This is a genomic window from Streptomyces guryensis (genome assembly GCF_021261325.1).
GTDB lineage: Bacteria > Actinomycetota > Actinomycetes > Streptomycetales > Streptomycetaceae > Streptomyces > Streptomyces guryensis.
In genome coordinates this window covers 1-55,997 of sequence record NZ_JAJSBI010000033.1, presented here as the reverse complement: position 1 = coordinate 55,997, position 55,997 = coordinate 1, and the positions used below count along the sequence as shown (strand labels likewise).

The following is a 55,997-nucleotide window of genomic DNA, read 5'->3' as shown; positions in this document are numbered from 1 at the left end:
CTGAGCATGTTCTATGAGGCCCTTTCCAAGAAGCTGAAGAACGTGATCGCCTCCACCAGGGGCATCACGGCGGAGAGCGCCGAGCGAGTCGCCGCGTGAGCGACCGCAACACCAGAACCACTGCTCAGGAGGCGAAGACCATGGCGGGGAACGGAGCTCTCAGCGGTGCGGTGATCGCGGTGGCCGGCGCGGGCGGACCCGCGGGGCGCGCGGCACTGGTCCGGCTCGCGGAGGCGGGTGCGACCGTCGTCGCCGCGGACAACGATCCCGAGCGGCTCGCGGAGGCCGTGGACGCGGCCCGGTACGCGTCCGGCGGTGCCACCGTCACCGGCGAGCCCGTCGACCTGCTGGACCTGGAGTCCACCCGGGAGTGGGCCACGCACATCGAGAAGGAGTTCGGCCGCGTCGACGGCGTGGTCCACCTCGTCGGCGGCTGGCGCGGCAGCGAGACCTTCATCAAGACCAGCCTCGACGACTGGGACTTCCTGGAGCTGCTGCTCATCCGCACCGTGCAGCACACCTCCCTCGCCTTCTCCGAGGCGCTGCAGCGCAGCGATCGCGGCCGCTACGTCCTGATCAGCGCGGCCGGCGCGACCAGCCCCACCGCGGGAAACGCCGCGTACGCCGCCGCCAAGGCCGCAGCCGAGGCGTGGACCCTGGCCATGGCCGACTTCTTCCGCAAGGCGGGAGGCGCCGAAGGCCCCACGTCGGCGGCTGCGATCCTGGTGGTGAAGGCGTTGGTGCACGAGGCGATGCGCGCCGAGCGACCCAATGCGAAGTTCGCGGGCTTCACGGACGTGAAGGACCTGGCCGAGGCCATCACCGACGTCTGGAGCAAGCCCGCCGCCGAAGTGAACGGAAAGCGTCTGTGGCTGACCGAGAAGCCGTGAACCCCCCGCGGACCGACGCGCGTCGCCATCACGACCCGGAGGTCCGCGGCTTCGCCAGCGACAACTACGCCGGGGCCCACCCGGAGGTGCTCGCCGCCCTGGCCCTGGCCAACGGCGGGCACCAGGTCGCGTACGGCGAGGACGACTACACCGAGAACCTCCAGCAGATCATCCGCAGCCACTTCGGGGCCACGGCGGAGGCCTTCCCGGTCTTCAACGGCACCGGCGCGAACGTCGTCGCGCTCCAGGCGGTCACCGACCGCTGGGGCGCGGTGATCTGCGCCGAGAGCGCGCACATCAACGTCGACGAGGGCGGCGCACCGGAGCGCATGGGCGGCCTGAAGCTGCTGACGGTCCCGACTCCGGACGGCAAGCTCACCCCCGGCTTGATCGACAAGCAGGCGTACGGCTGGGACGACGAGCACCGCGCGATGCCGCAGGTCGTCTCGATCACCCAGAGCACGGAGCTCGGCACGCTCTACACGCCGGACGAGATCCGCGCGATCTGCGGGCACGCCCACGCGCACGGCATGAAGGTGCACCTGGACGGCTCCCGGATAGCCAACGCGGCCGCGTCGCTCGACGTCCCGATGCGGACGTTCACCAACGCGGTCGGCGTCGACATCCTCTCCCTGGGCGGGACGAAGAACGGCGCGCTGTTCGGCGAGGCGGTCGTCGTCATCAACCAGGACGCCGTCAGCCATATGAAGCACCTGCGCAAGCTGTCCATGCAGCTCGCCTCCAAGATGCGCTTCGTGTCGGTGCAGTTGGAGGCCCTGCTGGCCAAGGACCTGTGGCTGCGCAACGCCCGCCACGCCAACGAGATGGCCCAGCGCCTGGCCGAGGGCGTGCGCGCCGTGCACGGTGTCGAGATCCTCCACCCGGTGCAGGCCAACGGGGTGTTCGCCAGGCTTCCGCACGACGTGAGCGAGCGGCTGCAGAAGCGGTTCCGGTTCTACTTCTGGGACGAGGCCGCGGGCGTGGTGCGCTGGATGTGCGCCTTCGACACGACCGAGGAGGACGTGGACGCCTTCCTGGCGGCGCTCAAGGAGGAGATGGCGCGCTGACCCAACCCTCATTGTGCATAGGTATGCGGTCATTCGAAAAGTCATTGACTCTTGGGTGATCGCATTCCTATGCTCTGCGGGCATGGAGCTGATCCAGAACACCCCTGACCTGTCCGCATACTTGGCTGCTGACGAGGTCATCGACCATGATCATCGAGTGGTGCGGGAGGTGGCCGCCCGCCTCGCTCGGGACGTGTCGGACTCGTATGCCTATGCGCGGGCCGCCTTCGAATTCGTGCGCGACACCATTCCGCACTCCCGGGACTCAGGTGACCCGCGCGTCACCTGGCGCGCCTCCGACGTGCTGGGGCAGGGCACTGGCATCTGCTACGCCAAGGCCCACGCCCTCGCCGCCCTGCTGCGGGCCGAGGACATCCCCACCGCGCTCTGCTACCAGAGGCTGGCGCACGACGACGGCGACGGGCATGCCGTGCACGGGCTGATCGCCGTCCGCTTCAACGGCGCCTGGCATCGCCAGGATCCCCGCGGCAACAAAGAGGGCGTCGACGCCCAGTTCTCCCTCGATGGTGAGCGACTGGCCTGGATCCCCGATCCGGAGTCCAATGAGGTGGACTATCCAGTCCTGTACGCTGAACCGCACCCGGCGGTGCTCACGGCCCTCAGGGCCGCGCCCGACCGGTCGTATCTCTGGAAGACGCTCCCCACCGCACTCCGAGGCAGGCCATGACGTTCTCCCTGACCGTGTCCGACGAGGTGCGCGCTCTCGCCCCCGGTTTCACCCATGTCGCCATCGAGGCGCACGGCCTGGTCAACGGGCCCAGCACCACGGAGAGTTCGGCGCTCCTGGACGAGGCGGCAGCCCGCCTCGCCGCCCGCCTGGACGGGCGCGCCCCGCACGAGGACCCGCACATGGCCGCCTGGCGTGAGATCTACACGGCGTTCGGCTCCAAGCCCTCGCGCACCCGCAACTCGGCCGAGGCGCTGGCGAAGAGGGCCCTGTCGGACGCCGGACTGCCCCGCATCAATTTGCTCGTCGACCTGTACAACGCCATCAGTGTCGCCCACCTGATCCCGGTCGGAGGCGAGGACCTCGATCACATCCAGGGCTGCATGCGGCTCGTACGGGCCGTCGGCGACGAGGACTTCGTGACCGTGGCCGGCGGCGAGGAGGCCGTCGAACACCCGGACGCCGGCGAGGTGGTGTGGCGCGACGAGACGGGTGTGACGTGCCGCCGTTGGAACTGGCGCCAGGGCCCGCGCACCCGCCTCACCGAGGACACCGTCGCGGGCATCTTCCTGCTGGAGAGCCTGGCACCGATGCCGGTCGCCGAGGTCGAGAAGGCAGGAGCGGAACTCGTCGACCTGCTGGAGAAGTTCAGCCCCGGGGCACGGATCACCGTCCACGCCCCGGAGTGACGATTCAGCGGGCCTCGGCCGCCTTCACCTCTTCGGGGGTCGGCGCCGTGCCACCGAGATGGGCGGGCATCCACCAGGTGTCGTCCGGGCCCTTGGGCCGTACGGGATAGGCGCGCTGCGCCGCCTCCAGGAGCTCCTGTACGCGCTCGCGCAGCCGCCGGGTGATGGCGCCCGCGTACTGGTCCTGCGGGGCCTCCACCGGCTCGCCCACCCGGATGGTGATCGGCGTGTGGCTGCGCTTGAAGTTGCGCGGGTGGCCCTTGGTCCACAGCCGCTGGGTGCCCCACAGCGCCATCGGGATGAGCGGCACGCCGGCTTCCTGGGCCATGCGAGCGGCACCCGACTTGAAGCTCTTCAGGGTGAAGGACTGCGAGATGGTCGCCTCGGGGAAGACGCCCACGATCTCGCCGGAGCGCAGAGACTGCAGCGCGTGCTGGTAGGCCGTCTCGCCGTTCTTGCGGTCCACCGGGATGTGCTTCATGCCGCGCATCAGCGGACCGGAGATCCTGTGCCGGAACACCGACTCCTTCGCCATGAAGCGCACCAGTCGCTTCTGCGGCAGAGCGGCCAGACCGTCGAAGATGAAGTCCAGATAGCTGATGTGATTGCTCACCAGCACGGCGCCGCCCGAGCGCGGAATGTTCTCCGATCCCTTGAGGTCGATCTTGAGGTCCCAGGCCCTGAACAACGTTTGGGCGAGACCGACGACGGGACGGTAGACAAGCTCAGCCATGGACGGGGTGGACCCTTCTCTCTGCCTGGATGGGTTCTCCCGGCGGGAAGTTACGCAGCCGTAGGTTTACGGCATTGCGCAGATCGTGCCCCAAGAACGAACGGGTGGCCAGTCCTGACGCCGCAGAACGGCGAGATCCTCGTCACGTCCGACCATTGATCCACCTCGGACTTTTAAGCAGCCTTTACTCCGCACGGACCGTCACCCGCCGTGCGAGCAGGTACATCTCGCACCCCAGGCAGTACCCGAACGCGGCATTGAGGAACGCCGCGGCGAGCGCGGCGGCGGTCGCCGCGAGCCCCAGCCAGCTCGGGCCCAGCGCGAAACCGATCAGCCCCACCCCGGCGAAGACCAGCCCCACCGCCTGAGCGAACCGCGGCGGCTCCGGCGACTCGAACTCGGTCGGCGGCCCGAGCCTGGGGCGTACGGCCCTGCGGAACAGCCAGCCGTACGGCGAACGGCCCACCCCGCCCGCCGCGCCCAGCGCGAACGCCAGCGTCTGCCAGGCCAGCAGCCAGGCGCTCCCGGTGATCAGCACGACCGCCAGGACGACGGTCGTCACGGCAGCCCCGAAGCGGGGCCCCCTCACATCGATGTCCATGAAGCAAGCATTCCGCATGGAAGAAGATCCGGGGAGTCGGGAATCTTTGCAGTCTCGTGAATGCTTGTGCAGGTGATGACCGGACTTGTGGTGTGCGCGGTGGTGCTCGTGGCGGCGAGCGCCTACGGAGTGATTCATCGGCAGCGGAACGGGAGGGTGCGCGTGCGTGGGCGCGACGGCGGGAAGCGGCTCGGGGCGGCCGAGTTGGGCGAGGAACTCGGTGAGCGTGCCACCCTCGTGCAGTTCTCCAGTGCCTTCTGCGCGCCCTGCCGGGCCACCCGGCGCCTGCTGGGCGAGGTGGCCGGCATGGTCCCCGGTGTGACCCATGTCGAGATCGACGCCGAGGACCATCTGGACCTCGTACGAGCACTCGACATCCTCAAGACTCCGACCGTGCTGGTCCTTGACGCCGACGGCAGGGTCGTGCGACGCGCCACCGGCCAGCCGCGCAAGGCCGACGTCATCGCCGCACTGGGGGAGGCGGTTTGAGGGCTGTGACGCGGACGGTGAGGCATCTCCCAGATGCCGGAACGTACTTGACTGTGCGCACCACCTATCGTCAGCCTGACCGTATGCCTACGGAACTCCTTCTCCACGGGCGGGTGCACGTCGACCTCGCCCGCACTGCGAGCGCGTGCTGTCCGAGCTGTTGAGCAGCCACGACACCGCCCGCCCCTCCTCGTAGAAGGACAACTCCATGACGGCCACGCCCGACCTCGGCACCCGTACTCCCCAGCTTGCCTCTCCCGACCTGCTGCGTTCCGTCTTCCGGCGGCACGCGGCGGGAGTCGCCGTGATCACCGCGCGAGGCGACGCCGGCCCGGTCGGTTTCACCGCCACCTCCCTCACCTCCGTCTCCGCCGAACCGCCGCTGCTGTCCTTCGGCATCGGCACCGGAGCCTCCAGTTGGCCGGCGATATCGTCGACCGAGCACGTCGGCGTCCACATACTCGGCGAGCATCAGCAGGAGCTGGCGGCCACCTTCGCCAGGAGCGGCGCCGACCGCTTCGGCGCGCCCACCGCCTGGCGTACGGGCCCCGAAGGAGTCCCCGTCCTCGACGACGTCCCCGCCTGGATGGTGTGCCGGATCGTGGGCCGCGTCCCCGCCGGGGACCATCGCATCGTGCTGGCCGAGGTGGTGCTGGGCGACCCCACGGGCCCAGGCCGGCCGCTCGTCTACCACCAGGGGCGATTCAACGGCCTGCGTGACTGACCTCCGGCCGGCTCCGCCTGCGAAGCGGTCGAGTTCCGATTACGCTGCGTTGCAAAGGTCACAGTTCAAAGCGCTTGCTTAGCGGGAATGAACTGGGTGTACTGGCGAGTAATATTTCGCTCGGAGCGCGGGTCGCCCCGATCGGGATCGGCCGCTTGAGACGCCTATGCTGCCTGAGAGTAGGCAGCACCGAAATGACGATTGCAGTAGGAGAGCCGGCGTGAGCTTGAGGATCGTTGTCACTGTGAAGTACGTGCCCGACGCCACTGGCGACCGGCACTTCGCCGATGACCTGACCGTCGACCGGGACGACGTGGACGGTCTGCTCTCCGAGCTCGACGAGTACGCGGTCGAGCAGGCGCTGCAGATCTCCGAGAACTCCGACGACGACGTGGAGATCACCGTCCTGACCGTGGGCCCGGAGGACGCCAAGGACGCGCTGCGCAAGGCGCTGTCCATGGGCGCCGACAAGGCCATCCACGTCGAGGACGACGACCTGCACGGCACGGACGCGATCGGCACCTCGCTGGTGCTGGCCAAGGCCATCGAGAAGGCCGGCTACGACCTCGTGGTCTCCGGTATGGCCTCCACCGACGGCACCGCCGGCGTCGTGCCCGCGCTGCTCGCCGGGCGACTGGGTGTGCCGCAGGTGACCCTGCTGTCCGAGGTGAGCGTCGAGGACGGCACGGTCAAGGGCCGCCGTGACGGCGACGCCGCGTCCGAGCAGCTGGAGGCGTCCCTGCCGGCCGTCGTGTCGGTCACCGACCAGTCGGGCGAGGCGCGTTACCCGTCCTTCAAGGGCATCATGGCGGCCAAGAAGAAGCCGGTCGAGTCGTGGGACCTGTCCGACCTGGAGATCGACGCCGAAGAGGTCGGTCTCGAGGGTGCGTGGACGAAGGTCGAGTCCGCGGCCGAGCGTCCGGCCCGTACCGCGGGCACGATCGTCAAGGACGAGGGCGAGGGCGGCAAGCAGCTCGCCGAGTTCCTCGCGAGCCAGAAGTTCATCTAAGGGCCCGTAGCCCCTTCGAGGCTCAACTCCCTTATCGCCCCTCAGACTTCGTATCCCGCAGGAGAGCAATCCCATGGCTGAAGTTCTCGTCTACGTCGACCACGTGGACGGTGCCGTCCGCAAGCCCACCCTGGAGCTGCTGACGCTGGCCCGCCGCATCGGCGAGCCGGTCGCCGTCGCGCTGGGAAACGGCGCCGGTGACACCGCCGCCGCGCTGGCCGAGCACGGCGCCGTCAAGGTGTTGACCCACGAGGCGTCCGAGTACGCCGACTACCTGGTCGTACCGAAGGTCGACGCGCTTCAGGCCGCCGTCGCCGCCGTCTCCCCGGCCGCCGTGCTGGTCCCGTCCTCCGCGGAGGGCAAGGAGATCGCCGCGCGTCTGGCGCTGCGCATCGGCTCCGGCATCATCACCGACGCCGTCGACCTGGAGGCCGACGACGAGGGTCCGGTGGCCACCCAGTCGGTGTTCGCCGCTTCGTTCACCACCAAGTCCCGTATCAGCAAGGGCACCCCGGTCATCACCGTCAAGCCCAACTCCGCCGCGGTGGAGGCCGCTCCGGCCGCCGGTGCGGTCGAGGCCCTCGCCGTGTCGTTCTCGGAGCAGGCGACCGGTACGAAGGTCACCGGCCGTACCCCGCGCGAGTCCACCGGCCGTCCGGAGCTGACCGAAGCCGCGATCGTGGTCTCCGGCGGCCGCGGTGTCAACGGCGCCGAGAACTTCCCGATCATCGAGGCGCTGGCCGACTCCCTGGGTGCGGCCGTCGGCGCCTCGCGCGCCGCGGTGGACGCGGGCTGGTACCCGCACACCAACCAGGTCGGCCAGACCGGCAAGTCCGTCTCGCCGCAGCTCTACATCGCCAACGGCATCTCCGGCGCCATCCAGCACCGGGCCGGCATGCAGACCTCGAAGACGATCGTGGCGGTCAACAAGGACGCCGAGGCCCCGATCTTCGACCTGGTCGACTACGGCGTTGTCGGCGACCTCTTCGACGTCGTCCCGCAGCTCACCGAGGAGATCAACGCCCGCAAGGGCTGATCACCCGAAAGGCCGGTCGAGGCCCCCGCGACTGCACGAACAGTCGCGGGGGCCTCGGCTCATTCCAGACTGAGCGAGGCCCGCACGGGCAGATGGTCGCTCGGGAACCGGCCGCCGGCGCAGAAGGTGTCGACCGATGCCCGGTGCGTCGTCACCCGCGGCGTGGTGAGGATCCAGTCGATGCGGTCGCCGTTCGGCCTGAGCCCCTTGTAGCCGTGGAAGGTCCCGTACGGGGCACTGCGGTGCGCCGCCGCGTCCCAGGCGTCGACGAGCCCTGAACCCACCAGCGTGTCGTAGACCGGGTTCCAGTGCGCGGCGGCGTTGAAGTCGCCGGTCACCACGACCGGGAGCGAGCGGTCGAGCTGCCCGATCCGCTGGACCAACAGCGTGGCGCTGCGCTCGCGCGCGTACTGGCTCGCATGGTCGAAATGGGTGTTGAGGACGTAGAACTCCCGTCCGTCGTCAGCGAGATCGCGGAAGCGGACCCAGGTGACGATGCGGGGGAAGGCGGCGCCCCAGGTGTTCGAGCGGATGACTTCCGGGGTGTCGGAGAGCCAGAAGGTGTAGTGCTCCACGGGGGCCAGGCGCCGGGTGTCGTAGAAGACCGCCGTGGACTCGTCGCGGCTGCCGCCCTCGCGGCCGGTGCCGATCCAGTCGTAGGACGGCCCGAGATCGGAGTCGATGTCGCGGAGCTGCTGGTAGAGGCCCTCCTGCGTGCCGATGATGTGGGGGTGCGCACGATGCAGCAGTTCGCGCATCACCGGTCTGCGGTCGCTCCAGCTGTTGGGCTCCTTCGTGCTCGCGAAACGCAGGTTGAAGGTCATGACCTCCAGACGGGGCGCCCGGCGCGCACGCGTCGGACCCGACGGTGCGGGCGGGACGGACGCCGACGAGGCGGAGATCGCTGCGCTGGAGAGCGGCACGGTGACCGCCGCGGCCAGGGTCGCTTTGAGGCCCAGACGGCGGGTGACTCGGCGCTGGTTCGGCACGGAGGCTCCTTCGGTGGCGACAGCCGGACGAGTCGTGCGTGGGGCGAGTCGTGGATAGGGAAGTGTCATACCCGGGTGTGAGACGAGCGTGAACATGCCGAGATCACGGCGTTGCTCTCCGTGGACATGGTGTTGACCGGTGGAAGGCGCCCAGATAACTTCATTCTACGGATTGTTGATTCCGCACAGTGGAAAACAGGAGGGTATGGGATGGGTCAGGGCCAGCAGGAGAAGGTGGCGACGAGCCTCGCAGGCGCGATCAGCGAGGAGATCAGCGCCTCCCTCGCCCCGGTCGACGCCGAACTGGAGCGCCGCTACCCGGGGGACCCCGGCACCCGTCAGCCCGTGCACACCGTCTACGTCCCCGGTGACGTCTTCGCCGCCGACACCATCCGCTCCTGGGGCGACCGGGCCCTCGCGGCCCTCGACGAACACGCCCCGGACGCCGCTTCCTTCGCCGCCGTCCTCGGTCTGTCCGACGAACTCGCCGGGCCCGTCCACGCGCGCGTGCGCGCCAAGCTGGAGCGCGAGCCCATCGAGGACCTGCGCGTCGACTTCGAGGACGGCTACGGCCCCCGCCCGGACGCCGAGGAGGACGAGGCGGCGGCCCGCGCGGCCCGGCTGATCGCGGAGGCGTACGAGAAGGGGACGGCGGCCCCGTACATGGGCATCCGGATGAAATGCATGGAGGCACCGGTACGCGACCGGGGAATCCGCACCCTCGACATCTTCCTCAGCGGCCTGATGGAGGCCGGCGGGCTGCCCGACGGACTGGTGCTGACGCTGCCCAAGGTGACGTACGCCGAGCAGGTCACCGCCATGGTGCGGCTGCTGGAGGCCTTCGAGAAGGCGCGCGGGCTCGAGCCCGGCCGGATCGGCTTCGAGATCCAGATCGAGACCAGCCAGTCCATCCTCGCCACCGACGGCACTGCCACCGTCGCCCGCATGATCCAGGCCGCCGAGGGCCGCGCCACCGGCCTGCATTACGGCACCTTCGACTACAGCGCCTGCCTCGGCGTCTCCGCCGCCCACCAGGCCAGCGACCACCCGGCCGCCGACCACGCCAAGGCGATCATGCAGGTCGCGGCAGCCGGGACGGGCGTACGGGTGTCGGACGGCTCGACCAACGTGCTGCCCGTGGGACCGACGGCCAAGGTCCACGACGCCTGGCGCCTGCACTACGGCCTCACCCGCCGCGCCCTCGCCCGCGCCTACTACCAGGGCTGGGACATGCACCCGGGCCACATCCCCACCCGGTACGCGGCCGTCTTCGCCTTCTACCGTGAAGGTTTCGAGCAGGCCGCCGCCCGGCTCGCCCGGTACGCCAACCGGGCCGGCGGCGACGTCATGGACGAGCCCGCCACCGCCAAGGCCCTCAGCGGCTATCTGCTGCGCGGCCTGGACTGCGGCGCGCTGGACATCGCCGAGGTCGCCCGGGTGACCGGTCTGACCCGGGCCGATCTGGAGGGCTTCGCGGCGCCCCGGCGCGGCGACCTGACCGCGTCCGCCAAATAGCGGCCCCGTCACGGCAGTCACCACCGGCTGGCGTTGTCACCCCCGCCCCGTAGTCTGTACCGCACGCATTGATGTGTCACAGGAACGGGGCGGGCCGTGTCTTCGGGGGAGACCTCAGGCGAGAACAACCAGGGCGACGGGACCGGCCGGGTGCTGGCGGGGCGCTACCGCGTCGTGGCCCAACTCGGGCGCGGCGGCATGGGTGTCGTCTGGAGAGCCGTCGACGAGGTGCTGGGCCGTGAGGTCGCCGTCAAGGAACTGCGCACCTACAGCGACGCCGACGGGCCCGAACTCGCCGACCTGCGGCTGCGGATGCAGCGCGAGGCCCGCGCTGCGGCCCGGGTGCGTCACCCCGGAGTCGTCGCCGTCCACGACGTGACCGAGGTCGACGGCCGTCCGCTGATCGTCATGGAGCTGGTCGACGGGCCGTCTCTGGAGCAGGTGTTGCGCGAGCGCGGCTCCCTCGACCCGGTCGAGGCCGCCGGCATCGGCGCCAAGGTGATGGACGCCCTGGCGGCCGCGCACCGGGCCGGCGTCCTGCACCGTGACGTGAAGCCGGGCAACATCCTGCTCGAGGGGTCCGGCCGCGTCGTCCTGACCGATTTCGGCATCGCGGCCATGGAGGACCCGGGCGACGGCGCTGCCACCCATCTGACCCGCAGCGGTGCGCTCGTCGGCTCCCTGGACTACCTGGCGCCCGAGCGGGCCCAGGGCGCCGACGCGAGCCCGGCCTCCGACGTCTGGGCCCTGGGAGCCACGCTGTACGCGGCCGTCGAGGGCTCCTCACCCTTCCGCCGCACATCGACGTACTCCACGCTCACCGCGATCGTCACCGAACCGCTCCCGGAGCCGGAGCGAGCGGGCCCGCTGACGCCCGTACTCCAGCAGCTGCTGGACAAGCGGCCCGAGACCCGCCCCGAGGCCGGGCAGGGGCGCGCTCTGCTGCAGGCGGTGGCGGACTCGGGCGGCACGGACACGCCGACGACGACCCTGCGCGGTGACACGGCGCCGAGGGCGGAGACGGAGCCCGGCGTTCCAGCACTGCCTCCGGGGTTCCTCATGCCGGGGGCAGTGCAGGGGACGGCGCCGTCGGCACAGGAGTCCGCTCCCACCGAGCAGCGCGGGCCGGGCTTCGGCCCTGCGCCATACTCCGCACACGGCACGCCGGACTTCCGCCCGCCCGCGCCGCAAGACCCGGCACCCAACTTCGTGACGGCCCCCACCGGGCCCATGTCTCCCTCGGCCTCCCCGCGCCACAAGGGGCGCGCCCTGCTCGCCGCCGTGGCCGTCACCGTCGTCCTGGCGGCGGCTGGGGGCACCGTCGCCCTGCTGAACGCGTGGAACACGGAAGCGAACACGCGTCCCTCCTCGTCCCAGACGGACGTCCAGGCGTCCGCGTCCGTCTCCGACCGCACCGACTCCGGTCACTCGGACGGCCCCAAGCCGACGGAGCAGGGCGACAAGAAGACCCCGACGCCGACGGAGGCCGCCGGCCGGAAGGGCGGAGCCACGCCCACGAGCCGGGCCTCGTCCTCGTCCACGGCGAAGCCTCCGGGCGGCGGCACCACCGGGGGCGGTACCACGGGCGGCACTTCCTCGGGCGGTACCACCGGGGGTGGCGGCGGTACGACGGGCGGAGGGGGAGGGGCCACCGCGGCACCGGCCTGCACCTCCACAGGCGGCGGCAAGTACAACTGCACGGTCTGGCGCAGCGCCAAGTCCTACACCGCCTCCGGCACCGAGGTCGGCGTGCTCGGCGCGGGCACCAACTACTTCTACTGCCAGCAGAACCTGGGCCGCCGCGAGACGGACGGCCAGTGGACCAACGTCTGGTGGGCGAAGACGGACGACGACAGCGGCAACACGGGCGTCTACATCAGCGACGTCTACATCAAGGGCGGCGCCAACGACCAGCCGATCCCCGGACTCCCGGTCTGCTGACGTCGGCCATGCTCGTCGCGGCCTCGCGGCCTCGCGGCCACCACGCTCACCCGTCCGCCACGAACCGTTCCAGCCCCGACACCGTCACGAGCTTCTCCTCGGCGAACACCCGGGTACCTTGCTCGCACAGCCCCGCGTCGGCACGCGCCCGCGCGCAGAACTCCTCGGGTGTGGCACCGAACAGCTCCCTCAACCGGGCAGATCCGACTAGGAGCTCGGTGAGCACCGCCCGCTGACCGACCTGCCCGCGTGGCGCACCCGAACCGTTGCGCAGGACCCCGCGGCGATTGACGTAGGTGTACGCACCGGGCAGCCGGGTACCGTCCCCCAACTCGATCCGCACCTGCGGCACTTGCAGCCAGGCGCGCCGGAAGTTGCCGTACCGCAGCGGGACGCCCTCGCTCGTGTCGATCACCGCGAGCTGGGCGGCGTCCAGCCAGGTCACGAACAACTCCCGTACGGTGCCGGGCGCGTCGACCGGTGACGCCGACACATAGCCCAGGCGGCTGACGTGCGCGGACACACCCACGCCGATCCCCGTGACCCGGGCGCGCACCATCGGGATGGGCGAGGTGATCCCGGACTCGACCATCTTGTGGCGCAGTTGGCCCGGGCAGGCGTTGGAGCCGACCGCAAGGACGGGGACGCGGTCCTCGTGGACCAGGCGGTCGAGGGGCAGGAACCGGTCGCCGTCCAGGAGTCCGGACCGGGCGGGCCGGGCTCCCGGGTAGAGCAGCGGGTGGTCACGCGGGGCCAGGTCGAGGCCGAGCGCTTCGAGGCTGTGGTCCGCTTGGCCGTCCACGGGCGACTCAGTCCGTCGGCGGCAGCTCGCCCGAGCCACGGGTGATCAGCCGGGTCGGCAGCTCGATGCGCTCCGGGGTGAGGAGGGTGCCGTCCAACTGGCGGAAGAGGCGGTCGGCGGCGGTGCGGCCGAGGGCCGCCGCGTCCTGGGCGACGACGGTGACGCCCGGCTGCAGCAGGTCGGCGAGTTCGAAGTCGTCGAAGCCGACCAGTGCGACCCGGCGGGCCTGCTCGGCGAGGACACGGACCACGGTGACCGTCACGCGGTTGTTGCCCGCGAAGACCGCGGTGACCGGGGCGGGTCCGGAGAGCATCTCCTCGGCGGCCCGCCGCACCCGGTGCGGGTCCGTGACGCCCAGGGACATCCAGGAGTCCTCCACCGGGATGCCCGCGTCCTCCATGGCGGTCCGGTAGCCGCGCAGCCGCTCGGCGGCCGTGTGGATGCGGGGCATGTCGCCGATGAAGCCGATCCGGCGGTGACCGTGGGCGATGAGGTGGGCGACGCCGTCGCGAGCGCCGCCGTAGCTGTCGGACAGGACGACATCGGCGTCGATCTTCCCGGCGGGCCGGTCGACGAACACCGTGGCGACGCCCGCCCTGATCTCGGGCTCCAGATAGCGGTGGTCGTCACCGGCCGGAATGATCAGCAGTCCGTCCACCCGCCGCGCGCACAGGGCCAGCGCCAGCTCCTGCTCGCGGTCCGGGTCCTCCGCGCTGGAGCCGTTGATCAGCAGGGCGCCGTGTGCCCGGGCCACCTCCTCGACCGCGCGGCTGAGAGGGCCGTAGAACGGGTCGGCGAGGTCCTCCAGGACCAGGCCGATGCTGGCGGTGCGGCCCTTGCGCAGCACACGGGCGCTGTCGTTGCGGCGGAAGCCGAGCGCGTCGATGGCCTCCTGGACGCGGCGCTCGGTCTCCGGGGTGACGCCGGGCTCGCCGTTGACCACGCGCGAGACGGTCTTCAGGCCGACTCCGGCGCGCGCCGCCACGTCCTTCATGGTGGGACGGTTGCCGTAACGCGTTCCGGAGAGGGGGGCTGTTCGGCGAGCGGTCTCGGGCACGATGCGCTGTCCTGTCCTGTCTCGTCCACGGGTCTCGTCCACGGGGATGCGTCAGACCATGAGTTTGTATGAGGATGTGGCGTCGAGCATAGAGCCTGGACAACGTTGTCATATGCACGAGAGACTGTCCACCGCAATCTCCGGCCTGCGCCCCCACCGTCAGACCGGCCCGCTCATCTCCGTGGTTCAAGGGGGAAATTCCCCTGGCCGACGGGGATCCGATGGTTTTCGGGAGATCCGACACTGATGCACACCGACCTCGTGGCAGCGCTCGACATCGGCGGCACCAAGATCGCCGGGGCGCTGGTGGACGGCCACGGCCAGATCGTGGTGCGCGCTCAGCGTGCGACGCCCGCGCAGCAGGACGGCGAGACCGTGATGGGCGCCGTGCGCGAGGTCCTCGGCGAGCTGACCGCCGCACCCTTGTGGGACCGCGCCACGGCCCTCGGTATCGGCAGCGCCGGCCCGGTGGACGCCTCCGCGGGCACGGTGAGCCCGGTGAACGTGCCGGGCTGGCGCGACTACCCCCTCGTGCGGCGGGTCCAGGACGCGGTCGGCGGCCTGCCGGTCGAGCTGATCGGCGACGGCGTGGCGATCACCGCGGCCGAGCACTGGCAGGGCGCCGCCCGCGGCCATGACAACGCGCTGTGCATGGTGGTCTCCACGGGTGTCGGCGGCGGCCTGGTCCTCAACGGGCAGCTGCACCCCGGCCCCACCGGCAACGCGGGCCACATCGGCCACATCAGCGTCGACCTCGACGGCGACCCCTGTCCGTGCGGCTCGCGCGGCTGTGTGGAGCGCATCGCGAGCGGCCCCAACATCGCCCGCCGGGCGATCGAGAACGGCTGGCGGCCCGACCCCGACGGTGACACCTCCGCGGCCGCGGTGGCCGCCGCCGCCCGCGCCGGAGATCCGGTGGCCCTCGCTTCCTTCGAGAGGGCCGCCCAGGCGCTGGCCGCCGGCATCGCGGCCACCGCCACACTCGTCGAGATCGACATCGCGGTGATCGGCGGGGGCGTGGGGAAGGCGGGCGACGTGCTGTTCACGCCCCTGCGCAAGGCCCTCAGTGACTACGCGACCCTGTCCTTCGTGCAGCGCCTGGAGATCACGCCGGCCCAGATGGGCACGGACGCCGGTCTGGTCGGGGCGGCCGCGGCCGCGCTCGCCAAGCGGGCGGACGCGGCCGCGGTCTGAGGGGCGTCCGCAGCAGGAACGTTCACGCGTGCTGCTGGGCCCACCGCATCGGGCTCAGCGGGTCGACTGTGCGTACGCCCAGTCAGCGTGGTCCGAGTCGAGGGGGTCGCCGCCGTCGGTGACGATCAGGTGGACCACCTGGGGCCGGTCGCATCAGCGGTGAGCGGCTGGGCGGGCATCGCGCCGGTCAGGACCCCGGTCGAGGTGACCTTGGGGTCGTCGGTCCAGACCTCGAGGGCGACGGTGCAGAGGGCGCCCTTCTCGTCGTTTTCGGCAAGTGGTGTCGGATTCGCTCGGCTCATCACTTCCGCAACATGCCGGCAGTAGATTTTGAACGTGTTCAAGTTCCTGGGTTAGGCTTCCGCCCATACACAAGGGGGAGCCTGATGAAGATCGTCATTCCTGGCGGGACGGGGCAGGTCGGCGCGATCCTGCGGCGCGCGCTGGCTGCCGCCGGCCACGACGTCGTGATCCTCACCCGGCGGCCGGTGCGTGAGGGTGAGGTCCGCTGGGACGGCGAGCACCTGGGCCCCTGGGGCCAGGAGATCGACGGCAGCGACGTCGTGATCAACCTGGCGGGGCGCAGTGTCAGCTGCCGGTACACCCCGGCCAACCTGCGAGCCATGATGGACTCCCGGGTGAATTCCGCCCGGATCGTCGGAGAGGCGATCGCGGCCGCCGCGCGGCCTCCCCGCGTATGGCTCCAGATGAGTACGGCCACCGTGTACGCCCACCGCTTCGACGCGCCCAACGACGAGGCGACCGGTGTGATCGGCGGCGGCGAGCCCGGGGTCCCGGGCTACTGGGCCTACAGCGTGGAGATCGCCAGGAACTGGGAACGGGCACAGGAAGATGCCGACACGCCGGGCACCCGCAAGGTCGCCCTGCGCTCCGCCATGGTGATGAGCCCCGATCGCGGCGGAGTCCTCGACGTTCTGCTGCGACTGGCCCGGCTCGGCCTCGGCGGTCCGGTCGCGGGCGGTGCGCAGTACGTGTCCTGGATCCATGAGCGCGACTTCGTCCGCGCGGTGGAGTTCCTCTTCGACCGGGAAGACCTCGCCGGGCCGGTGAATCTCGCTGCTCCCGGGCCGCTCCCGCACCGCGCGTTCATGAGGGCCCTGCGCGCCGCATGCGGCATGCCGGTCGGGCTGCCCGCCACGCGCTGGATGGCCGAACTCGGCGCCTTCGCCCTGCGCTCGGACACCGAGCTCCTGCTCAAGAGCCGCCGGGTCGTCCCCGGCCGCCTGCTTGAAGCGGGGTTCGCATTCGAGCACGCCCAGTGGCCGCAGGCGGCCGCCGACCTGGTGCGCCAGGTGCGCGACGGACGAAGGCGTGACCCACGCGCGGTTTCACAGTTGAACCGGGCATGAAGAAGCGCAGCATGCTCGCCATCGCCTCCCTCGCCACCGGGTTCGTCGTCGCGGCCATCACCCCCTCGCAACACGCCGACCACCAGGTGGTCGGTGATCACCAGTCGCTCGGCGACCTGGGCGTCGAGGACACCGTCGGCACGGTCACCCACACGACGGGCGACGAGGGCCTCGCCGGTCCAGGAAAGGCCCTCGGTCAGTAAGGCCGACCCGGTCGAGACCCGATCGCGGCGCCGGTGCCCCCGCAGCAGGGGTACCGGCGCCCCCTTTTGTGCGCCCTCAACTGGAGCTGGTTTCCGTGGCAGGGTGAAGCGGGCAAGCCACAGGGGGCCAACAGAAGAAGGGGGACCTGTGACCGTCGTCTGGATCAACGGCGCGTTCGGTGCGGGGAAGACCACCACCGCACGGGAGCTGATCGAGCTGATCCCGAACAGTACGCTCTTCGACCCGGAGGTGATCGGCGCGGCTCTCACGCACCTGCTGCCGCCCAAGCACCTCGCCGAGGTCGGCGACTACCAGGACATGCCGATCTGGCGACGTCTCGTGATCGACACGGCGGCCGCGATGCTCGCCGAACTGGGCGGAACCCTGGTGGTTCCGATGACCCTGCTGCGCCAGGAGTACCGAGACGAGATCTTCGGCGGCCTCGCAGCACGCCGGGTCTCTGTCCGGCATGTCCTCCTGGCTCCGGCGGAAACGATCCTGCGGGAGCGAATAGCCGGCCGGGATGTGCCGCCCGACCTGCCGGACGGCGAGACACGGGTACGGCAGTGGTCGTACGACCACATCGAGCCGTACCGTGCCGCCCTCGCGTCCTGGCTCACCGCCGATGCTTATCCCGTCGACACGGGGGCCCTCACACCGTATGAGAGCGCGCTCCGCATCGCTGAGGCCGTCAGCACCGGTGAGGTAGTGGTATGTGACATAGTACAGACCCCCGAACCCACCGCCGAGACGCTGGCCGCAGGCGTCCTCCTCTTCGACGAGCAGGACCGCGTCCTCCTCGTGGACCCCACCTACAAGGCCGGCTGGGAGTTCCCCGGCGGTGTCGTCGAACCCGGTGAAGCCCCCGCCCGCGCCGGCATGCGCGAGGTCGTCGAGGAGACCGGCATCCACCTCGACGAGGTCCCCCGCCTTCTGGTCGTCGACTGGGAGGCGCCCGCACCTCCTGGCTACGGCGGGCTGCGCCTCCTCTTCGACGGCGGCCGCCTCGACTCCACGGAGACAGCGCGGCTCCTGCTGCCCGGGCCCGAGCTGCGCGACTGGCGGTTCGCCACCGAGGAGGAGGCCGCGGACCTGCTTCCGCCGGTGCGCTACGAGCGGTTGCGCTGGGCCCTGCGGGCGCGCGAGCGCGGCGCGGCGCTGTATCTGGAGGCGGGCGTCCCGGTCGGCTGATCTCTGTCGAACACCCCTGCTGACGACGTGACCTCTGTGGTTCCTGAGTGGTTGTCGGGCGACACTGCCCGGCGGAGGGGGTTCCAGGGGCAAAGCTCGGGTGAATTGTCGCCGTCCCGGTATGAACAGGAACCTGCACCAGGTGCACGCGAGTTCTACCGTCGGTGCGCAACTCAGCTCTCGCGCGGCCGCTCGGCCGCTTCGACAAGGCCGCGGAACCTCCGTCGGCCGGAGGAGGGACATGCGCGCGCACTCATCGGCCCTCACGAGGGGACTCGCCCTTGCCGCCGGGCTCGTGCCGGCCCTGGCCGCCTGCAGCAGCGGGCGGCGGGGGCGGCAGCTCCGACAAGGGCAGCTCGGCCGGCTGTCGAACGTCGCCGAACCCCTGCGCATCCACGGCCGCTACGACGCCGGCGGCTGGGACGAGGTGCGCGAACTGCTGCGCCTGGTCGGACTGAACTCCGAGCACGGCAACCGCTACGCCCACGAGTGCTCCGGCGGCCGGCGCCAACGCATCGGCATCGCACGGGCGTTGGCCCTGCGCCCCAAGGTGATCGTGCTGGACGAGCCGGTGCCGGCGGTCGACGTATCGATCCGGGCCGGCGTACTCAACCTGCTGATGGACCCGCAGAACGAACTCGGCCTGTCCTTCCTCTTCGTCGCCCACGACCTGTCGGTGATGTGCCACGTGGCCGGCCGGGTAGCGGTCATGTACCTGGGCCGCCTGGTCGAGATCGCCCCCGCCCACCACCTGTTCACCGCCCCCGCCCGCCTCTACACCCAGGCCCTCGTCTCCGCCATCCCGCTCCCCGACCCGCGCAAGGAGCGCGCCCGCGCCTGCACCCGCGTCCTCGTCCAGGGCGACGTCCCCAGCCCGGTCCGCCCGCCCAGCGGCCGCCGCTTCCGCACCCGAGGTCCCAAGTTCGCCGGCCGGCTGACGGAGAGTGAACGGGAGGCCCGTGTCGGGGAGGTGCCCGCGCTGATCGACCGGGGCGGCGGGAACCCGGTCGCCTGCCCCTACGCGGAGAGCGTGGAGCTGTTGTAAGCGAGGCGCAGGTCCTCCACCGGGTAGGGGGTCAGCCTGCTCTCGTGCCGCAGGCGGCCGAGGAAGCCGTTGAGGACGGCCGTGAGCGCTGCGTCCCGGGAGATGATCGCGGCAGCGGCTTTCGGTACGCCGTCGGGACGCGCCCCGACGGCGCAGCCGCGGACGAAAGCCTCCCGCTCCTGTCTGTCGTACCCGTACAAGGCGGTGACGAGCCAGTTCACCAGATGGGCGCGGCTGTAGACGAGGTCGTAGTCGCGATGCCGGTCGAAGAAGGCGCGCTCCGGCCGGGAGAGCCGGAACCGGGAACTGAACGCGAGCCCGTAGTCGGCCAGGAAGAACTGCTCGCCGTCGGTGAGGACGTTCTGGAAGTGCGCGTCGAAGTGCAGGAGCCGGCGTTCGCGGAGGAACCCGGTCAGCGCGCCCAGCCACTCGTCCACCCGCGTGCAGATCCGGTCCGAGTCGGCGGTGCGCACCTGCGTGTCGAGCCAGTCGTGGAGGGTGTACGGGAAGTACTCCAGGAACAGGACCAGGCTCGTGGACGAGGTCCGCAGGGCGTCGAGGCGCTCGCGGACCTGTGCCGAGCCGCCGCAGTAGGCCACCGTCCCCGCCACGTCCGCCAGTTCATCGGGAAGGGGCTGGACGGCATCCGGCAGCACCCGCCAGTGGTGCATCAGAGGGAAGCCGGTGAAGCGGTCGGCGAGCACCCAGTTCGTCGTCATCGTGTGCACGGCCAGTTCGCGCCAGGCACCGAAGCCGGGGCTGCGACCGGTGCCGTAGTGGCAGAAGGCCGGCAGCTCGAAGAGGTTCGCCGTGGACCGGGCGTTCTCGGGCAGCAACTCGACGTCCGTGAGCGGCATCCGCTTCACGAAGACCCGCCTGCCGTCCACCTCGACCAGCAGGTAGCGCCCGCCGATGCCGACGCCCACGGGCGTTCCCGAGGCCAGCAGGTCCGCCAGCTCGCGGTCACTGAGGAGGGACAGGGAGGTCGCGAGGTCGCTGTGGGCGGTGCGGCGCGTGGCGGAGGACATGACCTCATGGTCAGGGTGACACCGGGTACGTGTCTGCTGATCGGCGAAGTGTCGTGCCCGCGTGCCCGATCACCGGAGTGCCGTGCCCGAAGCACGCCACGTCGGAGCGGAGCGCCGCGAGCCGGCCAAATGAGCCGAGCAGCTGGGACCGGTCGAGATTGAAGACGCCCGGCATCACGCTGCCGTCGACCGGGGAGGCCGCCACGGTGTCGCCCGTGAACAGGACGCCGTGCTGCGCGAGATGGAGGGCGATGCTGCCGTGCGTGTGGCCGGGGGTGTGGATCACGTGCGCTCCGTCACCGAAGCCCAGGACATCACCGTCGGAGAGGCCGGTGACCATCCGAGGCCGTACGAACTCGCCTTCCGGGAGGTGCCGGGCGACCTCCGTGTGGAGGGGGCGCTCCCAGTCCTCGAACACCGGGGGTGGGCCGGGGACGGCACCGCGGATCGCGGCTGCGTCCAGATGGTGGGCCAGCACCTCGGCACCGGTCAGCGCGGCAAGCTCGCCCGCGCCGCCTGCGTGATCCTCGTGGAAGTGCGTGAGCACGATGCGGCGGATGTCCCCGAGCGGCTCCACAAGTGCGGCGATGGCGGCACCCGAGCCCCCCGGGCCCGCGTCGATCAGTGTGAGCTCGTCGCCGTCGCGCCAGAGATAGCCCTGGCCGACCGGGAAGCGAAGAAGGTGAAGGCGTGGGAGGAGTTCGACGACGTCCATGAAGGCGACCGTAGAAGGGCCCCCGTCCGAAGACGAGGGCCCTCTGCTGACGGCAGAGCGGGCGGGGCGTGGCTCGGCTCGCCCTGCAGTGGCCCCGCCCGAGGGCGGGCCACTGGGCGTCGGTGGAGGAGGGTTCAGCTTGCCGCGTAGTTCCGCAGGAACAGGGCCTCCGCCACCGACAGACGCTCCAGTTCCTCGGGCGAGACGCTCTCGTTCACCGCGTGGATCCGGGCCTCCGGCTCGCTCAGACCGATCAGAAGGATCTCCGCCTGCGGATAGAGCTCGGCGAGGGTGTTGCAGAGGGGGATCGAACCGCCCTGGCCGGCGTACTGCATCTCCTGGCCGGGGTAGGCGACCGCCATCGCCTCCGCCATCGCCGCGTACGCCGGGCTGGTGGTGTCCGCGCTGAACGCCTTGCCCTGGCCGACCTGTTCGGTGCGCACCCGGGCGCCCCACGGGGTGTGCGCCTCCAGATGGGCCTGCAGCAGCTTGGTGGCCTCGGCCGCGTCCACGCCCGGCGGCACCCGCAGGCTGACCAGGGCGCGGGCGCCCGCCTGCACCGACGGCGTGGCGCCGACCACCGGCGGGCAGTCGATGCCGAGGACCGTGACGGCCGGGCGCGCCCAGATACGGTCGGCGACCGAGCCGGAGCCGATCAGCTGCACCCCGTCCAGCACCTTGGCGTCCTGGCGGAACTGCTCCTCGTCGTACTGCAGGCCCTCCCAACGGGTCGTGGGAGTGAGCCCGTCGACGGTGGTCGAACCGTCCTCCGCGCGCAGCGAGTCCAGCACGCGGATCAGCGCGCCCAGCGCATCGGGGGCCGCGCCGCCGAACTGGCCCGAGTGCAGGTTGCCTTCGAGCGTGTCTATCTGCACGCGCACGAGGGTCATGCCCCGCAGGGTCGAGGTGACCGTCGGCAGACCGACGCGGAAGTTGCCCGAGTCGCCGATGACGATCGTGTCGGCGGTCAGCAGGTCGGGGTGGGCCTCGGCGTAACGCTCCAGGCCACCCGTGCCCATTTCCTCCGAGCCCTCGGCGATGACCTTGATGTGCACGGGCACGCCGCCGTTCGCCTTCAGGGCACGCAGCGCGAGCAGGTGCATGATCACGCCGCCCTTGCAGTCGGCGGCGCCTCGCCCGTACCAGCGGCCGTCGCGCTCGGTCAGCTCGAAGGGCGGGGTGGTCCAGCCGGCCTCGTCCAGGGGCGGCTGGACGTCGTAGTGGGCGTAGAGCAGGACGGTCCTGGCGCCCTCGGGGCCGGGCAGGTAGCCGTACACCGACTGCGTGCCGTCGGGGGTGTCGAGGAGGGCGACGTCCTGGAACCCCTCGGCGGTGAGGGCGTCGGCGACCCAGTTCGCAGCGCCCTCGCTCTCGCTCCTGGGGAACTGCTCGAAGTCCGCCACCGACTTGAACGCCACCAGTTCGGCGAGCTCCGCCTGCGCCCTCGGCATCAGCGAGGCGACGGTCTCGGCGACCGGATTCGACGACATGGGCACGCTCCTTGTGGGTGCGACGTTGTACGTGTGGGTATCGGGATCCTCCCACAGCGGCCTGCGGAGATGTCCGCCGTAGGATGCGGGGGGACAGGTGCGGCAGCAGCTTGATCGGGAGCAGTAGACCATCGTGAGCAGCGAGAACTCTTCGGCGGACGACGTGCAGCGGGTGTGGGACGTCGTCGTGGTGGGCGCGGGACCCGCGGGGGCCTCGGCCGCCTACGCGGCGGCGGTCGCGGGACGCAGCGTCCTGCTGCTGGAGAAGGCGGAGCTGCCGCGCTACAAGACGTGCGGCGGCGGGATCATCGGCCCGTCCCGCGATTCCCTGCCGCCCGGCTTCGAGCTGCCGCTGCGGGACCGGGTGCACGCGGTGACGTTCTCCAACAACGGGCGCTTCACCCGCACCCGGCGCTCCAAGCAGATGCTGTTCGGGCTGATCAACCGGCCCGAGTTCGACCAGCAGCTCGTCGAGCACGCGCAGAAGGCGGGCGCCGAGCTGCGGACCGGCGTCACCGTGCAGCGAGTGGAGCAGCACGGCTCGGCGGTGCCGGACCGGCGTACGGTCGCCGTGTTCCTGCAGGGCGGCGAGACGCTGCTCGCGCGGGCCGTGGTGGGCGCGGACGGCAGCGCCAGCCGGATAGGGGCGCACGTCGGGGTGAAGCTCGACCAGGTAGATCTCGGTCTGGAGGCGGAGATCCCGGTGCCGGAGACCGTCGCGGAGGACTGGAAGGAACGGGTGCTCATCGACTGGGGCCCGATCCCCGGCAGTTACGGCTGGGTGTTCCCCAAGGGGGACACACTCACGGTCGGGGTGATCTCGGCGCGCGGTGAAGGGGCGGCCACCAAGCGGTACTTGGAGGAGTTCGTCGGGCGGCTCGGACTCGCCGGGTTCGAACCGAGCGTCTCCTCCGGCCACCTGACCCGCTGCCGGGCCGACGACTCGCCGCTGTCCCGCGGGCGGGTGCTGGTGTGCGGGGACGCGGCGGGGCTGCTGGAGCCGTGGACCCGCGAGGGCATCTCCTTCGCGCTGCGCTCGGGGCGGCTGGCGGGGGAGTGGGCGGTGCGGATCGCCGAGGCGCACGACGCGGTGGACGCCCGGCGCCAGGCCCTGAACTACGCGTTCGCGATCAAGGCGGGGCTCGGCGTCGAGATGAGCGTCGGCAGGGCTCTGCTGACCGTCTTCGAGCGCCGGCCCGGCCTGTTCCACGCGGCACTGACCGGGTTCCGGCCCGCGTGGAACGCGTTCAGGGACATCACGCGCGGCTCGACCTCCCTCGCCGAGATCGTGCGCGTCCATCCGATGGCACAGCGCGCCCTCACCGCGTTCGACCGGCGTCCGGTGGATCCGGTGGGCGGCGGCGAGGCCACCGAGGTCAGCTCCTGACCGTGATCAGGAAGACCGGGTGGTCGGGGGCGATACGGCGCAGGTCGGCATCGGGGGAGTCGGGGCCGACCCCGTTGAAGAAGACCCCGACCTCGGCCTTCCAGCGCTTGAGGTAGGCGCGCAGCAGCGGCACCTTGTCGTCGTCGGCGACCTCGGTCGCGGTGAACACGTCCACGTTCTTGCCGAGGCGCAGCTCGCCGCTGCCCGCGGCCCGCATGTTGTGCGTCCACTGGACGTGCCCGCGCGGGGCCAGCAGATACTGCTGCCCCTCCACCGTCAGCAGGTTCACGGGGGTGGTCCGCCACTCGCCGCTCTTGCGTCCACGGACCGCAAGAACCCGCGATCCCCAGACGCTGATGCCGCGGCGGGTCATCCACGCCACGGCGCGGTTGAAGACGTTGACAGTGAACCAGCCGGGCTTCTGGACGTGTGTGGACATGAGGACCCCCATCGGTCAGTGGAAGAGCGCCGTTCGCTTTTGTGAGCACCGCTCTCGCTTGATGTGATGAGTCTGCACCGGATCGGTGATCCAAAGCAAGAGCGGTGCTCTCTTTTTTGTTCGCCGATCTCTGTTGTGTGCACTGCTCTCCTTTCATGGGAGACTGCTCCCCATGAGCACCGCACACAGCGCCCGTGCCCGAGCCAGGATCGAGGTCACCGCGGCCATCAAGGAAGAGGCGCGCAGACAACTCGCGGCCGAGGGCGCCGCCAAGCTCTCGCTGCGCGCCGTGGCCCGCGAGCTCGGCATGGCCTCCTCCGCGCTCTACCGCTACTTCCCGAGCCGCGACGACCTGCTGACCGCGCTCATCATCGACGCGTACGACTCCGTGGGCGAGGCGGCCGAGGCGGCGCACACCGCCGCGGCCGACGACGGACCCGTGCAGCGCTGGACCACCGTGTGCGAGGCCGTACGCGAATGGGCCCTTGCGCACCCCCACGAGTACGCGCTGATCTACGGCTCGCCGGTCCCCGGCTACACGGCCCCCGAGACCACCGTCCCGGCCGCCGCCCGCGTCGGCCTCGTCCTGATCGGCATCGTGCGCGACGCCAGGCTGGGCCCCGGCGTGGCCCTGCCCGCTCTCCCCGCCGAACTGCTGCCCGAGGCCGAGCGCATGGCGGCCGACTTCGCCTCCGACCTGCCGCCCGCCGTCGCCCCGGCCCTCGTCGCGGCCTGGGCCCAGCTGTTCGGACTGATCGGGTTCGAGCTGTTCGGCCAGTTCCACCGTGTCGTGGAGGACCGGGCGGCGTTCTTCCGGCATGCGGCGGGGCAGCTCGCCCTCGGAGTCGGGCTGACGTGAGCCGAGGCGGGGCGTCGTACTTCCCGGGGAGTACCGCTGATCACCACGCCCGGTGGACGCCCCGCGCTCCCGGTCGCGTCTAGCGTGGCCGTCATGGACGAGCAGCGTGGGCACGCGGGCGGACCGCCCCAGTGGTGGCGGCACGGCCCGCCGTGGATGAACCGCTGGGGCGACGAGCACCGGCAGGCCCGTTGGCCGTGGCGCTCCACCCTGCTGCTCACCGTCTTCGTGCTCGTCGGCTCCCACTACGCGGCGCACCAGCAGGAGGGCAAGCGCGCCGCCCTCGACATCTTCGCGCGCGTGCTGCTGCTGGTGGGCTCCGGACTGCTGCTGTGGCGGCGGCGCCATCCGGTGCTCGTCGTGTACGGCACCGCGGCCGCCGCGATGGTCTACCTGGGGGCCGGGTACGCGTACGGTCCGGTCTTCTTCACCGTGGTGGTGGCCTGCTTCAGCGCGATCGTCTCGGGGCATCGGCGGGCCGCCTGGGGTGCGGTGGCGATGCTGTGGGCCGGGCACATGCTGATGGCCCACTGGCTGTACCGCTGGCTGCCGCCGTCGCGGGACCCGGCGGCCCCCTGGGCGCAGGAAGCCGTGATCGCCGCATGGGTGGCGGCGATCGTGGCGCTGGCGGAGCTGGCCCGGATCCGGCGCGAGCAGTGGGCCGGAGAGCGGGCCGAGCGGGCGCAGGCGGCGCGGCGGCGGGCCGACGAGGAGCGGTTGCGGATCGCCCAGGAGCTGCACGACGTCCTCGCCCACAGCATCTCGGTGATCAACGTGCAGGCGGGCGTCGGGCTCGCCCTCCTCGACACCGACCCCGAACAGGCGCGCACCGCGCTCACCACCATCAAGGCCGCCAGCAAGGAGGCGCTCGGCGAGGTCCGCCAGGTCCTCGCCACGCTCCGCACACCGGGAGACGCACCGCGCGCTCCGGCGCCCGGCCTCGACCGGCTGCCCGAGCTGGTGGAGCAGGCGGCGAGCGCGGGCCTCACGGTGGACGTCGAAGGGGAGCCGCCACGCCTCGCGCCCGGCACCGACCTCGCCGCCTTCCGTATCGTCCAGGAGGCCCTCACCAACGTCGTACGGCACTCGGGCTCGCGTCACGCGCGCGTGCACGTCGGCCACGACGATCAGACGCTACGGCTGCGCATCGACGACGACGGACCCGCGACCGGCGCCGACGCGGGCGGTAGCGGCAACGGTCTGGCCGGAATGCGGGAGCGTGCCGCGGCGCTGGGTGGCACGATCGAGGCGGGTCCGCGCACGGACGGCGGCTTCCGGGTGCTCGCCGTACTGCCGCTCAAGGTCAAGGCCAAGGAGGACGACCGGTGATCCGCGTACTGCTCGCCGACGACCAGGCACTGGTGCGGGCCGGCTTCAAGGCGCTCCTCGACGCGCAGCCGGACATCGAGGTGGCCGGAGAGGCCGCCGACGGCGAGGAGGCGCTGCGCAAGGTGCGCGAACTGCGCCCGGACGTCGTCCTGATGGACATCCGCATGCCCGTGCTGGACGGCCTGGCGGCGACCCGCCGGATCACCGACGACGACGCCCTGCAGGGTGTCAAGGCGGTCATGCTCACCACCTTCGAGCTCGACGAGTACGTCTTCGAGGCGATCCGCTCCGGCGCCTCCGGCTTCCTGGTCAAGGACACCGAACCGGATGAACTCCTGCGCGCCGTCAGGGCGGTGGTCGAGGGCGACGCACTGCTCTCCCCCGGCGTGACCCGTCGTCTGATCGCCGAGTTCGCGGCCCGCTCCAAGGAACCCGCGGCCGCCGACACCCTCGCCGGACTCACCGAGCGGGAACGCGAGGTGATGGCCCTGGTCGGCATCGGCCTGTCCAACGAGGAGATCGCCCGCCGTCTGGTCGTCAGCCCCCTCACCGCGAAGACCCATGTCAGCCGGACCATGGTCAAACTGGGGGCCCGGGACCGGGCCCAACTGGTCGTCCTGGCCTACGAGTCGGGGCTGGTGCGACCGGGCTGGCTGGGCTGAGCGCCCCGCCTGAAGCGCACCACGACGCTCACGGCCCGGACGACGAACACGATGGGCGCGAGCGCCAGTCCCACCCGCAGCAGCAGCCTGGACAGCAGGTCCGGCAGGTCGAAGAGCAACGCCGGTCCGGCGACGGCCCCGAAGACCACCGCTGCCGCGAACACCGCACTGACCAGCGCGTAACCGATCTCGACGGTCATCGCGTCCTGCTCGGCCTTGTGACGCCGTCCCCCGTATCCATCCACACACCCAGTCTCACGGCAGTGCGCCCGGCGGGGCAAGCAGGCCCCGCCGGGCGCACAGGGGAGGCGCCCCCTAGTCGCGTACGGGTACGCGCTCCGCCTCCGGTGAAGGGGACCTGGCGACCACCACGGACTGCTGGGGCCGGCGCGTCCGCAGGCCCGTGAGCGTGATCAGCAGCCCGGCGAGGGCGATGCCCGTCACCACCACCAGCCCGGGCCGGTAGCTGTCCAGCACGGCCTGCGGGGTGGCGTGCGCGGGGGCTCCGGCGGTCACCACCGCGGTCACCACGGCCAGGAAGATCGCCCCGCCCACCTGCACCGAGGTGTTGAGCAGCCCGGAGACCATGCCCTGCTCGTGGTCCTCGACGCCGTTGGTGGCCTGGATGTTGAGCGAGGGGAAGACCAGCGCGCAGGCCGCGCCGATCAGCAGCATCGACGGCAGGATGACGGCGGCGTACACGGGGTCGAGGCTCACGCGCAGGAACAGCGCGTATCCGACGACCATCAGCGCGAAGCCCGCCGCGATCAGCCGCTGGGTGCCGAACCGGTCGACGATCGAGCCGACCTTCGTCGAGGACACCGCCACCAGTGCGCCGGCCGGCAGGAAGGCGAGCGCCGTGTGCAGCGCCGACCAGCCGAGCAGCGACTGCATGTACAGCGTGACCAGGAACTGGAAGCCGACGTAGGACCCGAAGAAGGCCATCGCGCCGAGTTGGGCGCGGATCTGGCTGCCGGACCGCAGCACACCGAGCCGGATCAGCGGACCCGCCGAACGCCGCTCGACGAGCACGAACACGGTCAGCAGCACGGCGACGGCCAGGAAGGACAGCAGCGTGCGGGCCGACGCCCAGCCGACCTGCGGAGCCTGTACGACGGTGAAGACGAGCAGCAGCATCGACGCGGTGCCGATGACGGCGCCGGGGATGTCGTAGCCGTTGTGGTCCTTCTCGCGTTCGCTGCGCGGCAACAGCTTCAGGCCCGCCACCAGGGCGATCAGGGCGATAGGCGCGGGCAGCAGCATGGTCAGGCGCCAGCTGGCCTCGGTGAGCAGGCCGGAGAGGACCAGGCCCATCGAGAAGCCGGTGGCCGCGCAGGTGGTGTAGATGGACAGGGCCCGGTTGCGCAGCGGGCCCTCGGCGAAGGTCGTGGTGATGATGGACAGGCCGGCGGGCGCGGTGAAGGCCGCGCTCAGGCCCTTGATGAAACGGCTGGCGATCAGCAGCGGACCCGAGTCGACGAGCCCGCCGAGCAGTGAGGCGAGTGCGAACACGCCCAGGGCGATCAGGAAGACCTGGCGCCTGCCGAGCAGGTCGGCGGTGCGTCCGCCGAGCAGCAGCAGGCCGCCGTAGCCCAGGATGTAGCCGCTGACGATCCATTGCAGCGCCGAGGTGGACAGCTCGAGGTCGGAGCCGATGGACGGCAGTGCGACGCCGACCATCGACACGTCGAGCGCGTCCAGGAACATCGCGGCGCAGAGCACCAGCAGGGTGCCCCACAGCCGGGGAGTCCAGCGGGCCGCCGGGGACGGGGCCGCAGGGGTGGTGAGCGGAGAGGTCATGGACACACACATTACATGCGCATGCATCGAATGCAAGTGCATTTAATTCCGGTGCAATAATTCTGCTTCTCTGCTACGGTGCGCGGATGGCGGCGAAGAAGGCCGAACAGGCGCTCGTGGACCAGTGGCGGGACATCCTCGCGCTGCATGCCCGCACCCAGTGCGAACTCGATCGCGCACTGCATCAACACGGCCTGTGCGCCAGCGACTTCGAGGTGCTGGACGTGCTGTCCGGCGACTCCTGCACCTATCGCGTGCAGGAGATCTCCGAGCGGGTCCACCTCAGCCAGAGCGCGCTGTCACGGCTGATCGCCCGGCTGGAGAAGGACGGCCTGGTCGAGCGCGCCATGTGCACGGAGGACCGGCGGGGCGTCCGTGTGGTCCTCACGGCGAAGGGGCGCACCCTGCACGGCGAGGTGCTGCCGGTACAGCGTGCGGTGCTGACACGGATGCTGTCGGGCGACCTCAGCTCCAGGTGACGGCCGACCTCTCGCGCCACAGTGCGGCGACGGCGGCGTCCCCGATCACGTCCGGGAACGGCAGCCGGTTCCACAGCGCCAGGTACAACTGCGCGGCGGGCCCTGCCACTTCGCAGTCGGCGTCCCCTGCCGCATCCCGCGCGGCTACCGGCGGCTCCTGGGACAGCCGTACGGTCCACACCGCGCCGTCGGTGTCCGTGGCCCGCACCCGCAGCACCCGGGGCTCGTCGCTGCGGACCTTGCTCCTGGAGCGGGCGTGGAAACCGCGCAGCAGCTCGTCGATGCCGTCGGTCGCGAAGCCGGGGGCGATCCCGCTCGGCGCTCCGCCCCTCGCCGACTCCGCGTCGATCCGGTGCACCGTGGTCTCGTGCGCCTGCCGCCGGGCCCAGAAGGCGAGGGGTGACGGCGCGGGCAGGAAGTGCCAGCACCGCACGTCGGGCGGAGCGGAGGCGAGGGTGTCGACGAGATACCGGTGCCCCGCGCGGAACCACGCCAGCAGTGCGTCGCCGTCGAGGTCGGGCAGCCCGCCGTCCGGGTGGTAGGACGTGTGCCCCTCGGAGACGAAGGCGGCCGCCCACCGGTGCACCATCCCGGTGTGCCGCAGCAGATCCTTCACCTGCCAGTCCGGGCAGGTCGGCACCTTGGCATCGGTTCCGGCCTCCTCGGCGGCCGCCGCCAGCAACCGCCCCTCGCGGTTCAGGATCTCCACGAACTGTGCTGTCTCCATGGGGTGAGTGTGCCGGATGGAGTGCGGTCGAAGGGAAGAGCGCGGGGTTACGACCGCCGGCCGCAGCGGCGCTCCGGGCAAGCCGGCAGTGCCGTGGCGCAGGCTGACGCCGGCGTCGCCCGTGGTGTGGAAGTGCTTCAGGTGGCGTCGGGCGCCGACGTGGGAGATGCCGGTGGCGCCGGCGCACTCGGCCGCGGACAGGGTGCCTTCGGTAGCGCGCGGCGCGCGCTCGATCAGCTGGGCGGTCTCCACGCTCAGGCCCTTGGACAGCACGCCGGCAGGGGCAGGGGCAGGGGCAGGGGCAGGGGCAGGGGCGGGGGCGGGGGCGAACGCCATGGCCGGCACCCGGTCGACGCCGGCCTGGCCGCGGACGACCGTGTTGAGCAGCCGCCCGCGCTGGGCGGCCTACCGCTTCAGACGGGGCTTGAGGTCCTGGTGGCCGATGGGCTTGAGCGAGTAGTCGGCCTCGCCCTGATGCGTTCGGCCACCGTGGGCATCGTCTCCGCCGCCGGGATCGTCGCCCCGCGGATCGTCGACGGCGGAGGCCTCGCTGCTGCTGATTGCCGTCGGTGCCGGATCCTTGGGCTTCAACTACGACGGCCACGCCGGGTTCTGGCCCGCGGAGGAGCCGTTCGGAATGGACCTCGCCCAGGGCTCAGGGCGGGGGGCCTTCCGGCTGTCTCGCCCCGAGGACGGCGGCGTCGAATCCTCGACCGGGGCGTCAAGGACGGCCCGAGCCCCTGCACGTCCGCACGTGGGCGTGTGGGACCTGCGGGACCGTCCATGACCGCGGCCACGACGTCGCGGGCGACGTCCCGTTCGATCCCCGCCCTTCGAGGCGGGGAGCACGTCAGCGCTGGGTGTAGACGAAGCCGACCTTGTCGACCTCGTCGCCCGCGCGTCCGTGGAAGCCGGCGATCTGCCAGCCGGAGGGGGCGGTGCGGGTCACGCAGTCCGATGTCGTGGTGCCGCCGGCCAGGGTGCGGCCCAGGCTGGTGGTGAACTTGGCGTAGAAGATCCGTGTGTGGTCGTCCTTCACGCCCTGGCAGAGGTAGGCGGTGGTGACGTACTCGCCGCTGCCGAGGGTGAGGGACGACGCGGTGCCGCCCGTCCCGCCGTGCGTGAGCGTGGTGCCGTTCGCCAGCGTGAGGCTCATCTGGTCGACGCGTGCGCCGCTGTTCAGGGCGATGGTGGTGGCGCGGGCCCCGGCGGGCACGCTGTTGATGTCGTTGTAGTAGTCGCCGTGCGGGCCGCCGAACTGGTCGCTGAGCTGGTAGGCGGCGTTGCGGGACCAGTTGAAGCCGACCGTGATCGGGTCGTGGTCGGAGAGCATCTTCCCGTCGTCGGTGAGGAACTTGGCGTGCTCGTTGTTGTAGGACGTCGCGTTGAGCGAGACGAGCTTGCTGCTGCGGTAGAGGACCTTGTCGACGACCTCGCAGGTGTTGGGCACGGTCGCCCCGGACTGGTCGCAGACCAGGGCGTCACTGCCCTTGGCCGGCGGGGTGCCGCCCCGGATCAGCTGCACCCAGGCGTCGGTGAGTCCGTTGGCCGCCGCGAACTCGGCGATGGTGTCGGCGGTGCGGGTGTAGCGGGTGTTGGTGTCGCCCATGACCACGACGGCGTTTCCGGCCGAGTGGGTGTTGATGAAGGCGGTGAGCTGGTTGAGGTTGTCGGCGCGGGAGGCTTCGTCGCCGTCGTTGGTGCCGGCGTTGGTGTGCAGGTTGTAGAAGTCGACGTAGACGCCCTCGGCGAGGCGCTCGCGCATGAAGGTGAACCCCTTGGGGGTCAGGCAGTCGCCCGAATCTGTCTGGCAGGAGTTCCAGTGGACGCGCTCGAAGTCGTCCGTGTCGTAGGGGATTTTCGACAGCGTGTTGAGGCCGCTGCCGATGCCCGCGCCGCCGCTGGTGGGGGTGCGGTAGGCGTGCGCGGTGTCGGCGGCGTAGAGGTAGGAGTGGTAGTTGAAGTCCTCCTCGACGTGGACGATGTCGTACGGCGCGATGCGCTGGCCGATCGCGGTGGTGCTCGACTCGCGGGGCGTCGGCGCGCTGTTGACGGCCGCGGGCAGGCCGGCCACGTTGTAGCTGAGGACGTTGAACGAGCCCGAGTCGGCCGCCGCCGCGGCGGGTGCGGTCGCGGTGAGCCCGCCGAGTACGGCTGTGGCCGCCGCCAGGCAGGCGAGAAGTCTGCGCATGGGGTGTGTCTCCTGTGGAGGGAAAGCGGTTTCGATGGGGAGCGTGACAGAAGTTACCGCCGGTTACCACAGGTCTGTCGAGTGTTTGGACGCTCTTTCACAGGAGTTGTCGGCTGTACATGGATGGTTTGGGCAGTCGTCGCGGACAGGGGCAGAGGGCGCCGCCAGGGCCCTGCTTCCGGAGTCACCCCTGCGTCGCGTACGGCATCACACTCACGTGAAGCGTGAACGCGGTGCGTGCCGCGCCCGCCACGTCCGGGGCCTTCGCCAGAGCGGTGACCTCGGCCTCACCGCCGCGGGTGCCGGCGCACCGCAGTGAGGCGTGGGCCGTTCCGTCGGCGTCCAGTCGCCATCCGGAGGCCAGTACGAACACCGGCGCGGAAGTGTTCACGCCCTGCCACCGCTTGTCGTCCGTCCGGGGCCGCAGGACGAGGGAGACCACGGTCCCCGGCCGCACGCACAGCCGCCGCTCGACCGCGTCACCAGGGGCGACGCTGATCTGCGCGTGCCCGGCCGCGCAGTGGCGGGCCGGGGGCGAGGGCGCCGTGGCCGACGCACTGGGGCTTTCGCCGGACGGGTTCGCGGACGGGCCCGTCGGTGCCGGGGAGGACGGCCCCGCCGAGCTGCTCCCCGGCGTCGACGCCGCTCCTGTCGCTCCCGTGGATCCGCCGCCCGCCGACGTACCGCACGCCGCCAGGACGACCGTCCCGGCGATCATCCATGCCCCGGACCACCACCGCATCCCAGCACCTCCCGGCCCGCTCGTACCGAAACCAGCATCCCGCGGAACGCGGCCGGCAGCGGCGGGCCGCCGCCGTTTTTTCCAGTGCCGCATCAGAGAACCTTTGCCACCGCTGATGCGACGCGCCGTTCGGGTGCCGCGATCTGCTGCGCGCTAATCTGAGGCCATAGCAGAGCACGGAGTGACCTGCGGGCCGGCTTCAGGCAACGGCGCTGTGTTGAGGGAGCGAGATGCAGGCACTGACGCTTGGCCCAACGAACCGTGAGCGTGTCGTGCTCTTCGCTGCTGGAGCAGGCGGCGACCCGGAGCGGTACCGGCCTCTCCTGGAGTACCTGGCAGCCCATGACTGCCAGGTCATCGCGCCTTACTTCGAGCGTTTTGTCGCTCGGGAGGCGACCACGGCTGAGCTGCTCGCCCGCCCGTTCGGGCTGGTCGAGGCGCTCCGCCGCTGGGCGTCTGAGGACGCGTCTGTTGTGGTGGTCGGCCACTCGATCGGTGGTTGGGCCGGCCTCTGTCTCGCCGGCGCGACGCCCTGGGGGCGGGACGGCAGGCCGCTGGATGTCCCACGAGAGCCACGTGTTGGCCGTCTCGTCTTGTACGCGCCCGCGGCCGGCTGGTTCGCCGCTCCGGGTGCCCTGGGCGCGGTGACAGCGCCGATGCTCGTCTATGCGGGAGAGATGGACACCGTCACGCCCGTCGAGCAGGCCGTCCGCTTGAAGAGCGCGTCAGCCCAGGTCGACCTTCGTGTCGTGCCGGGGGCCGGTCACTTCAGCTTCATGAACACGCCTCCGCCGGGCATGGTCGAAAGCGAGGGCTTCGACCGTGCTCAGTTCCTCACCGACCTCGCGCCAGCGACCCTGGAGTTTGCCATCGCGACCTGAGGGGACGTGACGCGCCGTTCGGATGCTGGTTCGGACGGCGCGTCACGTCACTACGGGGCAAAGGTTGTCTGATGCGGCACTAGTTGAGGGCACTGCCCCTCTTCCAGGTGGCCCAGGGGATGTTCCAGTCGCCGTAGCCGTTGTTGGCCGCCACGGTGTCGACGGAGTGGACGACCGTGACCGGGTCGCCCAGGTCGACCCGGCCGTAGAACCACTGGGCGTCCTCGGTGCTCATGCCGATGCAGCCGTGGCTGCCGTTGACCACGCCGAACTTGCCCTTGTTCCAGGGCGCCGCGTGCACGTAGGTGCCGGACTGGGTGAGCTGGACGTCCCATTTGACCGCGCCCAGGTCGTACGCCTCGGGGCCGAAGATCCGCACGGTCGAGGAGTTCATGCGGATGGTCGGCACCTTGCCCAGGACGACCATGGTGCCGTTCCACGTCTCGTAGCCCTTCTTTCCACTGGAGACCTTCAGGGTGCGCAGCGTCCGCCCGTTCCTCGTCACCGTCATCGTTTTCGTCGTGACGTTCACGGTGCTGGTCACGGCGTCCCCGATGCGGAAGTCCACGACGCGGTCCTGGGTGCCGTAGAGCCCGTTGCCCGCGTTCACGCCTGCCAGGTCCATGCGCAGCGTGACACGCGTGCCCGGCGGCCAGTAGTTCACCGGGCGGTAGTCGATACGGTCGTTGCCGTTGCGGTCCTTCATCCAGCTCCAGGCACCCTGGACCGTGGGGGAGGCGGTGACATGGAGCTTGCGCTCGACCGCCGCCTTGTCGCGGATCGGCTTGTTGAAGGTGATCGAGACCGGCATGGCGATGCCGACCGTCGTGCCCTTGTCGGGGTGGTACTCGCCGACGAAGGCGTTCTTCGGCGCCTCGGTGGTGAAGGAAGCGGTCTTGTCGAGGGCTGATCCGCCATCCGTCTTTCCGTGCGCCTTCACCGTGTAGGTGGCGCCCGGGGCGAGCGGCGTGGTCGAGGTCCACACGGACCTGTCCTCGGACCAGGTGCCCAAGATCCGGCCCGGGCCGGGGGAGCCGACCTCGACGGAGATCAGGGATCCGCCCCGTGCGTGCACCGTCACCTTCCGCCCGAGCGGCACCTTCGCGCTGCCCGCGTCGGGCTGCACGACTATCGCGGGAGGTCCCCCCTTGTCCCCGCCGTCCGCCCCGCCGCCGGAGCTGCACGCGGCGAGTAGGACGGCGGCGGCCGACGCGAAGGCGATCGGAGGTGCGCTCCGGCGGCCCCACTGTGCCGGCGGGTGCTGTCGCATGGGACTCTCCCCTTCCCCAAGGGCTGGACTTGCGTTGCTTGCTTCGGCTGGTTTCGTTGACTTGTCGCTTTCCTGGTACCCCGGGAAGGCATCCGGCCGACCGGCCCATCGGGGTGACTGCTCAGGGTGGGGGCTACCTGCGCCCTCCGCGGGGGTGCGATTCGACCGGGGCCGGTTGTGACGGAGATCGGCCGCCGGACGGACGGCCCGGAGGCGCAGGCCGCCCGCGCTCTGCCGCCCGAGATCTACGGCTGCTTCCGCGGAGGAGCCGGTCAGGGCCTCAGCACGGCCGAGGCGGCCACCGGTTGGGACTCGCGCGCGGTGCCCGCGCGGTGTTCGTCGGACGGCCGGTGCTGTGGGCGCTGACGGTCGCCGGGGAGGCCGGAGTCGCCCGCTGCTCGACGAACTCACCGGCGAACTCGCCGAGGCGATGCGCCTGACCGGGACGTCCTCCCCGGACCAGGCGGAACGCGATCTGCTCCGGACGGCGCCTCCTCACGTGAGCCGAGGGTGCGGCGAGCGCCGAGACCTTCCGGCGGCCGCACGGCGTGTTACTGGGGTCGCCGCGCGATGTCCGCGCCGGTCACACCGGCCGGCCTGCTTTTCTGCCGGGGGCCCGGGGGGTGCCCCCCGGGAAATGCAGTACCAGCCCGATGAGCGCGGCGACCGCTGCCAGTACCGCGACGCTGGTGAGGGCCGCGGGCAGGGAGAACCAGTCGGCCATGAAACCGATCGCGGGCGGTCCGAGGAGCATGCCGCCGTAGCCGAGGGTGGAGGCGATCGCGACACCGCTCGGGCCGGCGAGCATCCCGGCGCGTTCGACGGCGACCGGGAAGAGGTTGGCGAGACCGAGGCCCGTGACGGCGAAGCCGATCAGAGCCGCCAACAGCGAGGGCGCCAGGGAGCCGGCCAGCATGCCGAGCGCGGCGGTGGTGCCGCCCGCGATCACGGTGCGGGTGGGGCCGAGACGTTCGAGCAGGGTCGTTCCCGTCAGCCGCCCGACGGTCATGGCGAGCGCGAAACAGGAGTACCCCAGTGCCGCCGCCCCCGCTGAGGCGCCCAGGTCCTGTTCGAGGTGCAGTGCGCCCCAGTCGGCCATGGCCCCCTCGCCGTACGCCGTGCACAGGGCGATGAGCCCGAAGACGGCGACCAGCCCGCGGCGACGCCCGTCGAGCCGGCTCGGACCGTCCTGCCCGGCGCCGCCCGCCGACTCGGGCGGCCGCGGTGGCTGCCGCGGTGGCTGCTCACGCAGCAACGAACGTCCCGCTACGGCGGTCACGGCAAGCCCGATGAAGGTCAGCCCGAGGAGATGCCGCGTGGGGGACAGATGCCCGGCGACCAGCCCCCCCAGCCCGGCGCCGAGCATGCCGCCCAGGCTGAAAGCGGCGTGGAAGCTCGGCATGACCGGCCGTCGCAGGGCGGTGACGAGGTCGACGGCCGCGCTGTTGAAGGCGACGTTGATCCCGCCGTAGGCCGCGCCGAAGAGCAGGAGAACGGCGCCGAGTGCGACGGCCGAGTGGGTCAGCGGCGGCAGGGCGACGCTCAGCGACAGCAGGATGCCGCAGACCACGGTGACGGCGTGGCTGCCGTAGCGGCGGCACAGGCGTCCGGTGAGCATCATCGTGATCACGGCGCCGGCGGAGACGCCGAGCAGGGCGAGCCCGAGGGCGCTGGCCGAGGCGCCGGTCTGTTCCTTGATCGCGGGGATACGGACGACCCAGCCGGCGAAGATGAAGCCGTCGAGGGCGAAGAAGACGGTGAGCGTGATGCGGAGCCGGGTGAGGTCGCTGCTGTTGTTGCCCGGCACGACGTTGCGCGTTCGGGATTTGTTTATCTGCGGCACAAAACAACGCTAGGGGGATGCAGCGAGCAGGGCAAGGGATGTGCTCCGCCCGGTGGCCCGGTGGCCCGGTGGCCCGGTGGCCCGGTGGCCCGGTGGCCCGGTGGCGAGGGTCTGTTTGGGGCCTCACGCGTGTTTGAGCTGCGCTGAGGCGTGTACGCGAACGGTATGACCCAGTCGAAGCGTGAGACAGAGCGAAAGTACGATGCTCCGTCGGCCGATGACACCTCGTGGCTCCCCGAGCTCACCGGCGTGGACGGCATCGTGTCGGTCGTGGAACAGGGCACCGACGAGCTGGATGCCGTGTACCACGACACCGGGGACCTGCGGCTGGCCGGCGCGTCGGCAACGCTACGGCGAAGGACCGGCGGACCCGACCCCGGCTGGCACCTGAAGCTGCCCCTGTCGCAGGACAGTCGGGAGGAGGTGCGGTCCCCGCTGTCCGAGACCATTCCGGACACCCTGCGTGACCTGGCCCTTTCCCGTACCCGCGGGGCAGAGCTGACCCCGGTCGTCCGCATCAGGTCCACCCGCGCCACGCGGAACCTCGTCGATTCCGAAGGCGCGGTCCTCGCCTCCCTGACCGTCGACAAGGTCCGCGCCGAACCCCTGCGCGGCACGACCACCCTGGCCGCCTGGACCGAGATGGAGGTCGAACTCGCCGACGGCGCCGATCCGGCACTGCTGGACGCCGTGGACAAGACCCTGCGCAAGAACGGCATCGACCGCGCGTCCGATCCGTCCAAGCTGGCCCGGGCCCTTGAGCAGACAGGAGTGGGCGGGCCGCGTCTGCCGGACCCCCGTGCCGAGGCCGTCGTACCCGGCTGGGCCGGCGACGACGTCCTCAGGTACGTGGACGAACAGGTGCACGCCCTGGTGCGTCTCGATCCGGCGGTGCGCCGTGACGTGCCCGACTCGGTGCACAGGATGCGTGTCGCCTGCCGCCGGCTGCGCAGCATCCTGCGTTCCTACCGGTCGGTGCTGGATCGTCAGGTCACCGATCCGATCCGCGACGACCTCAAGTGGCTGGGTGGCGAGCTGGGCGCGGAGCGCGACCAGGAGGTCCTCATGGAACGGCTCGGCTCGCGTATCGAGGCCCTGCCCGGGGAACTCGTCCTCGGGCCTGTCGAGGCCCGGCTGAAGGCGTGGAACGTTGCCCGCACCGACGAGGCGCGCCGGCGCACCCTGGACGCGCTGCGCACACCTCGGTACCTGGCCCTGCTGGATTCCCTGGCCGCGCTCACCGAAGCGCCGCCGCTGCGTGGCAAGGCAGGCCGCAAACCGGAGAAGGTGATGGCCAAGGGCGTCTTCAAGGAGTACGACCGGTTGGCCGGTCGGGCGGCGCACGCGCTGGAGCTCGCGCCCGGAACGGAACGCGACACGGCGCTCCACGAGGCCCGCAAGTCGGCCAAGAAGACGCGCTACGCCACCGAACCGGCGCGTGCCTCGCTCGGCAAGCCCGCGAAACGGCTCGGCAAGCGCGTGAAGGCCGTGCAGAAGGTGCTCGGGGACCATCAGGACAGCGTCGTGGCCCGGGACGCCCTGCGGAAGCTGGCCCTGGCGGCGCACGCCGCGGGGGAGCCTGGTTTCACCTGGGGCCTGCTCTACGGCCAGGAACAGGGCGTGGCCAGGGAGCGCGAACGGGAACTGCCGACCGCATGGGCCGATGCGTCGAAGCCCGGCCTGCGCAAGGCGCTCGACCCCTGACATCCGCCCGGCGCAGGGGTCGGGCCGGATGCGGGACGCCCGCCCGGGTGAAACCCCCTGGGTCCGCGGGCCGGTGAACGGGGCACCGTCCACGGGGGCGGCATGGTGACGGAGTCTCCACACCGACCTCGTAGGAGGAAACGCATGCTCGGCACCGACTTCCGCACCGGATCACCCGACTGGATCGACCTCGGCAGCCACGACACGGACGCGGCCGCCGCCTTCTACGGCGCCGTCTTCGGGTGGCAGTTCGTGTCCGCCGGGCCCGACGCCGGCGGGTACGGGTTCTTCCAGAAGGACGGGAAGACCGTCGGCGCCCTCGGGCCACTGAGCGAGGAGGGCGCCGCGTCGGCCTGGACGACGTACTTCCAGAGCGACGACGTCCAGGCCACCGCTCGCGACGTGGCTGCCGGCGGGGGCGCTGTGCGGGCCGAACCCATGGACGTCATGGGTGAGGGCTGGATGGGCCAGTTCACCGATCCCCAGGGTGCGCAGTTCGCCGTATGGCAGCCGGCGAAGACGAAGGGGCTGGAGAAGGCGTCAGAGGACAACACGCTGGTGTGGGTGGAGCTGCACGTCGCCGACCCGGAGGCGGCGATCCGCTTCTACCAGGGGCTGTTCGGCTGGCGTTTCCAGGAGATGCAGGCACCCGGGATGACGTACCGGGTGCTCAGCATCAAGGACGGCGACCAGCAGGAGGGCAGCTTCGGCGGTGTCGCCCCGCTCCGTGGCGAAGGGGAGGAGCCGCGCTGGGTGCCGTACTTCGCCGTGGCCGACGCCGATGTCATCGCGACGAAGGTGCAGGAGAACGGCGGGTCGGTGCTCATGCCCGCCTCGGATGTGCCGGACGTCGGGCGGATCGCCTGGCTGGCAGACCCGGGCCAGGCGGTGTTCGCCGTGCTGAAGCCGAACCCGCGGCAGGAATGACAGCTCCTCAGCCGCAGCGCGGAGGCGATGCTCCGGGCCACCTCCGCGGCCACGAAGTGCAGGGCGTCGTGTGCGGTGTGCGGCTCCGTGTCGGTCGGTTGCACACTCATCACCGGGTGCCCTTCGCCGCGAACTCGGCGACGGCGTCGACGTTGTCCTTGGTGATGAAGGCGGGGCCGGTGAGGACGGGGACGGTGCTGCCGCCGCTGAAGTTGCCGTTGGTCTTGTACAGCCACAGGGAGTCGACGGCGAGGTAGCCCTGGAGGTAGGGCTGCTGGCCGACGGCGAATTCGATGGTGCCCTTCTGGACGGCGGCGACCAGGTCCTTGTTGAGGTCGAAGGTGGCGACCTCGGCCTTGCTGCCGGCGTCGGCGAGGGACTGGACGGCGGTGAGGGCGATGGGGGCGCCGAGGGTGACGACCTGGTCGATGGAGGAGTCCTGCTTGAGCTTGGCGGTGATCGTCGACTTCACCGACGGGATGTCGGTGCCGTTGACGTAGAGGATGTCGGTCCTGCCGGTGAAGCCCTTCTTCAGGCCGGCGCAGCGGGCTTCGAGGGCGACCTGGCCCTGTTCCTGGATGACGCACAGGGCGTGTTTGGCGCCGAGCTGGTTGAGGCGTCGGCCGAAGGCCTGGCCGGCGATGTTCTCGTCCTGGCCGAGGTATTCGAGCATGCCGAGTTCCTGCCAGTCCCCGACACCGGAGTTGAACCCGACGACGGGGATGCCCGCGGCCTTGGCCTTGCTGATGACGTCCTTCATGGCGGTGGGCTTGGCGGCGGTCAGGGCGATGCCGTCGACTTTTTGGGCGATGGCGTTCTGGACGAGGTTGGCCTGGTTGCCGGCGTTGGGGTCGGAGGAGTAGACGAGCTTGATGTTGTCCTTGGCGGCGGCCTGGGCGCTCTTGCGGATGAGGTCCCAGAAGGTGTCGCCGGGGGAGGCGTGGGTGACCATGGCCACCGTCATGCGGGGTGTGGTGGCCTTGCCTGCGGAGGCCGCCGCGCCGCCTTGCTCGGACTTCTTGCCCCCGGAGCTGCTGGAACAACCGGTGGCGAACAGGGCGCCGACGAGAACCGCGGCGGTCAGAGTGGCGGCTCGGTGGTGTCTGTCAGGCCCGCCCGTGTGCCTCCTGCGAGCGCCGCGAGAGTGCGTCGATGACCACCGCGGCGAAGAGCACTCCGCCGGTGATGACGAACTGGATGGCCGTGGGGGTGTCCGTGATCGCCATGCCGGAGGCGATCGACTGGATGACCAGCATGCCGAGTACCGCGGACCAGGTCGTACCGCGTCCTCCGAACAGGCTGGTGCCGCCGATGACGGCTGCCGCGATGGCGTTGAGCAGCAGGACACCCGATCCCGAGCTCTGGCTGACCGAGGTGATGCGTGAGGCGAGGAACAGGCCGCCGATCGCGGCCATCGTCCCGGAGACCGCGAGCACCGCGGTCTGGATGCCCGTCACGTTGAGGCTGGCGCGACGGGCCGCCTCGACGCCGCCCCCGAGTGCGTAGACCCGTCGGCCGTAGTGCGTGTGGCGCAAAACGATGTCGAGGCCGGCCACCACCACGAGGAAGATGAGAAGGGCGAGCGGCAGCCCCTGGAACCGGTTGAGCAGATAGGCCGTGGTGAACGCGACCACGGCGAGTCCCCCCGTGCGCACCCCGATCTCCCGCAGCGAGCGGTGCGGCATGCCGGCGGCCACGCGGCGGCGCCGGTCCAGGTACGACATCAGGAAGACGATGCCCGCGCAGAGCGCCGCCAGGGCGTAGGCGACGGCGTCGTTGGTGAAGTAGTAGCTGGTCAGGTCGGCGACCAGCCCGTTCTCGTCGAGGTTGACCGTGCCGCTGGTGCCGAGGACGTAGAGCATGAGGCCGTTCCAGGTGAGCAGCCCCGCGAGCGTGACGACGAAGGCCGGGACCCGGGTCTTGGCGCAGGAGAAGCCCTGGACGGCTCCCGCCGCGGTGCCCGCGAGGACCGCGAGGATGAGCGCGATCCATTCGGGCACGCCGTTGTTCACGTTCAGCACGGCGAAGATGGCCGCGGCGAAGCCGCTGATCGAGCCGACGGACAGGTCGAGTTCACCGAGCAGCAGCACGAAGACGATGCCGACCGCGATCAGGCCGGTGCCCACGATGTCCACGCTGAGATTGGACAGGTTCCGGGGTGAGAGGAAGTTGTTGTTGAGGGACTGGAAGATGATCCAGACCGTGGCGAGGACCAGGACCACGGGCAGCGAGCCCAGTTCACCGGCGCGGAACCTGCGCCGGAGGGCGGCGGCCGCGTCCTTCAGGGCTAGCGCGACGGCCTTTCGGCGGTGCGGCCCGCGGGCCTCGGCGGCGGCTGCGGCACCGTCGGCCTGCGTGTTGTCCGTCATGCGGCGCATCGCTTTCACCACCCCGCCTCATGGGTGGCCGGCCGGCGGGGCACGTTCTCCGTGGCGCCGGTGATGGAGGAGATGATCTGTTCCTGGGACGCGGTGTTCACGTTGAAGAACCCGTTGTTGCTGCCGAGCCGCAGCACGGCGGCCCGGTCCGCGAGCGCTTTGACGTCCCCCATGTTGTGGCTGATGAGCAGCACCCCCAGACCGCGGTCGCGCAGCGCGTCGACGAGGTCCAGGACCTCGGTGGTCTGCTCGAAGCCCAGCGCCGCGGTCGGTTCGTCCAGGAGGAGGACCCGGGGCCCGCCGAGGAGCGAACGTGCGATGGCGACCGTCTGGCGCTGGCCGCTGGACAGGGAGACCACCGGGGCACGCAGATCGGGGATGGTCCTGGTGAGGCGTTTGAGCAGTTCGATGGTGCGGCTTTCCATCTCCATCTCGTCGAGGAACCCGAACCTGCGGATCTCCCGGCCGAGGAACAGATTGCCGACGACATCGAGGTTCCCGCACAGCGAGAGGTCCTGGTACACGGTGGCGATGCCGAGGTCCCGGGCGTCGTGCGGGCGCCTGATGTGCACCGTGCGGCCCTCCCACTCGATGACGCCCTTGTCCGCCGGGGCGACGCCCGAGATCACTTTGACGAGGGTGGACTTGCCGGCTCCGTTGTCGCCGAGCAGGGCGACGACCTGGCCGGCGTGGATCTCCAGCTCGACGTCTTTGAGGACCTCGACGGCACCGAAGCGTTTGCACACGCCGTGCAGCGCCAGCAAGGGGGAATCGGGCACGGAGACCATCTCCTTCCCGGGGCTCGGACTCGGTCGGAGCCGGTTCGTCAGGTCAGTCCGGACCTGCTGCAGTCGGCCTGGAGCCGGGGGACGCAGATCTGCCGGACGGTGTAGAAGCCGTCCTTCACCAAGGTGTCCTTGATGTTGGCGGCGGTCACGGACACGGGGGTGAGCAGGACGGCCGGAACGGTCTTCCCGTCACTGGTCCTGACCTTGTCCTTGGCGACCTGCCCGAGAGCGGTCCGGCGCGCCGCGGCCACGGCCATGGTGGCGCCGGCGGAAGCCTCGGGGCCGAACGGCTTGTAGACGGTCATGTACTGATCGCCGGCGACGATGCGCTGCACGGCACCGAGTTCGGCGTCCTGCCCGGTGACCGGAGGCAGCGGGGTGACCTTGTTCGCCTTGAGGGCGGCGATGCTGCCCGCGGCGAGGCCGTCGTTGGCGGAGTAGACCCCTTGGATATTCGCCACTCCCAGGGCGGCGATGGCGCCGGCCATGTTCGTGTTCGCGATCTCCGGCCGCCACTGCAGCGTGTCGTACGCCTTGCCGATCCGCACTCTCCCCTTGAGCACGGACAGTGCGCCCTTCTTGAACGACACCGCGTTGGGGTCGCTGGGATCTCCGTTCATCATGACGATCTGGGGGGTGTGGCCGGGGTTGCCCATGGCCTTCAGCAGTGCCCTGCCCTGGAGCCTGCCGACCTCCTCGCCGTCGAAGGAGACGTAGCCCGAGATCGGGCCCTGGGCGAGACGGTCGTAGGCGATCACCGGGATGCCCGCCTGAGCTGCCTTCCTGACCGAGGCACCGAGAGATCTGGCGTCCACCGCCACGAGCACGATCGCATCGACGCCCTTGGTGATCATCGAGTCCATCTGTTCCTGCTGGAACGCCACATCGCCCTTGGCGTTGGCGTACTCGATCGTGCAGCGTCGGCACAGCTCCATGATCTTCTTCTCGAGCAAGGGCCTGTCGCGTGTCTCCCAGCGGGCCGTGGTGGCATCCGGCAGCAGCAGGGCGATCTTCGGTGTGTTCCCCCCGGCGGAGTCGCTTGGGGTACCGGACCCGCAGGCCGACAGTGCAACGGCCGTCCAGACCGCGGTCATGACCATGGCCGCTCCCCGTATGCAGGCCTTCATGTGCGAGACCTCCCTCCGAGCGCGGGTCGGGTGGTCACGCCGGCATGGAGATCCAGAAGGGCACTGGTCGCTGCCCGCACGCGGCGACACCTGGCCCTCTCACGTGAGCGGCGAGACGACCATGCCGTCAGTTTGGCACCGGCTACGGCGATCTGCGAATGCAGTGGCGGTTTGCTCCGATATGCGATTCTGTTGTGGTGACGCCCGATCTCAGCCGCATCCGCGGCACGGACGGGAGGTAGGTTGCGGACATGCCCCAAGACGGCGGTGCCCGGGCCGCAGTCTCTCAGCTGCGGGCATCCGGAGCCGAAGCCGCGGACGCGCGCGGACTGTCCGCGGTGCCGGAGGCGGTGGGCGAGCGCGCTCTCACCTTCGCCGGAGCGGCCATGGCGGCCGTCTATGTGCCCGCGGGCGACAAGGACGAGCTCCGGCTGGCGGAGACGGCGCGCTGGGCCGTCTCCGACACCCGGCTGCCCGAGCGGCTGCCCCTGTCCGGAGGCTCACCCGCGGTACACGCCTTCCGTACCGACCGGCCGCTGTGGCTCAGCCCCGCCGACCTGGCCGCCCACCCCGAAGGCGCGCCCACGCCGCCGCACCCGGAGGCCCCGCTCGGTGCCCTGCCGCTCCAGGCGGATGGCAGCCGGCTCGGCTGCCTCGTCGTCGTGGGGACATCCGGGGACGGCTTCGAGGACGAGCAGCGCCGCTTCCTGGAGCGGTACGCCGACGCCGTCGCGGGTCTGCTGCTTGCCGCGGCCGGCCGGTCCCCGCCGGCGCCGCTGCTGGGTCCTGCCCTGCGGAGCCTGCGCGTCGGCTCGTTCGTGCTGGTGCCCGACACCGGCCTGATCGAGGCGGACGACACCCTGCTCGAACTCCTCGGCATCACGCCGGCCGACTTCGACGGCAAGGCGGACACGCTGCTCGCGCACGCCCTGCCCGAGGACATGCACGCCCTGGTGTCGGTCCTGGAGCCGACCCCCCAGGCGTTCGGCCGGCGGGAGCTGGAGTTCCGGGTCCGCGGCCCGACGGGGGAGATGCGCTGGCTGAGCCTGAGCTGCCGGGTCGTGGCGGGCAGCGACGACCGTGCGGAGCAGGTCCTGGGCGTGGTCACGGCGACCTCCGTGCTGCGCCGCAGCCCCGACGACGTCTCCAGGATCCAGTGGCTGACCGCCGCACTCGACGACGCCACCACGGTCCGTGACGTCGGCCGCGTCGTGGTCACCGCGCTGCGGGAGCCGCTGGGCGCCGACCGGGTGGCCCTTGCGGAGCTGCAGGGCGACCGGCTCATGGTGACCGTGCTCGATCCGCCGCAGCCCGCCGCCTGGCCGGAGGCCTGGCGTGCCGAGTGGCGTACGGAGTGGCCCGACGCGCCGGTCAGCGCCCTGCCCACCCTCCAACTGGCCATGCGGGACGGGCGGTTGGACCTGTGGCCCGCCGGCACGGCCTTCGAACCGAACCTCGCGGGCATCGGCGACGGAGGCCTGGCCGTCCTGCCGCTGCCCGCGAGGGGCCGGGTCGCCGGCCTCTGCATGGTCGGCTGGGACCAGCCGCACGAGTTCGCCCCCGACGAGCGGTCCCTGCTGACCGCCACCGCGGCGCTGGTCGGGCAGGCCCTCAAACGGGCGCACGAACACGACGCCGAGCAGGAACTCGCCACCATGCTGCAGCGCAGCCTGCTGCCCCGGCGTCTCCCGAACCTGCCCGGCGGCACGGCCGTGGCCCGGTATCTGCCCGCCCGGCGGGGCCTGCAGGTGGGCGGCGACTGGTACGACGTCATCGCCCTGTCCGAGGACCGGGTGGCGCTCGTCATCGGCGACGTGCAGGGGCACAGCGCGGGAGCCGCGACCATCATGGGCCAGATGCGTACGGCCGTCAGGGCCTACGCGGTGGAGGGCCACCCGCCCGACGTGGTCGTCTCCCACGCCAACCGCCTGCTCGTGGGCATGGAGACCGACCTCTTCGCCACCTGCTGCTACGCCGAACTCGACCTCGAACAGGGCAACACCCTCTTCGTCCGGGCCGGGCACCTCGCCCCACTGGTGCGCCATCCCGACGGCACCACCGAGGAGATCGAGGTCGAGGGCGGACTCCCGCTGGGCATCCTCGAGGAGGCGGAATTCCCCATGACCGCCGTCGAGTTGGCCCCCGGCACGGTCCTCGCCCTGGTCACCGACGGCCTGGTCGAGGCAGCCGGCCTGCCCCTCGACGAGGGCATGCGCCAGACGCGCACGGCGCTCGCCGCGGCCGATCCGGCGGATCTGGGACGCATGGCGGACCAGTTGCTCGGCGACGTCGGCCGCCGCGAGGACGACGTCGCCATACTGCTGCTGCGCTACGACGGCATGGGGACCCGGCCGATCAGGGCCGGCTGGGTGGTGTGGCGGCTGCCCGACGCCGTCATGCACGCCCGCCGCTTCACCGCCCGCACCCTGCGCAAATGGCAGGCCGAGGACGTGGCCGACGCGGTACTGCTGGTCGTGTCCGAACTGGTCACCAACGCCCTGGTGCACACGCAGGGCCCGGTCCGCCTCGACCTGATGCTCCGCGGTGACCGGGTACGGGTCTGTGTGGGCGACTCCTCTCCCCGCGCCCCCGCCAAGCCGGTGATCGTGGACTGGGAGTCGACCGGCGGCCGTGGCCTGCTCCTGGTCGAGGCGATGTCGGAGTCGTTCGGCTCGATGCCGGTGGCCGGCGGCAAACAGGTGTGGAGCGAGATCGTCCTGCCGGGTCGAGCACCGACGCCCACTGCCCCGGGCCCGGGAACGGAACTAGGAGGCCGGCGGTGAGAACCCGCCTGTGGCATGTCGTCGCCGCCCTCGTCGCGGGACTCATGACGATGCCCCAGACCGCCTGCGGAGGCGACAGCCAGTCGCGGTCCGACAGCTTCACCGTCGGCCTGCTGCTGCCGAGCCGGTCCGTCCCCCGCTGGGAGCACTCCGACAAGCCGCTGATCGAGAAGCGGCTGAAGGAACTGTGTCCGCGCTGCACCGTGGAGTACGCCAACGCCGAGAACGACGCGGACAGACAGCGGCAACAGCTGACCTCCATGATCACCAAAGGGGTCAAGGTCCTGATCCTCGACGCCGCGGACGCCAGGGCGCTTCGTTCCTCGATCGTCGACGCCCACCGCGCGGACGTACCGGTCGTCGCCTACGACCGGCTCGCGGAAGGCCCGGTCTCGGGCTACGTCAGCTTCGACGGAGGACAGGTCGGCAGGCTCCAGGGCGAGGCCCTCCTGAAGGCCATGGGCGCGCAGACGAAGAGCAGTCAGGTCGTCATGCTGAACGGCGATCCGACCAGCCCCAACGCGGCCTGGTTCAGAAAGGGCGCCCTGTCCGTCTTGGCGGGCAAGGTCAGGATCGGCAGGTCGTACGACATCCAGGGCTGGAGCACGGACGACGCCAACGCCCAGATGTCCGCCGCCGTCGCGGCCCTGGGCCCCGACCGGATCGGCGGGATCCTGGCGGCCAACGACGCGATAGCCGCGGGTGCCATCTCCGCTCTCAAGCGCGCCGGTGTCAGGCCGCTTCCCCCGGTCACCGGTCAGGACGCCGACCTCGACGCCGTACGGCGCATCCTCCAGGGCGAGCAGTACATGACGGTGTACAAACCGTTCCGGGCGGAGGCGGATGCGGCCGCCGCCATGGCCGTGGCGCTGGGCCGTGGCGACGATCCCCGAAGCGTCACCACGACGACCACCGACAGCCCCACCACCAGCCGTATCCCGTCCGTGCTGCTCACCCCGAAGGCCGTGACGGCCGGCACCGTCGAGCAGACGCTCGTCAAGGACGGGGTGTACTCCATCGACCAGATCTGCACCCGCGCGATCCGGCCCGCCTGCGAGAAGGCCGGACTCACGCGGTAGTCACCGTCGAGCGGCAGCCGCCGTCACGGAGTCCACTTGATGTTCGGGTTCACCTGGCCGGTCCAGTTGAAGGTGGCCATGTTGTCCCAGCCGTCCCCGCTGTTGTCGATGTCGGCGGGATCCCATCCGTTGCCCGGGACCGCGTACCAGGTCGGCTCCCAGTAGAAGACACCGATCGCGCCCGCGCTGCGGGCCGTGTTCTGCACGGCGGTGAAGTTGGCGGCCTGCCCCTGCCAGGTGAGGGGGTAGCCCGAGCAGCCGGAGGTGACCGAGTTGGCCGTACCGTCCGCGTTCCCCGAGGTGAACGGGTAGGCCGTCTCGGCGATGATCACGTCCTTGCCGTACCGGGACTTCATGTCGGACACGACGCTGCCCATGTTGGACAGCGTGCCGTGCCACATGCAGTAGTAGGACAGCCCGGTGATGTCCCAGTTGACGCCCTTGGCCTTGATGCCGTCGTAGAACCATCGGGCGTGCGCGTCGCTGTCCGCGTCCGCGGTGTGAATGACGACCTTGGTGCCGCTGTTGCACGCCTTGGTCGCGTTGTAGCCGGACTTGAGGAGCAGACCGAGGTTGGTGAAGTCGTTGTCGACCACCTTGCCGTCGTCCCACAGCATACCGACATTGATCTCGTTGCCGATCTGCACGCTGTCCGGGGTCGTGCCCTGGGCCTTGAGACTGTTGCAGACGTCGTACGTGTAGTTGTAGACGTCCGTCTGCAACCGGCTGATGCCGTGGCCGGACCAGGCCGCGGGTTTGTACTGCTTGCCCGGATCCGCCCAGGTGTCCGAGTAGTGGAAGTCCACCAGCAGTTTGAGGCCCTTCGCCTTGACCGTCTTCGCGTACGCCAGCACCTTGGCCTTGTTGTTGTAGCCGCTCGCCGGGTCGTTCCAGATCCGCAGCCTGACGTAGTTCACGCCGACGCCCTTGAGGATGTCGAGGGGATCCTTGGCGTTGCCGTTGGCGTCGTAGTACTTGGCGCCCAGGTCGAGTGCCCGCCGCGCCGTCGAGACGTCGGCGCCGAGCATGCTGAGCGAGCCCGCGGCGGCGGCGCTCGTCGGCGAGGTGAGCAGGGCCGCCGGCAGCGCGGCGGCCACCGCGAGCAGGGCGCCGACCTTCATGGTGCGCCTGGAGCCGTGCACGGACATCCCGATCTCCTTTGACCCGGCGTCTGGTTGACGAGACGCGTGTGCTGAGAACGTGCACAGTAGGGGACACCATTGTCATGAGCAATACAAAGCACGGTCGGATGGAAAGGATCTCGGAAATGTGGGAGCGTGCACAGCTTGCACCGCTCACCACTGATGGTGTGCCCGGATGTGGAAGGCGTCGTCGTCGCCGGAGTCGCCGGATCTACGCCCCTGCCTCACTGCATACCTGAAGGCCTGCGGTCCCCGCGCCCTGGCCTGTCACCTCCTGGAGGTCCTGGACGTTCTGGACGTTCTGGACGCCCGACAGGATGCCGTCGAGGCCGGCGTCGGACAGGCGGTGCCCGGCCACGGCGGCGACGGTCCTCAGCACCGCCTCGTAGAACACATCCCGTACGGCGGGGCGCATGACGTCGGAGGCGTCGAGGCAGCGCGGCACCGCGGGCTGCTGGAACCTTCCGTAGATCGCGCGTGCGGTGGCATCCACGTCGCCGTCGTCGGCGACCTCCGCCATGACAGGGGTCATCGCCGAGTACATGGCGCCCTTGTCCGCCCACCGCTGCTGCCCGGACTGGGAGAAGAGGGCACGCAGCGCCTTGCGGGCCGGCTCCCTGTCGTTGAAGAGGGCGGCGAAATCGCCGGACACCTCGTAGGCCCGTGTCCGGTAGGGGCCGCCCGGCAGCAGTGGTGCCGAGTCGGTGAGGAAGGCGCCGTCGTCCCCCTGCGCGAAGGAGCCCTGGTGTTCGAAAGCGCACCGGGTGGCTTCGCGGAACGCGGTGTGGTTGCCCGGTTTCAGTGCTTCGGGGCCGTGCCAGTCCGCGGTCAGTGCCCGCTTCGCCTGTTCTCTGTCCGTGGCGAGGAAGTCGGCCCACCGCCGCCATGCCTCCCGGACCGGCCCCTTCGTCCACGCCGTCCGGGCGTGCTTGCCGGTGCCTCGGGCCCAGTCCGCGTACACGTCCGGTCCCGCCTGCTGCAGCACGATGTCCTCGATCCAGTCGGTGCCCGGCCAGCCGGCGGCGCCGTCCTCGCCCATCCCGAGGCACCAGGAGGACGCGGTGGCGGGCTGCCCGACCACATGGCGGGACTTCCACACAATGCTCTTGAGATTGGCGTTGACCGGCCACCAGTAGGTGGAGCCCTTGCCGTCCGGGCGCCAGGGGCCCGCGTACCGCAGGCCCCTGACCAGGTCGTCGAGCGGCTTCAGATGGTCTTCGGCGCGGTACTCGGCCAGTTCTCCGATGCCCGGCATGATCGCGATGTCGGGCGGGTCGCCGGCCTGCACACGGGAGAGCAGTACCTCGCGCTGGGCGGGGGTGCCCTGGTAGCGGACACGGATGCCCTCGGCGTCCATGAGGCCGAGGAAGCGCTGTTCCTCCTTGCCCGTCCACGGGCCGAGGACGGTGACGACGGGATCGCGCCTCAGGACCTGGGGGGTGACGATCGCCGCCACGACAGCCAACGCGACCGCTGCCGCGCCGATGCGGCGACGCCGCCTGGTACGGGTCATGCGGTTCCACAGGCGGCGCGCCCACGACCAGTCGACCGGGCGCTCCGGGTAGTCGGTGGTGAGCCGGACGACGAGGCCGGCGACGGCGGCGCAGGTCACGGCCACCCCCACGACGACGTAGACGACGTTGAGCCAGCCGAACGCGGACAGGTCCGGCAGGCCGATGGCGGCGACGTGCTGCTGCGCAGCGGTGAGGTCCTGGGCACCCGTACGCGGCGAGTTCTCGAGGGAGGTGTCCAGGATGTCCGTGAGGTGGGCGCGGGCTACGTCCAGGCTCTCCGCGGTACGCCACGCCATGAAGGCCGGGAGGGCGGCCAGGGCCATGGAGCCGATGACGCCGACCAGGATCCAGGGGGCGAGCAGCCGACCGCAGCGCCTGCTGACGGCCCGGCATGCGAGGCCCGCCACGACGGCTGCGGCTGCCAGCGCGGCCGCCGCCGCCACCCAGGACACCGTCAACAGGACGCCCAGGTCGGACAGTTCACCCGCCCGGCCCTCCTCGGCGGCGGCGACCGTGTCGAGGCGGGCGAGCAGACCGGTCTTCGGGCGTTCCAGGAGGGCACGGGCCTCGGCGAGTTTCTCGGCCCGCATCTCGTCGTCCGCCTGGTACTTGACCGTGGCGGATGTGATGACGCTGTTGTAGGCGGCGAGCAGGCCGTTGACCGCGGAGATGTCCTGGTCCCTGCCGCTGCCGACGTGGTCCGCGAGCTGGGTGAGACTCTGGTCCGCGGCGGCGAGCTGGCTCTCGGCCGTCTCGCCGGCGCCGACCGTACCGGCGACCCCCTTGACGATCGAGGCCCGGGCTGATTCGTCGGCACGCAGCACGGCGAGCCTGACGGCCGCCGTGCCCCGCACGGACGGCGCGACCTCCTCACGTAACTCCCCGGTCCGTGCGTCGAGTTGGGGTACGGCCACGCCGGTGAGCAGTGCGACGCCGACGGCGGCGCAGCCGAGGAACCCCCACAGGTGACGCAGCAGCAGCCGATGCGTGCTCAGGACACGCCGGGCCTCGCCGGGCCGCTCGCGCCCCCGCCTCATGACAGCTCCTCTCCGCAGCGCACGCAGTGAAGGGCTCCGGGAACGGCCGGTTCCGCGCAGGCCGGGCAGGGACCGGCGGGACGTTGCCGGCCTGCCGTACGGCTCGTGCCCCGGGAGGCCGACCGGGCGCCGAGCCGCAGCAGGGCGACACTGACCCGGTGGGCGTCGGCGGGCAGGCGTACGCTGACGGATCCGGCGGCGGCGTCATGGATGTCGCCCCAGCCCCCGATCTCGTTGAGCATCCAGCCCTCGGCGAGTTGGTGCGCCCCTGCGGCGGCCTGTCCCAAGTGGCTTTCCGCAGCGGCCCGTTGACCGCCCCTGAGGGCTTCGAGCCCCCTCCTGAAATGCATGATCATCCGGTGCCTCGAGTCGAGGAGGCGGCTGCTTTCGCCGGTCGTCTCGTCGTTGGTGCGCGAGGCGGTCGGTGCGGGTGGGAGGCGGGGGTCACGCCAGCGGGCGGTGACGGCTTCGTGCAGGGACCCCAGCGACACCATGGCGAACTGGAGCTCCTCGCCGAGCCGGTCGCCGGCACCATCGGCGCGCAGGGCGAGCAGGAACTCGCTGGTGACGCCCGCCGGATCCCAGGGCAGGGTGGGGAACACGTGACGGTACGGTCCGGACGGCGGGTCGGCGGCGAGTTCCAGGTGCTCGGGCGTGAACTGGACGAAGGACTCGATGCGCACGCCGGGGCGCACGGTGACCTCCAGCGGCAGCGCGGGCACGGCCCTGCGGCAGGCACGGCGGACCGCCGCGGCGAGCGCGGCGGCGAAGTCGGGGCCCGCGGCGTCGGCCGTCCCCCGCAGACGGCCGGCGATCCGTTCCAGCGGCTGGTAGTCCCAGTCATTGCCGACGGCGATCACCTCGCAGCTGAACTCGGCTCCGCACGCTGCCAGTTGGGCGGTGAGCGACGCGTCCTCGTATCCGGTGCTCCCGTCGGTGACCAGCAGCAGCCGGCACAGCGTCCGGTCGCACCCCGCGAACAGCCGCCGTGCCTCGGCAAGCCATCCGTCGTAGCCGAAGGATCGCGGTACGCCGTCGGCGGCCAGCGGCGCCGCGCCCATCGCGAAGGCCGCGCTGATCCGGTGCTGCCGGTCGGCCGGCGCCCACGAGCCGGGCCCGGCCGGGTAGTAGCGCACCGGCCCCCCGCCGCGCTCGGCGCCCGCCGTGACCACGGCGAACGACGCACCCGAGGGCATTGCAGTGAGCGCGTCGCGCACCGCGGCCACCATGCGCTCCCTGCGGTGATCGGCGACGTCGAGCGCGATGATCAGGGCGAGTTGACCCGGGTCGGCGTGCTCGCCCCGCGCCTGGTCGAAGACGGCCACCTTCAGCTGCGCGAGCAGTTTGACCGACGCGCCCGGCACGCGTTTGTCCGGCACGAGATCGGGCTCGTCGACATGGACGAAGAGCGTGGTGTCATACGGCACCGCGGTTCCACCACCGCCTGAGGACGGTGTCGTCGGAACCTGCTCGGCCGGACATCTCATCAGGGCCTCCTGGTAGGTGCTCTGGTAGGTGCTGCGGCACGGACACCGCGCCGCCTCACGTCCACGTCGTCGGGCGGACGGCATGGGCGCGCTCCACCAGGGCCTCGCTGAGATCGGTGTCGGTGGCGGCGAGTTCCAGGTAGTCGCGCTCCAGCTGGACGCGGACTTCCTCCGCCCGGCTTTCGGCGGGGGTCGGTTCGTGCGCGGGCCGCCACCGGCGGCGCAGGTGGCGCCAGAACGTGGCTTCGCCCGCGCCGGTGACGCCGTGGGTCAGATGCAGCGCGGCGAGCTGCCACTCGTTGACCTCGATGCGCAGCCGTAGTTCGTCGAGCGGTGCGAGGACCAGCTCCCGTTCCTGTGAGGAGCGGATCCGGTCGGCGGCGTGCGCGGCGAGCACGGACTCGGCGGCGTCCGGCGGGGGCAGGTCGCCGGGGTCGGAGCCCAGGCACGCGGCCCGGATCCGGGTGGCGGCCCGCTGGGCGAGGGTACGGCCGCGGGTGCCGCGCGGCACCCGTTCGAGGACGGCGAGTGCCTGGACGCGGTCGTGCTCGTCGAGGGCGAGGCGGGCCAGGCCCAGGGCGGCGCCGCAGTGCGCCGGGTTGCGCAGATGCACGGCGTGGAACAGATCGCGGGCCAGGGCGCGTGCCGCGGCGGCGCCCGGCGCCTGCGGCTCGGCGTGTGCGGTGCACTCGTGGACGTAGGCGAGGGCGAGCTTCGGCGCATACTCCCCCGGCAGGTCGGCGCTGACCCGCTCGAAGCTCGCACACGCCTCGGCCAGGTCCTCCGCCCGGCCCGCGGGCCGCCGCGCAGCGCTCGCACCGAACCGGGCCAGCGCGATCATCCCGCGGTGCCACTCCAGGCGCCAGCGCCGCACTTCCTCGGGCCCCGGGATGGCCTCGGCCAGGGCCAGCTCCGCCTCCGCGGCAGCGACGTCGGGCGGTGCGGGAGCGGTGGCGAGGGCGACGCGGATGTTGTGCAGGCAGATTTCGGCGGAGGGCTCGTCGCCGGGGTTCTGCTGGAGCCGCACCGTGCCGGCGTACCCGCCGCTGACGCCGAACTCCGGGGTCCTCGGGTCGTCGGAGAACGGCTTGGGCACCGGGAGCCGCCGTGCGATCTCGACCGGCGTGGGCCGCCCGGGGTCGAGAATCCGCAGGACGGGCGGGGTGCCGCGGCGCGGGCGGTCCTCGTCGCGGCGCGCGAGAGCGGACGTCGTGGGTACGTCGCCGAGCCGCTCGCCCAGCCAGTCAGGTGACGGGTCGAAGTAGCCGGACGGTTCGGGTGAGCCACCCTTGCCGCGCAGCGCCCTGATCTCCCGCAGGGCGCCCCGGAGCTGGTCGGCCATCTCCTCCGCGTCCTTGAACCGCGGCCCTTGGCCCACCGTGCGCGTGGCACGGGCGATGACGGCGTCGAGCGACGACGTGCCGAGGCCGGGCACGTCGTCGCGGACGGCGGGGGCGGCGAGGCAGCGCAGCGTCACGCCGACGGTGTGCAGGTCGTTCGCGAGAGTGAGCTTCCCGGCCAGCTCCGGCGCGTGGAAGCCGGGCGTCACATGGGGCGGCGGCTCGGTCTGGCCGACCTTGCGCACACTGCCCATGTCGATGACCTTGACGTGGTCGTCGAAGTGGACGACGTTCGACGGCTTCATGTCGCCGTACAGGAGCTCCTGCCGGTGCAGGTGGGAGAGCGCCGTCAGGATCTGGATGCCGTACGTGGCGACGTGCTCGATGTCGAGTGTCTCGCGTCCGCAGCGGACCTCGTCGATGACGGACTGAAGGGTGTGGTCACCGACGTCCTCCATGACGATGTGGCCGCCCCTGACCTCGATCTCGGCGTGCGTGGCGCCGTCCTCACCCGGTTCGGGGGCCTCGTACGGCAGGAAGTCGCGGATCCGCACGATGTACGGATGCCGGCTGGCGACGAGGGTGCGCCGCTCCAGGTCGGCGAGGGCCGCGCCGTCCGCGCCGTAGCGGTCGCGCAGGGTCTTGACGGCGACCAGGTCGCCGAGGTGGGTGTCCTCGGCGAGATAGACCCAGCCCTGACCGCCACGGGCGACAGGGCCCTTGATGTGGTACTGGTTGCTGAGCGTGGCACCCTGCACGAAGTCGGGCCGCATGGCATGCGGGTTGCCGCAGCGCGGGCAGTGCTGCCGGTCGGGGCTGTCGGCGAGGACCGGGATCGTGGCACCGCAGTCCGGTGTGCGGCAGCGTTGCGCCTGGTCCGCGATGTGGGCGCCGCCGGCGAGCCGCTCCTCGGACGAGCGCGGCGTCCGGGGCGGCAGTTTCAGCAGCTCCCGGGGGCCTTGTGGCCCGTCACCCAGCTCCGGCAGCGGCCGCGCGTTCTGCCGCCGGCCGCAGCGACCGCAGTACCCGGTCGGCAGGATCGTCCCGCCGCAGGGCCCTCCACTGAGCTGTCGCTGACGGCACGGCTCCGCACTCACGCGCACTCCTCTTCCCCGTTTCCCCCGACGGCCTTCGGCGCGGCGATGCCCCGACGGCGGGCCGTGCCGCTCACCCGCGGCCCCCGTCTCCGGGATACGCCGCCCGCAACTCGTCCGCCAACTCCCGTAAGGCGCCCAGCCGCTGGGCCGGATCGGGCAGCTTCACGATCGCGGCCCGGCGCGCCGTCAGGTCCGCGGTCACGGCGGCCGCGTGGCGCAGGGACTCCGCATCGACCATCCCGGCCTCGCGCGCCCGGCGGGCCTCCACCTCCTTCGCACGGGCGAGCAGGCCGTCGACATAGGTCCAGAAGGCGGGCTCAACCACCGTGGCGCCCACTTCCCGCCATCCCGGGCCGCCGCTCTCGCGGAAGACCAGCAGCAGTCGCACGCCGCATTGAGCGACTCTGTCGGGAATCTTGAGGACGGCAGTTAACGATCGTGATGTTGCGTCAGGCTCGTTGGAACGTCCCGCCCTCGTTCCCCAGGAGCCCGATGTGTCCCTCCAACCTCACTCCGGA

At 71.2% G+C, this 55,997-nt stretch carries 53 protein-coding genes and 1 pseudogene (1 of these 54 running past the window's edge); 28 read left to right on the top strand and 26 right to left on the bottom strand.

Features of this window, described 5'->3' with window-relative positions; genetic code table 11:
- The 5 genes from LJ657_RS41275 to LJ657_RS41255 form a co-directional block, all read left to right on the top strand.
- Positions 1-99 carry the 3' portion of a DUF6421 family protein gene (locus tag LJ657_RS41275; RefSeq protein ID WP_232654834.1) on the top strand. 1,299 nt of this gene lie to the left of the window's left edge, so the window shows 99 of its 1,398 coding nt (coding positions 1,300-1,398); its start codon lies off the left edge, out of view; the stop codon is at positions 97-99.
- 41 nt (positions 100-140) lie between these two features.
- A complete protein-coding gene (locus LJ657_RS41270; protein WP_232654833.1) occupies positions 141-890 on the top strand; it encodes an SDR family NAD(P)-dependent oxidoreductase in 750 nt (249 codons plus the stop codon).
- The gene (locus tag LJ657_RS41265; RefSeq protein ID WP_232654832.1) at positions 887-1,957 is read left to right on the top strand and encodes a threonine aldolase family protein; all 1,071 of its coding nucleotides are present in this window, start codon (positions 887-889) and stop codon (positions 1,955-1,957) included. Before LJ657_RS41270 ends, LJ657_RS41265 begins: the two co-directional genes overlap by 4 nt.
- An 82-nt stretch (positions 1,958-2,039) precedes the next feature.
- Positions 2,040-2,645, top strand: coding sequence for a transglutaminase domain-containing protein (locus tag LJ657_RS41260; RefSeq protein WP_232654831.1), 606 nt, complete (start codon positions 2,040-2,042; stop codon positions 2,643-2,645).
- Complete coding sequence (locus LJ657_RS41255) at positions 2,642-3,334, top strand: B3/B4 domain-containing protein (protein WP_232654830.1); 693 nt, start codon at positions 2,642-2,644, stop codon at positions 3,332-3,334. Before LJ657_RS41260 ends, LJ657_RS41255 begins: the two co-directional genes overlap by 4 nt.
- Positions 3,335-3,338: 4 nt before the next feature.
- On the opposite strand, the gene LJ657_RS41250 is transcribed toward LJ657_RS41255, so the two are convergent.
- Positions 3,339-4,067, bottom strand: coding sequence for a lysophospholipid acyltransferase family protein (locus LJ657_RS41250; RefSeq protein ID WP_232654829.1), 729 nt, complete (start codon positions 4,065-4,067; stop codon positions 3,339-3,341).
- Positions 4,068-4,251: 184 nt separating this feature from the next.
- The gene (locus tag LJ657_RS41245) at positions 4,252-4,668 is read right to left on the bottom strand and encodes a DUF4395 domain-containing protein (protein WP_232654828.1); all 417 of its coding nucleotides are present in this window, start codon (positions 4,666-4,668) and stop codon (positions 4,252-4,254) included.
- Between the two features lie 75 nt (positions 4,669-4,743).
- On the opposite strand from LJ657_RS41245, the gene LJ657_RS41240 reads away from it, so the two are divergent.
- The 5 genes from LJ657_RS41240 (at position 4,744) to LJ657_RS41225 (ending at position 7,926) form a co-directional block, all read left to right on the top strand.
- A complete protein-coding gene (locus tag LJ657_RS41240) occupies positions 4,744-5,157 on the top strand; it encodes a TlpA family protein disulfide reductase (protein WP_232654875.1) in 414 nt (137 codons plus the stop codon).
- 83 nt (positions 5,158-5,240) lie between these two features.
- On the top strand, positions 5,241-5,321 hold the full coding sequence (locus LJ657_RS49200; protein ID WP_372488045.1) for a putative leader peptide: 81 nt from the start codon (positions 5,241-5,243) through the stop codon (positions 5,319-5,321).
- A gap of 44 nt (positions 5,322-5,365) precedes the next feature.
- Entirely contained in the window at positions 5,366-5,881 is a 516-nt protein-coding gene (locus LJ657_RS41235; RefSeq protein ID WP_232654827.1) for a flavin reductase family protein, read from the top strand.
- 220 nt (positions 5,882-6,101) lie between these two features.
- On the top strand, positions 6,102-6,890 hold the full coding sequence (locus LJ657_RS41230) for an electron transfer flavoprotein subunit beta/FixA family protein (RefSeq protein WP_232654826.1): 789 nt from the start codon (positions 6,102-6,104) through the stop codon (positions 6,888-6,890).
- Between the two features lie 73 nt (positions 6,891-6,963).
- Positions 6,964-7,926 (top strand): electron transfer flavoprotein subunit alpha/FixB family protein, encoded by a 963-nt coding sequence (locus tag LJ657_RS41225; protein ID WP_232654825.1) that lies wholly within the window; start codon positions 6,964-6,966, stop codon positions 7,924-7,926.
- Positions 7,927-7,985: 59 nt separating this feature from the next.
- Here LJ657_RS41225 and LJ657_RS41220 read toward each other — a convergent pair whose 3' ends face one another.
- Positions 7,986-8,915, bottom strand: coding sequence for an endonuclease/exonuclease/phosphatase family protein (locus LJ657_RS41220; protein ID WP_232654824.1), 930 nt, complete (start codon positions 8,913-8,915; stop codon positions 7,986-7,988).
- A gap of 210 nt (positions 8,916-9,125) precedes the next feature.
- Here LJ657_RS41220 and LJ657_RS41215 point away from each other — a divergent pair, with 210 nt between their 5' ends.
- Both LJ657_RS41215 and LJ657_RS41210 read left to right on the top strand, forming a co-directional pair.
- A complete protein-coding gene (locus tag LJ657_RS41215; protein WP_232654823.1) occupies positions 9,126-10,430 on the top strand; it encodes a DUF6986 family protein in 1,305 nt (434 codons plus the stop codon).
- A gap of 96 nt (positions 10,431-10,526) precedes the next feature.
- Positions 10,527-12,371 carry a serine/threonine-protein kinase gene (locus LJ657_RS41210; protein WP_232654822.1) on the top strand — a complete coding sequence of 615 codons (1,845 nt, stop codon included), beginning with the start codon at positions 10,527-10,529 and terminating at the stop codon, positions 12,369-12,371.
- 46 nt (positions 12,372-12,417) lie between these two features.
- On the opposite strand, the gene LJ657_RS41205 is transcribed toward LJ657_RS41210, so the two are convergent.
- Both LJ657_RS41205 and LJ657_RS41200 read right to left on the bottom strand, forming a co-directional pair.
- Positions 12,418-13,173: a hypothetical protein gene (locus tag LJ657_RS41205; protein WP_232654821.1), complete on the bottom strand. Its 756-nt coding sequence runs from the start codon at positions 13,171-13,173 to the stop codon at positions 12,418-12,420.
- A 7-nt stretch (positions 13,174-13,180) separates the two neighbouring features.
- Complete coding sequence (locus LJ657_RS41200) at positions 13,181-14,230, bottom strand: LacI family DNA-binding transcriptional regulator (RefSeq protein ID WP_232654820.1); 1,050 nt, start codon at positions 14,228-14,230, stop codon at positions 13,181-13,183.
- A 246-nt stretch (positions 14,231-14,476) separates the two neighbouring features.
- On the opposite strand from LJ657_RS41200, the gene LJ657_RS41195 reads away from it, so the two are divergent.
- Entirely contained in the window at positions 14,477-15,424 is a 948-nt protein-coding gene (locus tag LJ657_RS41195; RefSeq protein ID WP_232654819.1) for an ROK family protein, read from the top strand.
- Positions 15,425-15,478: 54 nt separating this feature from the next.
- Here LJ657_RS41195 and LJ657_RS41190 read toward each other — a convergent pair.
- A pseudogene (locus tag LJ657_RS41190) lies at positions 15,479-15,693 on the bottom strand (NPCBM/NEW2 domain-containing protein); the annotation flags it as partial.
- A 117-nt stretch (positions 15,694-15,810) separates the two neighbouring features.
- Between LJ657_RS41190 and LJ657_RS41185 the strand changes: the two are divergent.
- The 4 genes from LJ657_RS41185 to LJ657_RS41170 all read left to right on the top strand — a co-directional run bounded on the left by LJ657_RS41185 (position 15,811) and on the right by LJ657_RS41170 (position 19,234).
- Positions 15,811-16,794 (top strand): TIGR01777 family oxidoreductase, encoded by a 984-nt coding sequence (locus LJ657_RS41185; protein WP_232654818.1) that lies wholly within the window; start codon positions 15,811-15,813, stop codon positions 16,792-16,794.
- Positions 16,791-16,997: a hypothetical protein gene (locus LJ657_RS41180; RefSeq protein WP_232654817.1), complete on the top strand. Its 207-nt coding sequence runs from the start codon at positions 16,791-16,793 to the stop codon at positions 16,995-16,997. The genes LJ657_RS41185 and LJ657_RS41180 overlap by 4 nt, the downstream gene beginning before the upstream one ends.
- Positions 16,998-17,145: 148 nt before the next feature.
- Positions 17,146-18,189 carry an NUDIX hydrolase gene (locus LJ657_RS41175; RefSeq protein WP_232654816.1) on the top strand — a complete coding sequence of 348 codons (1,044 nt, stop codon included), beginning with the start codon at positions 17,146-17,148 and terminating at the stop codon, positions 18,187-18,189.
- Between the two features lie 241 nt (positions 18,190-18,430).
- Positions 18,431-19,234, top strand: coding sequence for an oligopeptide/dipeptide ABC transporter ATP-binding protein (locus tag LJ657_RS41170; protein WP_308117126.1), 804 nt, complete (start codon positions 18,431-18,433; stop codon positions 19,232-19,234).
- On the opposite strand, the gene LJ657_RS41165 is transcribed toward LJ657_RS41170, so the two are convergent.
- The 3 genes from LJ657_RS41165 to LJ657_RS41155 form a co-directional block, all read right to left on the bottom strand.
- Complete coding sequence (locus LJ657_RS41165) at positions 19,207-20,262, bottom strand: protein kinase family protein (RefSeq protein ID WP_232654815.1); 1,056 nt, start codon at positions 20,260-20,262, stop codon at positions 19,207-19,209. The genes LJ657_RS41170 and LJ657_RS41165 overlap by 28 nt on opposite strands.
- 10 nt (positions 20,263-20,272) lie before the next feature.
- Positions 20,273-20,977: an MBL fold metallo-hydrolase gene (locus LJ657_RS41160; protein ID WP_232654814.1), complete on the bottom strand. Its 705-nt coding sequence runs from the start codon at positions 20,975-20,977 to the stop codon at positions 20,273-20,275.
- Between the two features lie 134 nt (positions 20,978-21,111).
- Positions 21,112-22,467, bottom strand: coding sequence for a dipeptidase (locus LJ657_RS41155; RefSeq protein ID WP_232654813.1), 1,356 nt, complete (start codon positions 22,465-22,467; stop codon positions 21,112-21,114).
- Positions 22,468-22,600: 133 nt separating this feature from the next.
- Between LJ657_RS41155 and LJ657_RS41150 the strand changes: the two genes are divergently transcribed.
- Complete coding sequence (locus LJ657_RS41150; protein ID WP_232654812.1) at positions 22,601-23,854, top strand: geranylgeranyl reductase family protein; 1,254 nt, start codon at positions 22,601-22,603, stop codon at positions 23,852-23,854.
- Here the strand turns inward: LJ657_RS41150 and LJ657_RS41145 are convergent.
- Positions 23,844-24,293 (bottom strand): nitroreductase family deazaflavin-dependent oxidoreductase, encoded by a 450-nt coding sequence (locus tag LJ657_RS41145; RefSeq protein WP_232654811.1) that lies wholly within the window; start codon positions 24,291-24,293, stop codon positions 23,844-23,846. The two genes, LJ657_RS41150 and LJ657_RS41145, sit on opposite strands and share 11 nt — an antisense overlap.
- Positions 24,294-24,465: 172 nt before the next feature.
- Here LJ657_RS41145 and LJ657_RS41140 point away from each other — a divergent pair, with 172 nt between their 5' ends.
- From LJ657_RS41140 to LJ657_RS41130, 3 genes are all read left to right on the top strand, one after another.
- The gene (locus tag LJ657_RS41140) at positions 24,466-25,152 is read left to right on the top strand and encodes a TetR/AcrR family transcriptional regulator (RefSeq protein WP_232654810.1); all 687 of its coding nucleotides are present in this window, start codon (positions 24,466-24,468) and stop codon (positions 25,150-25,152) included.
- 93 nt (positions 25,153-25,245) lie between these two features.
- Positions 25,246-26,481, top strand: coding sequence for a sensor histidine kinase (locus tag LJ657_RS41135; protein WP_232654809.1), 1,236 nt, complete (start codon positions 25,246-25,248; stop codon positions 26,479-26,481).
- The gene (locus LJ657_RS41130) at positions 26,478-27,143 is read left to right on the top strand and encodes a response regulator transcription factor (RefSeq protein ID WP_232654808.1); all 666 of its coding nucleotides are present in this window, start codon (positions 26,478-26,480) and stop codon (positions 27,141-27,143) included. Before LJ657_RS41135 ends, LJ657_RS41130 begins: the two co-directional genes overlap by 4 nt.
- On the opposite strand, the gene LJ657_RS41125 is transcribed toward LJ657_RS41130, so the two are convergent.
- Complete coding sequence (locus tag LJ657_RS41125; RefSeq protein WP_232654807.1) at positions 27,104-27,388, bottom strand: DUF6332 family protein; 285 nt, start codon at positions 27,386-27,388, stop codon at positions 27,104-27,106. The two genes, LJ657_RS41130 and LJ657_RS41125, sit on opposite strands and share 40 nt — an antisense overlap.
- A 70-nt stretch (positions 27,389-27,458) precedes the next feature.
- A complete protein-coding gene (locus LJ657_RS41120) occupies positions 27,459-28,943 on the bottom strand; it encodes an MFS transporter (RefSeq protein WP_232654806.1) in 1,485 nt (494 codons plus the stop codon).
- A gap of 86 nt (positions 28,944-29,029) precedes the next feature.
- Here LJ657_RS41120 and LJ657_RS41115 point away from each other — a divergent pair, with 86 nt between their 5' ends.
- Positions 29,030-29,422, top strand: coding sequence for a MarR family winged helix-turn-helix transcriptional regulator (locus tag LJ657_RS41115; protein WP_232654805.1), 393 nt, complete (start codon positions 29,030-29,032; stop codon positions 29,420-29,422).
- On the opposite strand, the gene LJ657_RS41110 is transcribed toward LJ657_RS41115, so the two are convergent.
- From LJ657_RS41110 to LJ657_RS41100, 3 genes are all read right to left on the bottom strand, one after another.
- Positions 29,409-30,149 (bottom strand): maleylpyruvate isomerase family mycothiol-dependent enzyme, encoded by a 741-nt coding sequence (locus LJ657_RS41110; RefSeq protein WP_232654874.1) that lies wholly within the window; start codon positions 30,147-30,149, stop codon positions 29,409-29,411. The two genes, LJ657_RS41115 and LJ657_RS41110, sit on opposite strands and share 14 nt — an antisense overlap.
- An 850-nt stretch (positions 30,150-30,999) precedes the next feature.
- Complete coding sequence (locus LJ657_RS41105; protein ID WP_232654804.1) at positions 31,000-32,340, bottom strand: jacalin-like lectin; 1,341 nt, start codon at positions 32,338-32,340, stop codon at positions 31,000-31,002.
- Positions 32,341-32,524: 184 nt separating this feature from the next.
- The gene (locus LJ657_RS41100) at positions 32,525-33,082 is read right to left on the bottom strand and encodes a hypothetical protein (RefSeq protein ID WP_232654803.1); all 558 of its coding nucleotides are present in this window, start codon (positions 33,080-33,082) and stop codon (positions 32,525-32,527) included.
- 230 nt (positions 33,083-33,312) lie between these two features.
- Here LJ657_RS41100 and LJ657_RS41095 point away from each other — a divergent pair, with 230 nt between their 5' ends.
- Positions 33,313-33,963, top strand: coding sequence for an alpha/beta hydrolase family protein (locus LJ657_RS41095; RefSeq protein WP_232654802.1), 651 nt, complete (start codon positions 33,313-33,315; stop codon positions 33,961-33,963).
- 79 nt (positions 33,964-34,042) lie between these two features.
- On the opposite strand, the gene LJ657_RS41090 is transcribed toward LJ657_RS41095, so the two are convergent.
- Entirely contained in the window at positions 34,043-35,233 is a 1,191-nt protein-coding gene (locus LJ657_RS41090; protein ID WP_232654801.1) for a L,D-transpeptidase, read from the bottom strand.
- Between LJ657_RS41090 and LJ657_RS49195 the strand changes: the two genes are divergently transcribed.
- On the top strand, positions 35,191-35,673 hold the full coding sequence (locus LJ657_RS49195) for an alpha-hydroxy-acid oxidizing protein (RefSeq protein WP_372488043.1): 483 nt from the start codon (positions 35,191-35,193) through the stop codon (positions 35,671-35,673). The two genes, LJ657_RS41090 and LJ657_RS49195, sit on opposite strands and share 43 nt — an antisense overlap.
- 143 nt (positions 35,674-35,816) lie before the next feature.
- Here the strand turns inward: LJ657_RS49195 and LJ657_RS41085 are convergent, their stop codons facing one another.
- Positions 35,817-37,076, bottom strand: a complete 1,260-nt coding sequence (locus LJ657_RS41085) for an MFS transporter (protein ID WP_372488042.1) — start codon at positions 37,074-37,076, stop codon at positions 35,817-35,819.
- A 165-nt stretch (positions 37,077-37,241) separates the two neighbouring features.
- Here LJ657_RS41085 and LJ657_RS41080 point away from each other — a divergent pair, with 165 nt between their 5' ends.
- Positions 37,242-38,780: a CYTH and CHAD domain-containing protein gene (locus LJ657_RS41080; protein WP_232654800.1), complete on the top strand. Its 1,539-nt coding sequence runs from the start codon at positions 37,242-37,244 to the stop codon at positions 38,778-38,780.
- Between the two features lie 144 nt (positions 38,781-38,924).
- Positions 38,925-39,707 carry a VOC family protein gene (locus tag LJ657_RS41075; protein ID WP_232654799.1) on the top strand — a complete coding sequence of 261 codons (783 nt, stop codon included), beginning with the start codon at positions 38,925-38,927 and terminating at the stop codon, positions 39,705-39,707.
- A gap of 109 nt (positions 39,708-39,816) precedes the next feature.
- Here the strand turns inward: LJ657_RS41075 and LJ657_RS41070 are convergent, their stop codons facing one another.
- Genes LJ657_RS41070 through LJ657_RS41055 form a run of 4 tightly spaced genes read right to left on the bottom strand, consistent with a single transcriptional unit; the run spans position 39,817 to position 44,000 of the window.
- Entirely contained in the window at positions 39,817-40,791 is a 975-nt protein-coding gene (locus LJ657_RS41070; protein ID WP_232654872.1) for a substrate-binding domain-containing protein, read from the bottom strand.
- 22 nt (positions 40,792-40,813) lie between these two features.
- A complete protein-coding gene (locus tag LJ657_RS41065; RefSeq protein ID WP_232654798.1) occupies positions 40,814-42,085 on the bottom strand; it encodes a sugar ABC transporter permease in 1,272 nt (423 codons plus the stop codon).
- Between the two features lie 5 nt (positions 42,086-42,090).
- Positions 42,091-42,873 (bottom strand): ATP-binding cassette domain-containing protein, encoded by a 783-nt coding sequence (locus tag LJ657_RS41060; protein ID WP_232654797.1) that lies wholly within the window; start codon positions 42,871-42,873, stop codon positions 42,091-42,093.
- Positions 42,874-42,911: 38 nt separating this feature from the next.
- Positions 42,912-44,000 (bottom strand): substrate-binding domain-containing protein, encoded by a 1,089-nt coding sequence (locus LJ657_RS41055; RefSeq protein ID WP_232654796.1) that lies wholly within the window; start codon positions 43,998-44,000, stop codon positions 42,912-42,914.
- A gap of 251 nt (positions 44,001-44,251) precedes the next feature.
- Between LJ657_RS41055 and LJ657_RS41050 the strand changes: the two genes are divergently transcribed.
- Together LJ657_RS41050 and LJ657_RS41045 are read left to right on the top strand one after the other, a co-directional pair.
- Positions 44,252-46,783 carry a SpoIIE family protein phosphatase gene (locus LJ657_RS41050; protein WP_232654795.1) on the top strand — a complete coding sequence of 844 codons (2,532 nt, stop codon included), beginning with the start codon at positions 44,252-44,254 and terminating at the stop codon, positions 46,781-46,783.
- Positions 46,780-47,862: a substrate-binding domain-containing protein gene (locus LJ657_RS41045; RefSeq protein ID WP_232654794.1), complete on the top strand. Its 1,083-nt coding sequence runs from the start codon at positions 46,780-46,782 to the stop codon at positions 47,860-47,862. The genes LJ657_RS41050 and LJ657_RS41045 overlap by 4 nt, the downstream gene beginning before the upstream one ends.
- A 23-nt stretch (positions 47,863-47,885) precedes the next feature.
- On the opposite strand, the gene LJ657_RS41040 is transcribed toward LJ657_RS41045, so the two are convergent.
- The 5 genes from LJ657_RS41040 to LJ657_RS41020 form a co-directional block, all read right to left on the bottom strand.
- The gene (locus LJ657_RS41040; RefSeq protein ID WP_232654793.1) at positions 47,886-49,010 is read right to left on the bottom strand and encodes a glycoside hydrolase family 53 protein; all 1,125 of its coding nucleotides are present in this window, start codon (positions 49,008-49,010) and stop codon (positions 47,886-47,888) included.
- 205 nt (positions 49,011-49,215) lie between these two features.
- Entirely contained in the window at positions 49,216-51,555 is a 2,340-nt protein-coding gene (locus LJ657_RS41035) for an extracellular solute-binding protein (protein ID WP_232654792.1), read from the bottom strand.
- Positions 51,552-52,982 (bottom strand): vWA domain-containing protein, encoded by a 1,431-nt coding sequence (locus LJ657_RS41030; protein ID WP_232654791.1) that lies wholly within the window; start codon positions 52,980-52,982, stop codon positions 51,552-51,554. The genes LJ657_RS41035 and LJ657_RS41030 overlap by 4 nt, the downstream gene beginning before the upstream one ends.
- A 115-nt stretch (positions 52,983-53,097) precedes the next feature.
- A complete protein-coding gene (locus LJ657_RS41025; protein ID WP_232654790.1) occupies positions 53,098-55,479 on the bottom strand; it encodes a protein kinase domain-containing protein in 2,382 nt (793 codons plus the stop codon).
- Between the two features lie 70 nt (positions 55,480-55,549).
- A complete protein-coding gene (locus tag LJ657_RS41020) occupies positions 55,550-55,867 on the bottom strand; it encodes a hypothetical protein (protein WP_232654789.1) in 318 nt (105 codons plus the stop codon).
- Positions 55,868-55,997: the final 130 nt, after the last annotated feature.

What these genes read in the sequence shown, in the direction of transcription:
- LJ657_RS49200 (WP_372488045.1), top strand. Translation starts at nt 5,241, where the DNA reads ATGCCTACGGAACTCCTTCTCCACGGGCGGGTGCACGTCGACCTCGCC.
- LJ657_RS41165 (WP_232654815.1), bottom strand. Translation starts at nt 20,262, where the DNA reads ATGTCCTCCGCCACGCGCCGCACCGCCCACAGCGACCTCGCGACCTCC.
- LJ657_RS41075 (WP_232654799.1), top strand. Translation starts at nt 38,925, where the DNA reads ATGCTCGGCACCGACTTCCGCACCGGATCACCCGACTGGATCGACCTC.
- LJ657_RS41065 (WP_232654798.1), bottom strand. Translation starts at nt 42,085, where the DNA reads ATGCGCCGCATGACGGACAACACGCAGGCCGACGGTGCCGCAGCCGCC.
- LJ657_RS41195 (WP_232654819.1), top strand. Translation starts at nt 14,477, where the DNA reads ATGCACACCGACCTCGTGGCAGCGCTCGACATCGGCGGCACCAAGATC.
- LJ657_RS41050 (WP_232654795.1), top strand. Translation starts at nt 44,252, where the DNA reads ATGCCCCAAGACGGCGGTGCCCGGGCCGCAGTCTCTCAGCTGCGGGCA.
- LJ657_RS41105 (WP_232654804.1), bottom strand. Translation starts at nt 32,340, where the DNA reads ATGCGCAGACTTCTCGCCTGCCTGGCGGCGGCCACAGCCGTACTCGGC.
- LJ657_RS41100 (WP_232654803.1), bottom strand. Translation starts at nt 33,082, where the DNA reads ATGCGGTGGTGGTCCGGGGCATGGATGATCGCCGGGACGGTCGTCCTG.
- LJ657_RS41250 (WP_232654829.1), bottom strand. Translation starts at nt 4,067, where the DNA reads ATGGCTGAGCTTGTCTACCGTCCCGTCGTCGGTCTCGCCCAAACGTTG.
- LJ657_RS41115 (WP_232654805.1), top strand. Translation starts at nt 29,030, where the DNA reads ATGGCGGCGAAGAAGGCCGAACAGGCGCTCGTGGACCAGTGGCGGGAC.
- LJ657_RS41035 (WP_232654792.1), bottom strand. Translation starts at nt 51,555, where the DNA reads ATGAGGCGGGGGCGCGAGCGGCCCGGCGAGGCCCGGCGTGTCCTGAGC.
- LJ657_RS41110 (WP_232654874.1), bottom strand. Translation starts at nt 30,149, where the DNA reads ATGGAGACAGCACAGTTCGTGGAGATCCTGAACCGCGAGGGGCGGTTG.
- LJ657_RS41040 (WP_232654793.1), bottom strand. Translation starts at nt 49,010, where the DNA reads ATGTCCGTGCACGGCTCCAGGCGCACCATGAAGGTCGGCGCCCTGCTC.
- LJ657_RS41155 (WP_232654813.1), bottom strand. Translation starts at nt 22,467, where the DNA reads ATGTCGTCGAATCCGGTCGCCGAGACCGTCGCCTCGCTGATGCCGAGG.
- LJ657_RS41185 (WP_232654818.1), top strand. Translation starts at nt 15,811, where the DNA reads ATGAAGATCGTCATTCCTGGCGGGACGGGGCAGGTCGGCGCGATCCTG.
- LJ657_RS41145 (WP_232654811.1), bottom strand. Translation starts at nt 24,293, where the DNA reads ATGTCCACACACGTCCAGAAGCCCGGCTGGTTCACTGTCAACGTCTTC.
- LJ657_RS41095 (WP_232654802.1), top strand. Translation starts at nt 33,313, where the DNA reads ATGCAGGCACTGACGCTTGGCCCAACGAACCGTGAGCGTGTCGTGCTC.
- LJ657_RS41260 (WP_232654831.1), top strand. Translation starts at nt 2,040, where the DNA reads ATGGAGCTGATCCAGAACACCCCTGACCTGTCCGCATACTTGGCTGCT.
- LJ657_RS41090 (WP_232654801.1), bottom strand. Translation starts at nt 35,233, where the DNA reads ATGCGACAGCACCCGCCGGCACAGTGGGGCCGCCGGAGCGCACCTCCG.
- LJ657_RS41180 (WP_232654817.1), top strand. Translation starts at nt 16,791, where the DNA reads ATGAAGAAGCGCAGCATGCTCGCCATCGCCTCCCTCGCCACCGGGTTC.
- LJ657_RS41240 (WP_232654875.1), top strand. Translation starts at nt 4,744, where the DNA reads ATGACCGGACTTGTGGTGTGCGCGGTGGTGCTCGTGGCGGCGAGCGCC.
- LJ657_RS41060 (WP_232654797.1), bottom strand. Translation starts at nt 42,873, where the DNA reads ATGGTCTCCGTGCCCGATTCCCCCTTGCTGGCGCTGCACGGCGTGTGC.
- LJ657_RS41120 (WP_232654806.1), bottom strand. Translation starts at nt 28,943, where the DNA reads ATGACCTCTCCGCTCACCACCCCTGCGGCCCCGTCCCCGGCGGCCCGC.
- LJ657_RS41080 (WP_232654800.1), top strand. Translation starts at nt 37,242, where the DNA reads ATGACCCAGTCGAAGCGTGAGACAGAGCGAAAGTACGATGCTCCGTCG.
- LJ657_RS41225 (WP_232654825.1), top strand. Translation starts at nt 6,964, where the DNA reads ATGGCTGAAGTTCTCGTCTACGTCGACCACGTGGACGGTGCCGTCCGC.
- LJ657_RS41245 (WP_232654828.1), bottom strand. Translation starts at nt 4,668, where the DNA reads ATGGACATCGATGTGAGGGGGCCCCGCTTCGGGGCTGCCGTGACGACC.
- LJ657_RS41135 (WP_232654809.1), top strand. Translation starts at nt 25,246, where the DNA reads ATGGACGAGCAGCGTGGGCACGCGGGCGGACCGCCCCAGTGGTGGCGG.
- LJ657_RS41055 (WP_232654796.1), bottom strand. Translation starts at nt 44,000, where the DNA reads ATGAAGGCCTGCATACGGGGAGCGGCCATGGTCATGACCGCGGTCTGG.
- LJ657_RS41170 (WP_308117126.1), top strand. Translation starts at nt 18,431, where the DNA reads ATGCGCGCGCACTCATCGGCCCTCACGAGGGGACTCGCCCTTGCCGCC.
- LJ657_RS41160 (WP_232654814.1), bottom strand. Translation starts at nt 20,977, where the DNA reads ATGGACGTCGTCGAACTCCTCCCACGCCTTCACCTTCTTCGCTTCCCG.
- LJ657_RS41140 (WP_232654810.1), top strand. Translation starts at nt 24,466, where the DNA reads ATGAGCACCGCACACAGCGCCCGTGCCCGAGCCAGGATCGAGGTCACC.
- LJ657_RS41235 (WP_232654827.1), top strand. Translation starts at nt 5,366, where the DNA reads ATGACGGCCACGCCCGACCTCGGCACCCGTACTCCCCAGCTTGCCTCT.
- LJ657_RS41255 (WP_232654830.1), top strand. Translation starts at nt 2,642, where the DNA reads ATGACGTTCTCCCTGACCGTGTCCGACGAGGTGCGCGCTCTCGCCCCC.
- LJ657_RS41215 (WP_232654823.1), top strand. Translation starts at nt 9,126, where the DNA reads ATGGGTCAGGGCCAGCAGGAGAAGGTGGCGACGAGCCTCGCAGGCGCG.
- LJ657_RS41270 (WP_232654833.1), top strand. Translation starts at nt 141, where the DNA reads ATGGCGGGGAACGGAGCTCTCAGCGGTGCGGTGATCGCGGTGGCCGGC.